We start from the raw sequence: 56,114 nt of genomic DNA, 5'->3' as shown, positions 1-56,114 counted from the left end.
ACGCTGTGGTCGGACATGGCCGCGGCCTACGACGGCTTGCCGGCGGCGACCAGGACACGGATCGACGGGCTCAGGGCCGTCCACGACTTCACCCAGACCTTCGGCAACGCCCTCGGGCCCGAGGAACTGACCCGGCAGCAGGAGAAATATCCCGCCGTCTCGCACCCCGTCGTGCGCACGCATCCGGAGACCGGCCGCCGACTCCTGTACGTCAACCGCATCTTCACCCACCACATCGAGGGTCTGCCGGACGACGAGAGCCGCGAACTGCTGACGTTCCTCTACGACCAGGCCCGGCACCCGGAGTACCAGTGCCGGCTGCGCTGGCGTCCCGGCACGGTCGCGTTCTGGGACAACCGGGCCACACAGCACTACGCGAGCGCGGACTACTACCCGCACAAGCGGATCATGGAACGGGTGACCATCCTCGGCGACCGGCCGTTCTGACCCCGGCCGTTGTGACCCCGGCCGGGCAGCCCCCCGGCGGCGCGATCCCCGGGGGCGGAACCTCCAGGCGTTCGGGCGGCAGCGGCTTCGGCAGGGTCGCGCGTACGCGTTTGCCGCGGTCGCGGCGTCGCCCCGACCCGGGCTCGGGCCGGGGCGACGCCGACGCGCCGAGGTCCCCTGGGCACCGTCCGCGTCACCCTCCGCCGTCGTCGCGTGCGAAGGCGGCGGTCAGCCGGGTCTCCAGCTCGGTGAGCCCGTCGTGGTCGGGCGCCATCGCCGCGTAGCGCCAGCCGACACCGTCGACGGGGCGATCCGTATAGATGATCACGCCTTGGCCGGCCTCCGGCCGAAAGTCCAGGCGCGCGGCGATCAGCCGCTCCACCACCGCGTCGAAGGGGCGCGGCGGATCGGTGCGGATCGTGCCCGTGGACCAGGCGGGCGCGGGATTGCCGGTGAGGCGGGTGACCAGGGTGTGCGGGGTGCTGGTCGCGGTACGCCGGACGTTGCACTCCAGGGCGTGGAGGGTTCCGTCCCGGGCACAGACGGCATCGAGGCTATAGGGGCCGCGGTAGCCCTCGGCCGCCAGATGCCGACCCAGGGCGAGCGTCCACGTGGTCAGCTCGGCGCGGGCGACGTCCGGGACGTCCTGTAGCGGGGAGCGATAGCCGGCGAAGGAGCCGCCGCTCATCCGCATTTCCCCGTCGAAGAGCACCGACACGCCATCCGGTGCGCAGTGCCCCTGTGCGCTGACGGCGCGGTTGTGGTCCACGTACTGTTCGACGACCCAGCGCTCGTCCGCGGCCGGGGGTGTTGCGGCGGAGCGATCGTCGCGGGTGACGAAGCGCAGACCGTGGCCGCCGGCGGAGCGGTCGGGTTTGACGACGACCCGCTTCCACACGGCGAGGAGTTCGTCGGTGGCGCCGGCGAGGTTCGCACCCGTGCACACGACGCCGTCGGGCAGGCGGATACCGAGTCCGGGCGCGACGGCGCGGAAGCCGGATTTGGTGTTCAGGTCCGCCACGGTGCGCACGACTCGGGGCGAGGGGCCGCCTGCCGCATAGGGTTCGATCCCGATGCCGAGGTCGGCGGCGAGGGCAACGGTGGCTTCGTCCAGGGCGGTCGGCAGCAGGCGGGCGTCCGGGGACTCGCGCAGGAGCGCGCGCAGCGGCTCCAGCAGGCCGTGTGCGGCGACGGCCTCCGCCATCGGTACGCGGGGGATGTCCGGCACGGTGACGACGGTGACGCTGTCCTCGGACATCCCCAGTCGCTCGAAGGCGTAGCGGCGGAAGGACTCGGACAGCGGGAGCGGGACGACGAGTACGTCACCGGGTCGGGTGAGCCAGATCGTGCGCGGGGCCTGTTCGGACCACCGGCGCGGGACCGATGCCGCACGCAGGTCGACCGTCAGCGGTGACACGAAGTTGGCGAGGATGACGAGCGCCCGGCTGTCCTCGCGTGAGGCGACCATGGTCCACCGTTTCCTCTCCCGTTCTGCGCATGCCGTGCGGCCTGCGGGGGTGGTCGGTCAGGCCCGGGCCAGGGTGGCGTCGATCCGGCCGAGGAAGTCCTTCAGGTCGTCGGGGGTGCGCGAGGTGATCAGGACCCAGTCGCCGGTGTCGTCCTGCACCACCGGTTCGTCGAGCCAACGGCCGCCGGCGTTGCGGATGTCCGTCTCCAGGGAGGCGTAGGACGTCAGGGTGCGGTCGCGTACGACGTCGGCTTCGACCAATGCCCACGGGCCGTGGCAGATCGCGGCCACGGGCCCTCCCGAGGAGGTGAACGAGCGGACGATGCCGATCGCGGTGTCGTTCAGGCGCAGCGAGTCCGCGTTGAGGGTGCCGCCCGGTACGAGCAGGAGGTCGTAGCGGGCCGGATCGGCCTCGGCGAGGGTGAGGGTGGGTTGGATGTTCTCGCCCGGGTCCTTGTCGCCGACGAGTGTTCGGATCGGATCCGCCGATGCCGCCGCGATGTCCACCTCGGCGCCGCGATCGCGCAAGTGGCGGGCCGGGACGAGCAGTTCGTCCTGCTCCACGCCGTAATTCGTGACGATCGCCAGGATGCGGCGCCCGGTCAGGTCGATGTCGGTCATGGTGACGGGTCCATTCTCGGTGGGTCTTCGTGTGGCGGTCCGGTCGCGACGGTTGTGGTGTCCGGGCGGCCGGGTGCTCGACCGGCTTCGCCGGTATGCGGGGGACCGAGTCGGTTCCGTGCCGGTCGGGCTCGCCGGCCTCTTCGCCCCGCTGCCCTGACGTACTCGCGACAAACCTCGGCGATCACACAGGCCGTGCTCGCCGAGCGCCCGTTCGGGTCGGGACGGCGGGTGGCCGTGCTCAGTCGAGTTCCCGGTGAACCACGCGGATGCTGCCGAGGTCGGGATCCACCGCGTCCGGCACGACCATGCCCGCCCGGACACCGGAGGTGAGGTAGTCGACGACGGGCGCGGTGAGCCGTTCGCCGGGCAGGGCGGCGGGGACGCCCGGCGGGTAGGGCGTCAGCATCTCGGCGCTGATCCGGCCGATCGCCTCGCGGGCAGGCACCTGCTCGGTGCGGGCGAAGAAGGCGTCCCGAGGCAGGAGTACCTGTTCCAGACGCAGTTCGTGTGGATCGGGGATGTGGACCGAGTGCCCTCCGTCGTCGATCGAGTCGGCGTGTGCCGCCAGATCGCGGAGCGCCTCGAGCAGCGTCGAGGTGGTGTGGTCGTCGTCGGCGTAGCTCAGTTGTGCGCTGATCCGGCGATGGTCGGACACGTGCAGATTGATCCGGTGGTGCTCGCGCAGCCAGTCGGCGGCGGCGTAGCCGGTGGGCCCCAGCGCCCGGATGTCGATGATGATCTGGAGCGGGTCGAGGTCGTGGGCGCGTTGTGGGCCCAGGAACTCGGCATGCTCGACGTGCATGCCGTCGATGTCCTCGACACTCGCGCGCACCGAGTGCGCCCGGCGCAGCGCGGCGTCGAGGAGGCGGTGCCCGTCGGCGACCATGTGCGCACGCCAGCCGTCGAGTGCGGCGTAGATCAGCACGTTGGGGCTGGTGGTCCCGAGGAGGTCCGCGCGGGTGCGCAGGACGTCGGGGTCCACCAGGTCCCCCTGGTGGTGGAAGACCGAGCTTTGTTCCAGGCCGCCGCCCATCTTGTGCACGCTGGTCACGCAGACGTCGGCGCCGGCGTCCATCGCCCAGGTGGGCAGGTCGGGGTGGAACGGCAGATGGGCGCCCCACGCCTCGTCGACGATCAGCGGCCGACCCTGCCGGTGGCAGACCTCGGCAATGGCGGCCAGGTCCGCGCAGGTGCCGTACGGGGTCGGGCTCGTCACCAACGCGCCCCGGGCGTCCGGGTGTTCGGCGAAGGCTGCGGCGTACGACCGGGGCTGTGGGGGATGGGCCAGGTGGAGTTCGGGGTCCCAGGTCGGCTCCACCCAGATCGGGCGCACGCCGGAGAGGATGAGTCCGGACACCACGGATTTGTGTGCGTCGCGGGAGATCACCAGCTTCTCGTGCGGCCCGGCGACCGAGAGCATCGCGCTTTTGACCGAGAGCGAACTGCCGCATGTGGAGAAGAAGGTGTGCCGGGCGTGTACGGCCTCGGCCATCAGTTCCTGGGCCCGGGCCAGCACGCCTTCGGAGGACTTCCGGTCGTCCAGTCCGGAGGTGGCGAGGAGGTCGGAGCGAAACACATCCTCCCCCAATATCGCCCTCGTGCGGGCGTCGATGCCCCGGCCCTGCTTGTGGCCCGGTGGGGTGAACGGTGTGTAGGCCCTCTTGTGGTAGGCCGCAAGCGCATCCAGAACGGGTGTCTCCGACTGATCCATGTCCCTCGGCTGCCCACATCCTCGGACCCCGACACCCCGATGGCGCATGCGCGCCTTTCGGGAAATCGTCGGAGGAACGGCGGCCGGGAACCCGGGGCGGCGGCGCGGCGCGGCTCCCATTGCGATCGATCGGTCGGGAACCGGGCCGGGCGAGATGGCCGGCCGGCCCCGACGACTACCGGCGTTTCGGTTTGATCCGGCCGGTACGGGTAGCCGTGACTTTCGCGACCGGTTCGGACCCGCCCGAGTCGACGGCGCCCGTCCGCGAGCAGTGCCACCGGTCCGAGCCCACCCACCGCCCGAGAACCTGGTACACGGAGGAAGCATGGCCAAGCCCGAGCCCGCGAGCCGCAGGACCGACCCGGCGGGCGTGATCCCCGGCCGCCCCGGCACCGAGAAGGTCCCACTCGACGAGCCCACCGAACCGCGCGAGCCGCTCCCCCCGAAGCCGGATCAGAGCGGCCCCGACCCGGTGAGCCCGACCGGTCAGCCCACCGGCACGGACCAGGCCGCCGTGGCGCAGGGCGGTGCGTACCTGACCACCGCCCAGGGCGTGCGACTGCCGGACACCGACCACTCGCTCAAGGCCGGACCGCGTGGACCGGTCCTGCTCCAGGACCACCATCTGCGCGAGAAGATCACCCATTTCGACCACGAGCGCATCCCCGAGCGGGTCGTGCACGCCCGAGGCGCGGCGGCGCACGGCTTCTTCGTCGGCTACGGCACCGCGGGCAGCGTGAGCAAGGCCGCGTTCCTGGCCAAGGACGTCGAGACGCCGGTGTTCGTGCGCTTCTCGACCGTACTGGGCTCACGGGGCTCGGCCGACACGGTGCGGGACACGCGCGGGTTCGCCACCAAGTTCTACACCTCCGAGGGCGTCTTCGACCTGGTCGGCAACAACATTCCGGTGTTCTTCATCCAGGATGCGATCAAGTTCCCGGACATCATCCACGCCGGCAAGCCGCATCCCGATCGGGAGATCCCGCAGGCCCAGAGCGCGCACGACAGCTTCTGGGACTTCGTCTCGCTGCACACCGAGGCCACCCACCACACCATCTGGAACATGTCGGACCGCGCCCTTCCGCGCTCGTTCCGCACGATGGAGGGCTTCGGGGTCCACACCTTCCGGCTCGTGGCCGCCGACGGCGGCACCACGCTGGTGAAGTTCCACTGGAAGCCGAAGGCGGGCGTGCACTCGCTGGTGTGGGAGGAGGCCCAGATCATCAGCGGGATGGATCCCGACTTCCACCGTCGCGACCTCGCCGACGCGATCGAGGCCGGGGCGTTCCCGCAGTGGGAATTGGGCATCCAGACCTTCCCGGACACGGCCGAGCAGACGTTCGAGGGCATCGACCTCCTCGATCCCACCAAGATCGTTCCCGAGGAACTCGCGCCCGTCCAGCCGATCGGCCTGCTCACGCTCAACGCCAACCCGAGCAACTTCTTCGCCGAGACCGAACAGGTCGCCTTCCACCCCGGTCACCTGGTCCCCGGCATCGACATCACCGACGACCCGCTGCTGGCGGGCCGGTTGTTCTCCTACCTCGACACCCAGATCAGCCGGCTCGGCGGCCCCAACTTCGCGCAGATCCCGATCAACCGCCCGCACGCCCCGATCAACGACATGCTCCGGGACGGCCTGCACCAGGACGCCGTGCACCGGGGCGTGGCGCCGTATCGGCCGAACTCGCTCGACGGCGGCTGCCCGTTCACCGCCGGAGCCGACCTCGGCGGCTACGTGGAGGTGCCGGTCCCGCTGCCGCCCGCGGCCAAGGTCCGCGAGGCCCCGGCATCGTTCGCCGACCACACGAGCCAGCCCCGACTGTTCTGGCTCAGCCTGACCCCGGTCGAGCGCGAACACGTGATCGCCGCGTACACGTTCGAACTCGGCAAGTGCCACGAACAGGTGATCAGGGAGCGCAACCTGCGGGTGCTGGCCGACATCGACCCGCTGCTGTGCGCGCGCGTCGCCGAGGGCCTGGGGCTGCCGGCTCCCTCGCCCTCGGGGCCGTTGGCCTCGGTGGAACCGAGCCCGGCGCTGTCCCAGATCGGCGGCACGTGGCCGGTCGCCGGCCGGGTGATCGGCATCGTCGCCGACCCGGCCGCCGACCTGGAGGGCGTGCGTGCGGTGCGGCGGGCGGTGTTCGACGCGGGCATGGTGCCGCTGGTCATCGGCCCCACCGGCGGCACCCTCGGGGCGGACCACGACGCACCCATCCCGGTGCAGCGCAGCTTCGCCACCGCCCGCTCGATCGAGTTCGACGCGATCCTGCTGGCCGGTTCCCCGGCCCCGGGCAAGGACGCGTACGGAGCGCGGGACGCCAAGGCGGGCAACGGCACCCCGCTGTCCGGCACCGACCCGCGGGTCCTGCTCATGCTCGCCGAGGCGTACCGCCACGCCAAGGCCATCGGCGGCTGGGGGGACAGTGAGGAATGCCTGGCGGCAGCCGGCATCCCGACCACTGCCCCGGGAGTGGTCGTCGCCGCGGACGCGTCCGCGGTATTGACCGAGGTCACCGAACTCCTGGGCACCCACCGGGTGTGGGACCGCTTCCCGACGGCGGAGGCGGACACCATCTGATCCGCCGGATCCGACCGCCGCCGCCCCCGAGCCGTGACGCAACGGCTCGGGGGCGGCGGGCCGCGCATCCGCGCGGAATCCGCGGGGGAAGGCGCCTCGGTCCTCGGGTCAGTGGCTCAGGGCCTGTTGGAGCTGCTTCTTGTTCATCGAGGAGCGGCCCTTGATGCCCCGACGCCTGGCGTCCGCGTAGAGCTGGTCGTAGGTGGGACCCTGCGAGCCGCTGTGCGAGCGCTGCCCGCCGCGTCGGCCGGCCGGCTTGTCCTTGATCGAGGTACGGCTCGCCGTCTTGGACTCACCGGATCGGGCGCGCTCCTTGTTCACCGTGCGGGCCGCGATCTCCTCGGCGCGCCGGGTGCTTTCGCCGCGCTTCTTCGCGCTCTCCTTGATGTGCTCGTACTGACGTTCCCGCTTGGGACTGGATCCGCTGGGCATGCCGCTCACCTCGCGTGGGGAAAATCGGACTTCATGCCGCGTACCCGACAGCCGGGAGGACATGCGAGGCCGCACCGGACGGGGCCGGCGTTCCCGGCCGGTCGGCCGCCCGTCGCAGGCGCGACAAATCATCAGGAAAAGGTGCTCGACCATGGCGTGCGGACCGAAGGACGGGGCACAAAATCGGCGGAGGTGAAATCGATGATTCCCCTGCTTCTCGTCCTGCTCCTCGCACTGATCCTTTTCGGTGCCGGGTTCGCGATCAAGGTCCTGTGGTGGGTAGCCATCGCAGTCCTGGTCATCTGGCTCCTCGGCTTCCTCTTCCGTTCGACCGGCACCGGCGGAAGTCGCGGCCGTTGGTACCGCTGGTAGATCCGCGCGGCCTCGCCGCGACCACCGCGTGACCCGCCGGTTGCCGGACCGGCGGGTCACGCGCGTCGGGGACGCCGGGGTCAGTGTCCGCCGCGGCCGGAGAGCAGGTCGCGGGCGCGGTCGACCAGGCCGAGACCCGGGGCCAGGATCCGGTCGGCGGGTGGTGTGTCGGGGGCGGAGGGGTGGGGGCGGGTCGGTGCCGTCTTCTTCGCCGCGCGAACCCGGTCGCCCAACTCGTCCAGCACCTCGTTCGTGCAGGCGGCGGCGAGCAGGGGGAACAGCCGACCCTCCTCGTCGCGGACGTGTTCGCCCACGGCGAGCCGAAGGCGGGCGACCAGGTCGTCGAAACGGCCGTCGTCGGCGGGGCGGCCTTCGAGTTCCTTGAGGAGTTCCTCCACGGCGGCGTGGTCGGCGAGCTCCTTGTCGGCGATCGTGTCCCCGTCCTCGACGTGCTCGCGCACCGCCGGATACAGATGCATCTCCTCCGCGACGGAGTGGCGGACCAGCTCCATGGTCAACTCGTCGGCCACCTCGCGCCGCCGCGAGTCTGCGACCGGCAGGATCTCGATCCGGGCGAACAGCGCATCGACCTCGCGATGGTCGACGGTGAGTTCCTCGATGACGTTCCCGCCGTGGCCCATGGAAACCTGCCTCTTCTCGGTGCGGCGAGCACCTGAGGCCCGCGCCGTCCACCTCAGCTACCCGGCGAATCGGTGCGCACACATGACCCGTTGGCGCGCAGCGGCGGCGGGAGGCGGCAGGACGGTGGACGTCGTGGCGCTCCTTCGCGGGCGCGCGGTCGGTGCGTGCTCGTCGTGTGGCCGTTCCACTGGCAGAACAGGACGGTGGCGTCGTCGTCGAGTCGGCCCCGGTGGTAGGCGAGAACGGTGTGGACCAACCGGCGCAGGGTCTCGGCGACGGGTAGGCCGTCGGCGTGATGGCGGATGACGAAGTCGGTGAATCGCTCGATGCCGAAGCGCTCCCCGTTGCCGTCGCGGGCTTCGGTGATGCCGTCGGTGTGGAGCAGGAGCCGATCGCCGGGTTGGAGGTGTTCGTGGCACAGGGTGATCGGCAGGCCGAGGCGGGCGCCCATGGGCCCGGCGGGCGGACAGTGGGCGGTACCGGCCCAGCGCTCGTCGCGGATGATCACGGGCAGGGGGTGCCCGCGGTTGACCCACGTGAGCAGGCCGGTGTCCAGGTCGAGGTCGGCGAGGATTCCGGTGGCGTAGCGGGTGAGGCCGAACCGGTCGACGAGGGCATCCTCCACGGCGCTGCTGATCCGGGTGATGTCCACGCCTCGGCGGCGTTGGCTGCGGCAGGTGGCCAGGGCGAGATCGGCGGTCAGCCCGGAGGAGGTGTCGTGGCCCATGGCGTCGAAGATCGCCAGGTGGGCGATGCCGCCGGAGACGGAGTAGTCGAAGGCGTCGCCGGCGACCTCGTAGGCCGGTTCCATGGCGGCCCCGATGACGACCCGGTCGTTGGCGAAGGCGCGCGGCGGCATCAGGGTCCACTGCATCTCCGCTGCCGCGCTCATCGGCCGGGTACGGGTCAGGCGCGCGTACGAGTCGCTGTTGCCACGCTTGGAGATCAGGAGCAGTCCCGCCATCGACGCGAGAGACCGTGCCACGGCCCGGACGGTGTCGGTGTCGCTGTCGGAGCCGACGGGTGCTTCGGCGGCCAGGCACAACACGCCGAGGCGTTCGGTGCCGTCCAGGACGGGGACCCAACCGTGCCGGCCGTCCCCGGCGAACAGGTGCCGTTCGATTTGGTACGCGCGGCCCGCGAGCGTGGTGTCGATGCCCAATTCCCGGCCGCCGGCGCCGGCGTCGGGCCCGCGACCGGTCACCTCGCGCAGCACCTCCTCCTGTAGGTCGGCCACGAACAGTGCGGCGTGCCCGAGGCCGGCCCGGAACGCGGCGGCGTCCAGCAGGCGGGGCAGGTCCTCGAAGGTCGCGCGACGGCCGGCCTCCAGGAGGTCGGTCAACGCGCCGGCGAGATCGGTGCGTGGTGGTGTCATCGCGCGAGAACCCCGCAGAGGGAAGGAGGAGACTCGCGTCGATCCGCCGGCCCACGAACTTCGAAGGATCGTGCGCTCCGCAGGAGGGCCACGAGAGGCCCAGGGCTGTCGCTCCCAGCCTACGCGCGCGGCCCCGCCACCGGGGCCGCGCCGTGGTGGGTCAGGGGCGCAGCAGGACCTTGACGGTGCCGTCCTGCTTCTTCTGGAACCGTTCGTACGCCTGCGGCGCCTCGGTGAGCGGGACGCGGTGGGTGGCGAAATCCTCGGTGCCCAGCGGGTCGTCGTCCTCCAGCAGCGGCAGGATGTCGTTCACCCACCGGTGCACGTTCGCCTGACCCATGCGCAGTTGGATCTGCTTGTCGAACATGGTCAACAGCGGGAGCGGGTCGGCCATCCCGCCGTAGACGCCGGAGAGCGAGACGGTGCCGCCGCGGCGGACCAGGTCGATCGCGGTGTACAGGGCGCTGAGCCGGTCCACGCCCGCCTTGCGCATCATCTTCTCGGCGACCACGTCGGGCAGCATGCCGGCGATCTGCTGGGCGAGCCTGCCCACCGGCGCGCCGTGCGCCTCCATGCCGACCGCGTCGATCACCGCGTCCGGCCCGCGACCGTCGGTGAGCGCCCGGATCGTGTCGGCGATGTCGTGATGGGCGGTGAGGTCGAACACCTCGACGCCGCGCTGCTGCGCCCGGGCCAGCCGTTCGGGCACCAGGTCGACGCCGAACACGCGGGCGGCGCCCCGATGCAGCGCGATGCGACACGCCATGTCGCCGATGGGACCCAGCCCGAGCACGGCGAGGGTGCCGCCGGGCGGGACGGCGGCGTACTCGACCGCCTGCCATGCGGTCGGCAGCACGTCCGAGAGGTAGACGTACCGATCGTCGGGCGGGCCTTCGGGGACCTTGATCGGGAGTTCGTTGCCGAACGGCACCCGCAGGTATTCGGCCTGCCCGCCCGGGACCTGCCCGTAGAGCCTGGTGTAGCCGAACAGCGCGCCGCCCATGCCCTGTTCGCGCACCCGCGAGGTCTCGCACTGCGAATGCAGTCCCTGCGTGCAGGTGTGGCACACCCCGCACGAGACGTTGAACGGGATCACCACCCGGTCGCCGGGTCGCACGTGGGTGACCTCGGCGCCGACCTCCTCGACGATGCCCATCGGCTCGTGGCCCAGGATGTCGCCCTCGCTCAGGAACGGGCCGAGGATTTCGTACAGGTGCAGATCCGAGCCGCAGATCCCGGAGGAGGTGACCTTGATGATCACATCGTCCGGATCCTTGAGTGTCGGGTCGGGGACCGTGTCCACGCGGACGTCGCGTTTGCCGTGCCAGGTGAGTGCCTTCATCGCGATCATCTCCGGAGTCGAGTACTCGATGGGCCGGCGGCCTCGGGGGACCCGCCGAGTCGCGGGGACCACGACCGCCGGCCGGGCGGGGACATCCCGTACCGAATCGCCTGACCGGTCGACGCCCGATCAAACACGGGGCGCCGGCCGTTCGGGACCCCCGGTTGCGCACGCGCGCCGAATCCGACGTGATCCGGGGCGCGCGGTCGGTGGAGCGGAGCCCGGATGCCTGCGCAACCGTCGTTTCGTGCGGGCGCGGGTGCGAGCGCGGCCGGGTCGAGTGCCTGCGCCCGACCGGGGGCGTCGGTGCGGGACCGGCACGGACGCCAAGAACGCGTCCCGGCGGTGACAGCGGCTATCCGGCGCCCGGCAGGCGGACCTGGAGTTCTCCGCCGAGGACCCGGGTCTCGAAGGCGGGTTGCGGGGCGGTCGCCGGGCCGTGCACGACCTCGCCGTCGGTGAGCGAGAACACGCTGCCGTGCCAGGGGCAGGTCACACAGCCGTCGGCGACTTCGCCCTGGGACAGCGGACCGGCCAGGTGCGAGCAGCGGTCGGCGAGCACGTACGCCTGCGAACCGTCTCGGACGACCAACAGCGCGGTCTCGCCGAGGAGGCGCCGGGCGGGCTTTCCGTCCGGAAGGGCGGACAGCAGGCCGACGGAATGCCAGCGGGAGCCGTCGCCGACCACGTGCGGCACGTGTTCGGCGTGATTGACGCCGGTCGCCTGGCGGTAGGCGAGGTGCCCGCCGAGCAGGCCGCCCGTGCCGGCCGCGGCCAGTCCGGCCAGGGCCAGCATCCGGCCGCGCAGTGGTCGGTTGCCGAGCCGGGCCAGCAGCGAGGCCGAGTACAGGCCCACCGCCACCGTGTTGCACGCGGCGTGCACGAGGCCCACCCGCTGCTGCTGCTCGTGCGTCTCGGCCCAGTCCACCAGCCCCGCGGCCACGGCGGGTGCCGCGGCGCCGATGCCCACCGCGATCAACACCGTGGACGCGGGCCCGGTCCGCGGCACGAGGTCGAGCATCGAGGCGGAGAGCCAGGTGCCGATGGGCACCTGCACCAGCATCGGGTGCACCGCGTGCCCCAGCGGCACGCCGTGCAATGCGTCCCGGACCGGGCCCTGCGGCAGCCGGCCCACCAGTGTGCGTAGCCACGCCGCGGGACGGTCCAGGCCCTGGGCCTGCTCCAGGCGGCTTACCGTAGTCGTGATCCTCATGGGAACCCGCTTCCCGAGAACCGCGCCGACATGCCGGCCGGCTCGGAGTCCGCCGCACTCGACCACCCTCGTCCACCGAGGTCGCCAGGCATCGCCGCGCCGAGTCGGGGTAGCGGTGCCGACATGACTGCTCTGGCACAGCTTGCCTCGGCCTCCCCCAAAACCGTCACCACAGGGGCGATCCTCGCTGCCCTGTTGATCGCCGTCCTGCTCATCATTCCGGTGGTCAGCGGGGTGCGGCGCAGGCGTCGCCCGCCGCCGGCCCCGCCGCGGGACCTGCCCGCCGGCTCGACCCCGGACCCGGGGAGCGAGCGCCGGGAGTCCGCGGAGATGCCCCGAGACGGGCACCGGCGCGGACCGCACGACCTGCCCGGATTCGGCAACCTCGGTTCCCGACCGGCGGAGCCCGGCGCGCGTGAGCACGACAGGGACGCCTGACACGACAGGGACGCCCGAGTCGCGCGTCCGGGTCCCGTCCCCACCCGTGGGGGCGGGACCCGGTTGCATGTGTGCGATCGGGGTCGGCTCCCATCCGGGCACCGCCTCGGGTGGGAGCCGACCCGCGCGCACGGCGACGACATCGGCGCCCGTACGCACGGCGACGAGGTCAGCGTCGGTCGGGATCGGATTCGACATAGGCGCGCAGATGGTCCAGCGCCCGCTCCAGCACGTCCCCGACGGCCAGGCGAGCAGCCGGGTCGGCGGTGAGCGCGTCCACCGGCAGCGCCTCCCGGCCGTGCGAGCCGCCGAAGTCGCCGGGGTCGTGGGTCTGGGCGAGCTCGGTGTCCAGATCCGGCGGTTCCTCCGCGTCCCTGACGGTCGCGGTGACGATGCTGTCGACCTCGCCGGGCCCGCCCGAAACCACGACGGTGCCCCGATAGGGCGAGTCGCGTACGGCCCAGCCGATCCGGGTCGCCGGGCCGTCGCGATCGAGTACGAGCGCGGCCCGCACGGCGGTCGCGCCCTCTCCGACGGTGACCTCCCAGGACCCCTCGGCCACCGCGCCGACCTCGGTCACCGGTGGGAAGTAGCGCAGCAGTCGCAGCGGGTCGACGAGCGTGAGATAGACCCGGTCGGCGGGCGCGGCGATGTGTACGGAACGTGTGTGAACAACCATGGCCTACTGCTGTCCCCTCGCCTGCAACCCATGCGCGACCGCAGCGCGCGGCGTCCGGGTCCTGTCCGGTCGGATCCGATGCCCCATCGGGATCCGACTCGGGATCCACCGGCCGGGGCCGGGCGACACGGCGCGCACATGCTCCTGCGTCGCGCGCGTATATCCGGGCCCGCGTCGGGTAGCCGAGTCGCGTGTGGCCCGTCGGCCACACCCGGGCCGAAAACGCGGCGAGCGCGATGTCGAGCGAATCGAGCCCCGAACACGCCGCCGGCGTGCACCGGAGAGGACAGGCCATGTCGGAGAAGGTTGCGGATCACGTTCTCGCCAGGCTGCGCGAGTGGGGCGTCGAGCACGTCTTCGCCTATCCGGGAGACGGCATCAACGGGCTGCTGGCCGCGTGGGGGCGTGCGGACGACCGGCCACGGTTCATCCAGGCGCGCCACGAGGAGATGGCGGCGTTCGAGGCGGTCGGCTACGCCAAGTTCTCCGGGCGCGTGGGTGTGTGTGCGGCCACCTCCGGTCCGGGTGCGATCCATCTGCTCAACGGGCTCTACGACGCCAAGCTCGACCACGTCCCGGTCGTCGCCATCGTGGGGCAGACCGCGCGCAGCGCGATGGGCGGCTCGTACCAGCAGGAGGTGGATCTGGCGAGCCTGTTCAAGGACGTCGCATCCGAGTACTGCGAGACGGTCAACGTCCCCGAGCAACTGCCCAACGTGCTGGATCGGGCGATTCGGATCGCCTACGCGCGACACACGGTGACCGCCGTGATCATCCCGGCCGACGTGCAGGAACTCGATTACACCGCGCCCGGGCACGCCTTCAAGATGGTGCCGTCCAGCCTGGCCCTGTCCCGCTCGGCCCCCGTCCCCTCGGACGAGGACCTGCGGCGTACCGCCGATCTGCTGAACGCGGGCGAGAAGGTCGCGATCCTGGTCGGCCAGGGTGCGCGCGGCGCCCGAGCGGAGGTGGCGGAACTCGCCGACCTGCTCGGCGCGGGGGTCGCCAAGGCACTGCTGGGCAAGGACGTGCTCTCCGACGAACTGCCCTACGTCACCGGTTCGATCGGCCTGCTGGGCACCCGGCCGTCCTATGAGTTGATGACCGGCTGCGACACGCTCGTGTCGATCGGATCCAACTTCCCCTATTCGCAGTTCCTCCCGGAGTACGGGCAGGCGCGCGGCGTGCAGATCGACATCGACCCCTCGATGATCGGTCTGCGCTACCCCTACGAGATCAATCTGGTCGGCGACGCGCACGAGACCCTCGTGCGGCTGCTGCCGCTGGTGCGGCGCAAGAAGCACGGCAAGTGGCGCAGGGGCATCGAGGCCGGCGTGGCCCGCTGGTGGGAGGTCATGCAGCGGCGCGCGGCCGTGGACGCCGACCCGATCAATCCCGAATACGTCGTGCACGCGCTCGACGCGCTGCTCCCGGGCGACGCCATCCTGTCCGCCGACTCCGGCTCGGCCGCCAACTGGTACGCCCGCCATCTGCGGATGCGCGGCGACATGCGCGGCTCGCTGTCGGGCACGCTGGCCACGATGGGCCCCGGGGTGCCGTACGCGATCGGTGCCAAGTTCGCCCACCCGGACCGGCCCGCGATCGCCATCGTCGGGGACGGCGCGATGCAGATGAACGGTATGGCCGAGCTGATCACCGCCGCCAAGTACCGCCGCGAATGGAGCGATCCGCGGCTGGTCGTGGCGGTGCTGAACAACGGCGACCTGAACCAGGTCACCTGGGAGATGCGGGCCATGGAGGGCGCGCCGCAGTTCGAGGCATCGCAGGACCTGCCCGACGTGCGCTACGCCGACTTCGCCCGTTCCCTCGGCCTGGGCGGGGTGCGCGTGGACAAGCCCGCCGACGTGGAACCGGCGTGGCGTCAGGCGCTGGCGGCCGATCGACCGTTCGTGATCGACTTCCGTACCGATCCCGCGGTGCCGCCGATCCCGCCGCACGCCACCCTGGAACAGATCGAGGCGGCCGCGTCGGCGATCGTGCACGGCGACAGCGACCGGGGCGGCATGATCCGGCAGGGCCTCAAGGCCAAGATCCAGGAGATGTTGCCCGGCGGTCGCGACCGCGAGGACCGCCCCGGGGCCCGCGAGGGACAGTGAGCACGATGTCGGCAGCGCTGCGCCCCTCTGCCCCGTCGCACCACCCTGCGTCGGGAGGACGAGGCACGACCCGCGCATCCACACCCGGCCACGACCGGGCCCGATACGGCTGCACATCGCCCTACTTCGCCGCGATGACCGCAGCCGGCGCCCTCCACCGCCTCCGAGCCGACGCCACCCGCTGCGATCGGTGAAGCACATGCACGTCGACCCCGAGTTCGCGAAGACTCCGCAGTTCCCGCCGCAGAGCCTGCGCGACTACGCGCTGGTGGCCGACGGCGAACGCGGCGCCCTGATCGGCCCGCGCGGCGACATCGTGTGGATGTGCGCCCCGCACTGGGAGTCCGACGCCGTCCTCGGCGCCCTGATCGGCGGCGCCGGCGTCTACGCGGTCACCCCGGTTGGGGCCCTTCGTGTGGGGCGGACACCACGAGGACGCAAGCCTGATCTGGCGCAGTCGCTGGATCACCCGGAACGGCATCGTCGAGTGCCACGAGGCCCTGGCCTTTCCCGGCGACACGCACCGTGCCGTGTTGCTGCGCCGCATCGTCGCCGTGGACGCGCCGGCCCTGCTGCGCGTGGTGTTCGCGCCCGCCACGGGCTTCGCCGACCGGGTCGCCCGCACCCTCGCCCGGGACGCGGACGGGCGGTGGGCCGGACGCGTGGGAGAGCTGGAGGTGCGCTGGTCGGGGGCGCCGTCGGCCCGCCCGGACGGGACGGGTCACCTGGTCGCGCAGGTTCGCCTGGCCGCAGGAGAGCACCGCGACCTGGTGTTGGAGATCGGCGACCGCACCCTGCCCGCTCCGGTGGATCCCGACCGGGCCTGGGAGCGGACCCGCCGGGCCTGGGCCGAGGCGGTGCCCCGCCTGGACGCCACCCTCGCACCCCGCGACGCCCGACACGCTCATGCGGTGCTGCGCGGGCTGACCGCCTCGACCGGCGGCATGGTCGCCGCCGCCACCACGAGCCTGCCCGAACGCGCCGAACAGGGCCGCAACTACGACTACCGGTACGTATGGATCCGGGACCAGTGCTACGGCGGCCGGGCGGTGGCCGCGGCGGGCGCATACCCCCTGCTCGACGACGCGGTGCGCTTCGTCGCCGGGCGCCTGCACGAGCATGGGCCGCACCTGCAGCCCGCGTACACGGCCGCGGGCGGGCCGATCCCGGACCGGCGATCCGTGGACCTCCCCGGCTACCCCGGCGGATTCGACCTGGTCGGCAACCGGGTCAACCGGCAGTTCCAACTCGACGTGTTCGGCGAGGCGTTGCTGCTGTTCGCCGAGGCCGCCGGGCACGACCGCCTCGACCCGGACGCCCGGGCGGCCGCCCGGATCGCGGCCGAGGCGATCGCCCGGCGCCGCTTCGAACCCGACGCCGGCATCTGGGAGCTGGAGCCGCGCGCGTGGACGCACAGTCGGCTGATCTGCGCGGCGGGGCTGAGGGCGATCGCCGAACACCTTCCGGACGCACCCACCTGGCGAGCCTTGGCCGAGGCGATCGTGGAGCACACGAGCGCACACAACCTGCATCCCGACGGGCGCTGGAAACGCTCCCCGAACGACGGGGCATGCGACGCCGCCCTGCTGTTCCCGTCGCTGCGCGGCGCGCTCGCGGGCGACGACCCGCGCACGGTGGCCACGCTGAACGCCTATCTGGCCGAACTGACCGAGGACCACTACGCGTACCGCTTCCGGCACGACGCGCGCCCGCTCGCGGAGGCCGAAGGCGCCTTCCTGCTCTGCGGGTTCGTGGTGGCGCTCGCCGAGCACCAGCAGGGGCACGAGGTCAGGGCGCATCGCTGGTTCGAACGCAACCGGGCCTCCTGCGGGCCGTCCGGCCTGTTCGCCGAGGAGTACGACATCACCCAGCGGCAACTGCGCGGCAACCTGCCGCAGGCGTTCGTGCACGCGCTGCTGCTGGAATCCGCCGCCCGCCTGAGCCGGCCATGGCCTTCGGAAGGGAATCGATCATGACCCGCATCGTCGTCGTCAGCGGAGCGAGCGCGGGCATCGGACGCGCCGCGGCGCGCCGGTTCGCCGCCCGCGGAGACAGCGTGGCCCTGCTCGCCCGGGGTCGGGCCGGCCTGCACGCCGCCGCCCGCGAGGTGGAGGCCGCGGGCGGCCAAGCCCTCGTGCTGCCCACCGACATGGCCGACCACACGCAGGTGGAGACCGCCGCGGATCGCATCGAGGACGTCCTGGGCCCGATCGACGTGTGGGTCAACGCCGCCTTCGCCTCGATCTTCGCCCCCTTCGCCGAGATCACCGCCGACGAGTACGAACGGGCCACCGCGGTCACCTACCTCGGATTCGTCAACGGCACTCGCGCGGCGCTGTCGCGCATGCGCCCCCGCGACGCCGGGACCATCGTCCAGGTCGGCTCGGCGCTGGGGGAGCGGCCCATCCCGCTGCAATCGGCCTACTGCGGCGCCAAACACGCCGTCAACGGCTTCACCGGTTCGGTGCGCACCGAACTCCTGCACGAGAAGAGCAACGTACGCATCACGCTCGTGCAGATGCCCGCGGTCAACACCCCCCAGTTCACCTGGGTGCGGTCCCGCCTGCCCCGCAAGCCACAACCGGTCCCGCCGATCTACCAACCCGAAATCCCGGCCCGGGCGATCGTGTTCGCCGCGGACCACCCCGGCCGCAAGGAATTCTGGGTCGGCGCCTCCACGGCCGCCACCATCCTCGCCAACCGCCTGGCCCCCGCGTTGCTCGACCGCTACCTGGCCCGCACCGGCTACGCGTCCCAGCAGACGTCGCACCCCGCCGAGCCCGACCACGCCGGCAACCTCTACCTGCCCCTGGACGACGACGGCAGCCCCGGCAACCACGACCGCGGCGCACACGGCGACTTCGACGAGCAGGCGCACGGCAGGGCCCCGCAACCATGGCTCTCCCGGCACCGCCGCCCGCTGACCGCCGCGGCGGCACTGTTGGCCACCGCCGGCGTGGCCGGATCCCGCCGAGCGGGCGGAGCCTCCCGCCTTCTCGGCCGCCGGCCCGCAGCAGAGGGACCGGTGTGATTGCCACGCGGCTGCGGGGGCATCGGTGTCGGCAGTGCTCTCGGCTGCGAACGTGCCCGGAGCCCGCCCGGAGCGGTTGCCGCAGGAGAAGGGACACGCCGTGACCGACACCACGCAGGCCGGTCTGCAAGGACGCATTCGCTCGCGTACGAAGGCGGACGTGCGCGGCCGGGTCGCACTCGTCACCGGCGGCTCGCGCGGTCTGGGCCTGCTGATCGCGCGCGAGTTGGCCCGGTTGGGGGCGCGGGTGACGATCTGCGCCCGGGACGAGGAGGAACTGACCCGGGCCGCGGCGCTCATCCGCCGCGACACCGGGCGCCCGGTGTCCTGGGAGCAGTGCGATCTGAGCGATGGTCGGGCCATCGACGAGATGGTCGCGGAGGTGACGAAGCGACACGGGCCCGTGGAGATCCTCGTCAACAATGCCGGGATCATCACGGTGGGCCCGGTCGAATCGCTGGACATCGACGCGTTCCGCCGGGCGATCGAAGTCATGTTCATGGGTGCGGTGCGACTGACCCTCGCGGTGGTGCCGGGCATGCGCGAGCGCGGCGAGGGCAGGGTGATCAACGTGACCTCGATCGGCGGCCGGATCGCGGCACCGCACCTGCTGCCCTACGACTGCGCGAAGTTCGCCGCGACGGGATTCTCCGAGGGCCTGCGAGCCGAACTCGCCGGTTCGGGCGTGAGCGTGACCACGGCGGTCCCCGGCCTCATGCGCACCGGCTCCCACCGGGCCGCCCGTTTCACGGGACGACGTTCGCGCGAATACGCCTGGTTCGCCGCCGCCGCGTCGCTGCCCCTGATCTCGATGGACGCCGAGCGAGCGGCTCGGCTGATCGTGCGCGCCGGGATCCGACGCAAGCCCGAACTCGTGCTGACGGCGGTGGCCAAGGCGGCCGTCCGCGCCCACGGACTGGCCCCGGCCACCACGACCCGTGCGCTGTCCCTCGCCGCCCGGATGTTGCCCTCGGCCGGTTCCTCGGCGAAATCCGGGGAGACCTCGGGTGCGAGCGAGCACGCGAAGGGCACCCGCTGGACCGACCGCGTCGCGACACTGGGCGAACACGCGGCCCGCCGCTGGAACGAACCCGGAACTTCCTGAACGGCCTCCGGTTCATCCGCGCTCGGTGCTTGCGGTCCTGGTCACTCGTGTGCGCACAGGCAGGTCTTGTGGTCGGTGTTGGACACGACCACGCATGTATGTCCCAGGGCGGTGTTCTCGTCCCGAACGAACAGGGTGATCTCCTCGCCCACGTTCAGGTTCAGGTCGCGGGGGACCACCGCGTTCCAGGTGTGCGGAAACGCGTCGCCGTCCACCGGCCAGTCGTGGACGTCCACGGTCACCTCGACCTCGTCGCGATCGGGCATGACCACGATCGCCCTTGCGCCCAAGATGTCCATGGTTCCAGTGTGTGCCGGGCACATTCCGGCGGCGAACGGAGCGGTCCGTCCCGGGCCGGAGGCCCCCGGCGCGGCCGATCCGCGGTGCCCGGGCAGGTGCCGGGCGGGCCGTCGGAGACACGGTTGTCCCGGCCGGGAATGTCGGACCGGCGCCGCCCGTTGTGATGAAACGTCGGTGAGGGTGTGCCCCCGGGCCCAACCATTGCCTCCGTGGAATACCGCTCGGCTGGAGCCACGGTGTGCCTTCCGCCGTGAGGCGGCCACCCTCGCCGGCCTTCGACGGCGCCGTCCCGGCCGGGGTGGCGCCGTCCCCGCTACGCGTCGGCGATCTCGTCGGGTCGCGAGGGGCTGGTGAACGGCACGTACCGCAGGTCGACGACCTGATACAGGGCGTTACCGGTATCGGCGAATTCGCAGACCGCCAGGACGACGTGGTGCCCGGGCAGTCGCGGGGGCAGGGTGATCTCGTGCAGTTCCTGGAGCCCCGCCCGGCGGCATGCGGTCGCTGTGCCGCGGGTGACGAGTGTCGCGAAGGGGGTGGCCTCGAACTGGGCTCGGCTCAGGGCCTGCGCGGGATCCCAGTGCGTACAGGTGATGAAGTAGTTGAATCTGCGCACCGGGTACGGCGCGTCGAGTTCCCAGACGAACGGGATCGTCTGGTTCGCGTTCACCTCGGTGGCGCAGCGATCGTCGTGGATCTTGTCGAGCAGACGTGCCTGCGGTGAGCCGCAACTCGCGATGGCGCCGTCCTCGGGGGGCAGGTTGTTCGGTGCGTCCCCGCGGAAGGGGGCGCTGTCGGTGTGTGGGTCGTCGCGGCCCGCGGCTTCGAGGGGGAAGTGTTTGCCGGCGACGAGAGAACGGGCCTCCGCCGGCAGCAGGTGTATCGCGGCGCGCGAGGGCGGTGAGACCACTGCTCCCCGGGGGTGTGTCGAGTCGTGATGGGTATCCATCCTTCCCTCCCCGTCTCATCCCGGAACGGGCCTGTCGAGTGCCGGCCGTGGGAGAGCCTCGCCCATCGACCCGTCGCCAAACCCATGTTCCGCGGGCAGCCTCCCGGAAGTGGGAAAAGCCGCTCCGTCGACCGGCGTTCGGCGCGGCGGCACGGTCGGACGCACGGTTCGGGCCCCGCCGTCGCCGAGGCGCATCCGCACGGGTGTCGCGGTCGGGGCGCGGGGTGGCGCGACGGCGGACGCGCGGCCGACAGCGGCGGACGAGGCGTGGACGGCGGCGCGGCCGGGTCAGCGCAGCCCGTACAGCTCCAGGGTCTGGTCGAGGGCGCGTTTGATCTCGGGGATCGTCAGTCCGCGGTCGGTGCGCAGGTGGTGCAGCATGCTCGGGGCGAGAGGGGACAGGACGAAGTCCGCGACGGTCGCGGCGTCGGCGTCCGGCCGCAGTTGGGCGATCAGCGTCGCCGTATGGATCCGCAGCGCGCGGTAGGGCGGGCTGACGTAACGCGCACACGGATCGGCGACCTCGGCGGCGAGCAGCATGGCGTGCTGTTCGGCGACCCGGTCGAGGAGTGCGTGCAGGAACGCGCGCAGGCGGTCGGCGGCGGGCGCGCCCGGGCCCAGCGGAGGCGGGCCGGCGAGAAAGGCCGCCTGGAAGGTCTGTTCGCGTTCGTCCAGCAGTGCGAACAACAGGCTCGCGACGTCGCCGAACCGGCGATAGACCGTGCCGACGCCGATGCCGGTGGCATGCGCGACCGCGTTCATGGTGAGCGCCTCGGGGCCCTGCTCGGCGACGATCCTGCCCGCGGCATCGAGGATCCGGCGACGGTTGCGGGCCGCGTCGGCCCGCTCCGGCGGGCGGTCTTCGGCCATCGGCAGATCGATGCGGGGCGCGGGGCTCATGATCGCAGCCTAGCGGATAGTCATCCGCTTCCTGCTTGCCAAACGGATTGCTATCCGCTTGACTCTCCGGCGAAGCGGATAGCAATCCGTTCAGTCGCTGCCGGAGGTTCCGTCATGACCCCCAAGATCGCCGTCGTCTACTACTCGTCCACGGGCAACGTGCATCAACTCGCCCGCGCGGTCGCGGAAGGCGCCGAGAAGACCGGGGCCGAGGTGCGCCTGCGCCGGGTGTCCGAGTCGGCGCCCGACGAGGTCGTCGACTCCGTACCGGCATGGCGTGCGCACCTCGACGCCACCCGGGACACGGCGGTCGCGACGCTGGACGACCTGGTGTGGGCCGACGCCTACGCGTTCGGCTCGCCGACCCGGTTCGGCAACATCTCGTCGCAGCTCAAGCAGTTCATCGACACCACCAGCGGGCTGTGGCAGCAGGGCGTGTTCGTCGACAAGCCGGCGACCGGTTTCGTCAGCGCCGCGAATCTGCACGGCGGCAACGAGTCGACCCTGTTGGCGCTGTACAACACGCTGCACCACTGGGGTTCGCTGATCGTCTCGCCGGGCTACACCGACCCCGTCGTGTACGGCGCCAACGGGAACCCGTACGGCACCGCGCACGCGTCCGGCACCGGTGAGCCCGGTGACAACATCCTCGAGGCCGCCCGGTATCAGGGCGCGCGGCTGGCGACCGTGACCCGCAGGCTCCTGGCCGGCCGGGCGGCGTAGCCGGCGGGACGGGCGCTCACCGGCGCGTGCGTGGTCGCGCGCCGGGGTTGTGGGCGACCACGTGACGCTGCGCGTCCTCGCCGGGTGGGGCGCTCGTACCGCGCCGAATTATCGGCGGTTCGCCGCGCATGTCCGCGGCGGACGCGGACAGTCTTGGTGCAGACGCCCGGGGTGGGCGGCCGGTGAGGAGCGTGGGTGATGGGGACGAACGGAGTCGGGTCGGATCGTTGCGCGGCGCGAGAGGCCGAGGAATCGGCGGGCGGTGAGGCGATGGCCCGGGCACTGGTGTGGCTGTCGGACGCGTATCGCAACGCCGGACCCGCCGACGGCGGTCAACGGGTGAGGACGGACGGGATGTCCCCTCACGAGAACGGGCGCGGTGCTTCGCGTCGGTGACGATCGCGGACCGGCGGGAACGGCAGGACGTCCCGTGCCTCCTGCCCTCCCGCCGTCCGCGCGGCGGCTCGCCCGTTCCCGCCGACCGGTCACCGAGCGTCGAGTGCCAAGGTCGTGCTTCCCGTCGATGACGGCACAGCGATGGCGCCGCCCGAGGGCGGCGCCATCGGTGACGCTTGGTTGCGGGTGTGTTATGCGCTGAGACGCTTCGCCAACAGCGCCTTGGCCTGCTCGGCGCCCTTGCGGCTCTCGCCCTGCGCGCGGCGGAAGAAGTCCGCGAGTTCCGCATCGCCCTCGCGCTCGGCATCCTCGATGTAGGTCTCCAGCCGCAGCGCGTTGCTCAGGCAGGCCTCGGTGAACCACAAGATGTTGTAGTCCTTGTCCTTGGTGCCGGTGACCCGACCTGTCTCCTGCGTGGACATGACACCTCCTGGGATTCGATTTCCGTCGATCCCGCTACCCGGGTTCCCCGACACCAATCACCGATTTTCCCAAAAAGGCAGCTTTTCTCCCGCGACGCCGGCGCACGGTTTCGACTCTCTCGATCACCGCGGAACCGGTCCGATGGCGCGGAGACGCATCCTCCGCTCGGGACGCGACGCAGTTTGTGACGGGCTCCTTCGGGTAGCCGTGGCCGACATGGCGCAGGAGGAAAAACGGCATGTGAGGCGCAAGGATCGGATCGCCGAGCCGTGGGGGACACGCACACCGTACGGGCCCGGGCAGGCGTGGCCGGTCCGGGTGGACACCCACCTGGCGCAGGGTGTCACTCCCGGCGACGTGGACCGTTGGGTGCCGACCGCATCGATTTTGCACTCCAACGGTGACGCGATGGACATCGCGGTCAAGGACGGCCGCATGGTGGGGGTGCGCGGGCGGGCCGGCGACCGGGTCAACCACGGACGACTGGGGCCCAAGGACCTGTTCGGCTGGCAGGCCAACGGCTCGGCCGACCGACTGACCCGTCCGCTGGTCCGCGAGGGCGGCCGGTTGGTGGAGACCGACTGGGACACCGCGATGGATCGGATCGTCCGGCGAACCCGCGAGCTTCTGGACGAACAGGGTCCCAGCGCACTGGGTTTCCACACCACCGGTCAGCTCTTCGCCGAGGAGTACTACACGCTGAGCGTGATCGCCCACGGCGGCCTGGGGACCAATCACCTGGACGGAAACACCCGGCTGTGCACCGCCACGGCCGCCGCCGCGCTCAAGGAGTCCTTCGGCTGCGACGGCCAGCCCGGCTCCTACACCGACATCGACCATGCCGACGCGATCGCCCTGTTCGGCCACAACATGGCGGAAACCCAGTCCGTGCTGTGGATGCGCGTGCTGGATCGCCTGGCGGGCTCCAACCCGCCCGCGCTGGTGTGCGTCGATCCTCGCCCCACTCCGGTGGCACGTGCCGCCCGCGTGCACCTGGCCCCGCGGCCGGGTACGAACGTCGCGCTGATGAACGCGCTTCTGCACGAGATCATCGCGAACGACTGGATCGACCGGGACTATCTCGACGCCCATGTGGTCGGCTTCGACGAACTCGAAAAGCGGGTCGCCGACTATCCTCCCGAACTCGTGGCCCGCATCTGCGACGTCCCCGCCGAACGCATCCGCGCCGCCGCACGCATCCTGGGCACGGCCGAGCGCCTGCTCTCCACCGTGCTCCAGGGCTTCTATCAGTCCCATCAGGCTACGGCGGCGGCCGTCCAGGTCAACAATCTGCATCTGCTCAGGGGCATGCTCGGCAAACCCGGGTGCGGTGTGCTCCAGATGAACGGCCAACCCACCGCGCAGAACACGCGTGAATGCGGCGCCGACGGCGATCTGCCCGGCTTTCGCAACTGGGCCAACGACACGCATGTGGCCGACCTCGCCCGTCTGTGGAACGTGGCGCCGGAGCAGATTCCGCACTACGCGCCGCCCACCCACCTGATGCAGATGCTGCGCTATGTCGAGGAAGGCTCGATCCGGCTGCTGTGGGTCTCCGGCACGAATCCGGCCGTGTCCCTGCCCGAACTCGCGCGCGTGCGCTCGGTGTTGTCCCAGCAACGGTTGTTCCTGGTGGTACAGGACCTCTTCCTCACCGAAACCGGCGAACTCGCCGACGTCGTGTTGCCGGCCGCCGGGTGGGGCGAGAAGACCGGTACGTTCACCAACGCCGACCGCACCGTCCACCTCTCCGAGAAGGCCGTCGATCCGCCCGGGCAGGCCCGCTCCGACCTCGACATCTTCCTCGAATACGCCCGCCGCCTGGAGCTGACCGACAAGGACGGGCAACCCCTGATCACCTGGCACGACCCCGAGTCGGCGTTCCGCGCCTGGCAGGAGTGCAGCCGAGGCCGCCCGTGCGACTACACGGCCCTCAGCTACGCCAAGCTCAGGGAGCGCGGCGGCATCCAGTGGCCGTGCGGTGCGGACGCCCCAGAGGGGACCGAACGTCTGTACACAGACGGCCGCTTCTGGAGCGATCCGGACTACTGCGAAAGTTACGGACGCGACCTGATCACCGGAGCGCCCGTGGAGCCGGTCGAGTACCGGGCGATGAATCCGTCCGGGAAAGCGGTGATCAAGGCGGCGGAATACCTGCCGGCGCACGAGCAACCCGACGACGAGCATCCCTACGCGCTGATCACCGGCCGCACCCTCTACCACTTCCACACCCGCACCAAGACGGCTCGCGCACCACAGCTCCAGTCGGCGGCGCCGGAGGTATGGGTGGAACTCTCGGTCGACGACGCGGCGGCCGCGGAGATCCACGAGGGCGATCTCGTCGAGATCCGCACCCCGCGTGGCAGCGTCCGGGCCGCCGCCCGGATCACCGAGATCCGCGACGGCGTACTGTTCGTTCCTTTCCACTACGGCTACTGGGACACCGAAACCGGCTCCGAACCGGGCTTCGACGGCGGTCGCGCGGCCAACGAACTGACCCTCACCGACTGGGACCCCGCCTCCAAACAGCCGATCTTCAAAACCGCCGCCGCCGCACTGCGCCGGATCGGCCCCGGCGCCGGGCCCGCCCCCGCGCCCACCGTCGGCGCCGGCGCCCCGGCCGGGCCGGGCGTCGACGGCACCCGCGGTGGAACCGAGGCCGAAGCCGACGAGCAGTTCGGGGCGGCGCTCGAAGGGAACGAAGGGAAGCCGACATGAAGATCGCCCTCGCCCTCCAGGAACTGCACCATGACGAACTGGACCTGGCCCGCGAACTGCTGCGGGTGGCGGACCGCCACCGAGTGGACCACGAGATCCACCATCTCGGCGGCGACCTGGCCCGGTGGTCCCAACGCCACGCCCGGGACATCGCGGATCTCGGCAAGCGTTTCGACCTGCACCTCGACCCCGAGCCGACCGAGGAGACGGGCGTCGCCCAGCGCCTGCGGGAGAAGGCGGGCGAGCTGATCGGCCGCCGCCCCGAGACGAGTCTGCTGATGCTGCGCGACCTGCGCGAGATCTATGTCAAGGCCTCCGGGGTCTCCGTCGACTGGGTGATGATCGGGCAGGCCGCCCAGGGGCTCAAGGACGCCGAACTGTTGGCCCTCACCCAACGCTGCCACCCCGACACGTTGCGGCAGGTTCGCTGGGCCAACGCGAAACTCAAGGAATCGTGTACACAGGTCCTGATCACCTGACCCGCTGGTTCGACGCCTTCCAGTGGTGCGTTGTCGGCGGTGCCGCCTGCCGCGTTGTCGCCCTCCCGCAGGCTCGCGACGCGCGGCACCTCGCGCTCCCGGGCACGGGACTCCGCCCCCGAGGCGGCTCCGGGCCCGCGGTCCGGCACCGGGCGGTCGGTCGCGGGAGACGGCGAATCGGCGTTCGGGTGGTTCTTCGCCGTCCCGGCGAAAGGCGGATGCTCGCGAGGACCGTGGGTATGGGCGATCGTGCTCGCCCGGATCGGGAGCGACCGGTCCGATCCGGGATTCCTCATCGAAGTGAATCGGATGCACATCATGGACACTCACGAGAACGACAACGCTCCGGTGAACGAGGACCTCGTCGAACGCGTCTCGGGCGTGGGCGGGACACCGCCGGGAATGAATGCGACCGACGTGCAGACGCGGAGCGAATTGGCCCGATACCTGGGCCGTGACGTCTACCCCGCCGACCGCGAGGCGCTCCTGACACGGTTGCGCGAGGAGGCCGCCCCCGACCGCCTGGTGAACCTCGTCGACGAGTTGCCGGCCGACGGCTTCGACTACGAGAACGTGCAACAGCTGGCCAGGGCCCTCGGGCTGGGTACCGAGGATCATCGCACCTGAACGGAATCTGCGGCCGGGAGCCGTCCGCCGCACTCCGGCAACGGACCGGGTGGTCGGGCCTGATGGGCTCGCGCCACGCCGAACACAAGGACGCACCGACGACGCGCGCGACCGCTCGTTGAACGCGCGTCGTCGGTGCGCTTATCTCGCGGACGGCGGTATGCGTCGTCCGGGGGTGGGTGGCCTGTCAACGCCGTTCGGCTCACCCACAAGATCACCTCTACCGCAGTGTCCGGACCGCTCAAACCAACGTTCGAACCGATTGCTCCGAGAACGCGTTCGAAGCCGAGGGGCGTTCGCGCCGGGCGATCAGGGGCGGCGCCACGAGTCGTCGGTCAGGTGCGAACCCGCCTGGGGGCCCATGCCGAGCATGCCGCCGTCCACGCTCCAACTGGCGCCGGTGACATAGGCCGCCTCCGGACTCGCCAGGAAGGCGACCACGGCGGCGACTTCACGGGCATCCCCCGGTCGACCGAGCGGGATGCCCGGACGGCGTTCGGTTCGCGGGTTCACATCCGTTTGACCGGTCATGGGCGTCGCGATCTCCCCGGGGGCCACGGCGTTGACGGTGACGCCGTGCTCGGCCAGTTCGAGCGCCATGGTCTTGGTGAGCAGGCCCAGGCCACCCTTGGCGGCGCAATACGGGGCGCTGCCGACCCGAGGCTGGTGTTCGTGCACGCTGGTGATGTTGATGATCCGGCCACCGCCGCCCTGTGTGATCATCCGCCGTGCGGCATGCTGACCGCATACGAACGGGGCCACCAGGTCGACGTCGAGGACTTCGCGCAGCCGGTCGATGTCGATGTCGAGGAACGGCGTCGAGGTGCCGATACCGGCGTTGTTGACCAGGACGTCCACTCGGCCGAGTTCGTCGGCGAGTCGGTCGATGACGGCGCCGACCTGGGGGAGCCGGGTGAGTTCGAGCGCGGAACCGGCGCAGCGCCGGCCAAGGGCGCGGACCTCGTCCGCGGTGCGTTCACCTTCGGCCTTGTCGTGGTGCCAGGTGACGCCGATGTCGAATCCCGCCCGGGCCAGGGCGACGGCGGTGGCCCGTCCGATGCCCGACTCCGAACCGGTCACGATCGCGACGCGGGGACGCTCGGCTCCGCCGGCCGGGTGGCCTGCGCCGATCGTCTCGGCACTGCCGAGGACCTGGGCGTTTCGGATGTTCTCCACGTTCTCGCTGTTCATGCCGCTCCCTTCGTGCCCCTCGTGCCCCTCGTGCCCCTCACGAGCCGATCCCGACGGCACGGGCGCCGCCCGGCCGGATCGGGGTCGGCGAGTCGTACTACCCGTCCGCGCACGACGAACCGCTGCCCGGTTTCGTCCCACGGACACATTGCGCGCGGGATCGATCGCGGACGCGGGGCCCCGGGGATGGGCCTGACGAGGTGGGTGGGCGCCATCCTGATGCTCCGCCGCCCGCCGAGGATCCGGACCTTGGAACTGCTCACCCACGCGTCGCAGGACCTCGACGTGAAGCTCCAGGGGATCGCCGCCCACGTGGTCGCCACCGGCAGGAACCCGGCCGAGCGGCGCCCCGTGATCTCGATCGACAGGGCCCGGTATGACCGCCACGCGGGGCCGCGCAGGCCGCGGTGCCGGTCGGCCGGGCGGCGACCCGGCAGGTTCACGGGCACTGCCGGATCCGGGGGCCACGCCGCCCGGCTTGCGCTCGGCCCCGATCCGGTGCGTCTCGCGTCAGCCGGCGGCCATGGCCCGTTCGGCTCGACTCGGATCGGCGGCGGGCAGCAGCCCCGCGGTTTCCGCGATGCGTTCGGTGTGGGCGTCCGACGCCCGATAGCGCACCCGCAGGTGCAGGAGTTCCGCACCGCGCCGCACGGCCGCCAGAAGCCATGGCCCGGTTTCATCGGTGAACGTGGTGTCCCGCAGGTCCAGCACCACTTCGGCACAGTCCGGACCGAGCGGGATGTTGAGGATTCGCATCAGAGAGTCCAGGGCGGCGGACGCGTTTCGACGGTCCACCTGCGCCGGCAGGCCGACCTCGAGCCGATCGGCACTGTGATGGATGGTGAGCCCCATGAACTGTTCCTGACGTCGAGCCATTGCTTTCGTTGCCGATTCGGCCGGTTCGAGCCTGCGTCTCCTGCGGCGCGGGCCTCACGTTGCGACAACCGCAGGGTGTTACCCGGAAACACGACCGGCATGCGCGATCGGGCCCGACGCCCGTCGGCGCCTCGGTGCCATCGCGGGCGACGGTGTGCGGTACGGCTCCGCTCGGTCCTTCGGTGTGTGGTTCAGCGGTGGTCGGCGGTGGCGTGGGTGCATTCCCCGAGACCGGGTCGTCGGGCGTTCTCGAGCGTGTCGATGTCGCGCGGGCGGCAGTTGCTCCTCACCGCCGATCACGAGGAAGCGGGCGAATCCGCCGACCTGTCGGTACGCGGTGCGGCGTACCACCGCGCCGCAGGCCAGGAAGCCGAGCACCGCCGGCCCGGGGGTGCCGGGACGAAGTCCCCGCGGGCCGGCGGCCATCAGGTCGGTGACCGGATCGGCTTCCTCGCCGGGGCCGACCAGGATGGTCGCGGCCACCACCGCGGAGCGCGGGTGGGCGTCCAGCACGCCGGCGGCCTGCGTCGGCGCGCCCGGCGCCCACCAGGAGTCGTCGTCGCTGAAGGCGACGTAGGGAGTGTCGGCGGCGTCCACGCCAAGATGCGAGGGCGGGGTGTCCGTGAAGGCATCGTTTGTCCGTGATGTGTGCGGGTAGAGCGGGTGCCGTCCCAGTGCCGCATGTTCGGAGGAGCAGCATGTCGACCGAAAGCGATCGATCCGCGTCCGTGCCGAGCGTCGATGCGCCGCGTGCGGGTCGCTTCCGGCGCGTGGTGGTCACCGGCGGGGCCGGGTTCCTGGGGTCCCACCTGTGTGAACGGTTGTTGGCGGAGGGAGCCGAGGTGATCTGTCTGGACAACTTCCTCACCGGAACACCCGCCAACGTCGCCCACCTGTTGCCCGCTCCGGAGTTCCGGTTGACCCGCTGCGACGTGACGGAGTTCGTGCACGTGCCGGGCGACGTGGATCTGGTCCTGCACTTCGCCTCGCCCGCGTCGCCGTTGGACTACCTGGAGTTCCCCATTCACACGCTGAAGGTGGGCAGTCTGGGCACGCTGCACGCGCTGGGGTTGGCGGCGGAGAAGAACGCCCGGTTCGTGCTGGCCTCCACGTCCGAGGTCTACGGCGACCCGTTGGTGCATCCGCAGCCGGAGGAGTACTGGGGCAACGTCAACCCGATCGGCCCCCGTGGCGTGTACGACGAGGCCAAACGCTTCTCGGAGGCGCTGGTGATGGCCTACCGCAACTCGCGGGGGCTGGATGCCGCCATCGTGCGGATCTTCAACACCTACGGGCCTCGCATGCGTCCTCGCGACGGGCGGGCGATTCCCGCGTTCACGTGTGCCGCGCTGCGCGGGGAGCCGTTGCTCGTGCACGGGGACGGGTCGCAGACCCGGTCGATCACCCATGTGGAGGACACGGTGGCGGGGATCCTGGCGCTCGCCGCCTCTTCGCATGCGGGCCCGGTCAACATCGGCAACCCGAACGAGATGAGCGTGTTGGAACTGGCGCGTCGGATCCTGGAACTGACCGGTTCGCGGTCGAGCATCGAGTTCGTCGAGCGCCCGGTGGACGACCCCACCACCCGGCGGCCGGACATCACCCGGGCGCGCACGTTGCTGGGTTGGGAACCCCGAGTGGACTGGCGCCGGGGACTGCGCGAAACCATCGATTGGTTCGCCGCGCAACCCGAGATCCACCGGGCCGCCTGACGCCGTCCCCCGAACGGCCTCGTTTCCGCCCTCGGCGCCCCGGGTTCCCGCTCAGCGGTAAGACTCGTTCTTTATCACACTCGAAACGGCATTTGTCCGTATATAACCCTTAGGCGTTTAAGGGTCCTCGGATCGGCAAGCGGCTCTTGGTCACACTCTCGGAGATTCGGGCGAGCAGGCAGCGCCCACTTTGCCCGGAGCGGAGGACCCATGCGCATCCTCGGTCTCAACGCCCTGTTTCACGACCCCGCCGCGGCCCTGGTGGTCGACGGTCGCGTGGTCGCCGCCGCCGAGGAGGAACGCTTCTCGCGACGCAAGCACGGCAAGCGCCCGGTGCCCTTCTCCGCCTGGGAACTGCCGGAACTCGCGGCAAAGTGGTGCCTTGATCGGGCGGGACTGCGGCCCGACCAACTCGACGCCGTCACCTACTCCTTCGACCCACAGCTGGCCCGCCCGCACGACACGCTGGGCCTGGACGACCCATGGGATCCGCTGCGGCAGACCTACGCCCGCGAAGCACCGCACTTCGCCGCCGAGGCACTCCCCGGTCTGGATCCCGGCGTCTTTCGCTTCGTGCCCCACCACATCGCGCACGCGGCCTCCGCGGCGCTGGCCGCACCCGCGCCCTATCGCGACGCCAGCGTGCTCGTCGTCGACGGGCGCGGCGAGGCCACCAGCCACCTGTCCGCACGCTACCGCGACGGCCGGCCCGAGGTGCTGGCCCGCACCGGCCTGCCGCACTCGCTGGGCCTGTTCTACGAGGACGTCACCGCGCACCTGGGCTTCCTGCGCTCGTGCGACGAGTTCAAGGTGATGGCCCTGGCCTCCTACGGCAAGCCCCGATTCCTCGACGAACTGCGCAAGGCAGTGCACTCCACCGGCGACGGCTCCTTCCGCACCGAGCCGGTGGACCTGGCCGGCCTGGCCAAGGCCCGCCGACCGGACGAGGACTGGAGCACCGACCACGCCGACCTGGCCGCGTCCGTGCAGGCCGTCACCGAGGAGGTGCTGCTCGACCTGGTGCGCTGGCTGCACGCCCGCACCGGCGACCGACATCTGTCGATGGCCGGTGGCGTGGCCCTCAACTGCGTGGCCAACTCGCGCATCGCCGCCCAGGGTCCCTTCGAACACATCTGGGTGCAACCGGCCGCCGGCGACGCCGGCACCGCGCTGGGCGGGGCCCTGCACGTGGCCGAGACCAGGGGCGAGCGCACGTCGCCGATGCCCGGCGCGGACCTGGGGCGCTCCTGGGAGGACGACGAACTGGAAGCCTGGTTGCGCCGGGCCCGGGTGCCCTACGCCCGCCCGGCGGACCTGGCCGAGGTGGTCGCCCGCGCCCTCGCGGCCGACGACGTGGTGGCCTGGTTCCAGGGCCGCAGCGAATTCGGCCCCCGCGCCCTGGGCCACCGCAGCCTGCTCGCCCACCCCGGACGCGCCGCCAACCTCGAACGCCTCAACGACGTCAAGGGCCGCGAACAGTTCCGTCCGGTGGCCCCGATGGTGCTCGCCGACCGTGCCGCCGAACTCTTCGACGGGCCGCTGCCCAGCCGGTACATGCTCTTCACGCACGACGTGGCACCGCACTGGCGCGAGCGCATCCCCGCCGTCGTGCACGTCGACGGCACCGCGCGCATCCAGACCGTCGACTACGCCGACCATCCCCTGCTGGCCCGGATGCTCACCGTCTTCGAACAGCTCACCGGCCTGCCTGTGGTGGTCAACACCAGCTTGAACACCGCGGGCCGGCCGATGGTCGACGACCCGCGCGACGCACTGGAGTGCTTCGGCTCCGCGCCGGTGGACCTGCTGGCCCTGGGCCCATTCGTGGTACGCCGCCCGGCGATGGGCGACGGGGCGGGGGTGCTGTGAACAACGCCGATGTTCCGACCGCCGACACCCCCGGCTACGCCGTCGTGGTGCCCACCGTGGGGCGCCCCCAGTTGAACCGCTGCCTGGCCGCGCTGGCCGCCGCCTCCGGACCGCTCCCGGCCGCCGTGCTGATCGTGGACGACCGACCCGAGACGCCCGAGCCCCTGCCGCTCACCGTGCCCGCCGAACTCGCCGATCTGACCCGAGTGCTCGGCACCGGGGGCGGGGGACCGGCCGGCGCCCGCAACACCGGCTGGCGGGCCGCACCGAGCGACGTCGAATGGATCGCCTTCCTCGACGACGACGTCGAGGTGACCGCGACCTGGCGCGCCGACCTGAGCAGCGACCTGAGCGGGGCCGCGCCCGAGGTGGGCGCCAGCCAGGGGCGCCTGGATGTACCGCTGCCCACCGACCGGCTGCCCACCGACTGGGAACGCGGCACCCGCGGCCTCGCCGACGCGGCCTGGGCCACCGCCGACATGGCCTACCGGCGCGCCGCGCTGGTGGAGACCGGCGGATTCGACTCCCGGTTCCGCCGGGCCTTCCGCGAGGACGCCGACCTGGCGCTGCGCACCCGGGAAGCCGGATGGGTGCTCACCCGGGGCAGACGGGTGACCCGGCACCCGGTCCGCCCCGCCGACCGCTGGGTGAGCCTGCGCGTCCAGGCCGGCAACGCCGACGACGTGCTGATGACCCGCCTGCACGGCCGCGACTGGTACCGACGAGCCGCCGCACCGCGCGGACGCCGCCCGGCCCACCTGGCGCTGACCGCGCTGGCCGCCACCGGCGTGGCCGCCGCCACCCTCGGCCGGCGCCGCACGGCCCGCGCGGCCCTCGCCGGGTGGCTCCTGGGAACGGCCGAATTCGCTGCCACCCGCATCCTGCCCGGCCCGCGCGATCGACGCGAGATCACCACCATGCTCGCCACCAGCGCGCTGATCCCGCCGCTGGCCGGCGCCCACTGGTTGCGCGGCCAGTGGCGACACCGCGCGGTGACCCGCACCGGCACCCGCCCGCGCGCGGTGCTCTTCGACCGGGACGGCACCCTGGTGCACGACGTGCCATACAACGACCATCCCGACAAGGTCGAGCCCATGCCGGACGCCGTGCGCGCCGTGCGCCTCCTGCGCGAGGCCGGCATCCGCACCGCAGTGGTCAGCAACCAATCCGGCGTCGCCCGCGGCCTGATCACCCCCGAGGCGCTGAGCCGGGTCAACGCCCGCGTCGACGAGCTCTTCGGGCCCTTCGAGACCTGGGCGATCTGCGTCCACGGTCCCGACGACGGCTGTGCCTGCCGCAAACCCCGGCCCGGCCTGATCCACGAGGCCGCCCGACGACTGGGCCTGCGCCCCGAGGAATGTGTGGTCGTCGGTGACATCGGCGCCGACGTCGCCGCCGCCCGCGCGGCCGGTGCGCGCAGCATCCTGGTGCCCACCGACCTCACCCGGCCCGCCGAACTGGCCGGCGCCCGAACCGCCCCGGACCTTTTCCACGCGGCCCGCCTGGTCCTGCGGGGGCTGCGATGAGCACCCACGTGCTGGCCGTGCGCTCGGACGCGTTGGGCGACGTCCTGGTCTGCGGACCGGCCATTCGCGCACTGGCCGCGGGGGCGAGCCGGGTCACCATGCTGGTGAGTTCGGCCGGAGCCGCCGCGGCCCGGTTGCTGCCCGGCGTCGACGACGTGGTCGTATGGGACGCACCCTGGGTCGGCTTCACCCCGCCTCCCGCCTCCCGCGAGGCCACCGACCGACTGATCGACGCTCTGGCCCGACGTGCGGTGGACGAGGCGGTCGTCTTCACCTCCTTCCACCAGTCCCCTCTGCCGACGGCCCTGCTGCTGCGCCTGGCCGGCGTGTCCCGGATCAGCGCGATCAGCGCCGATTACCCCGGCTCGCTGCTGGACGTGCGGCACGTGGTGGACGAAGACCTGGACCGCCCCGAGCCCGAACGCGCCCTGGAACTGGCCCGCGCCGCCGGATACCCACTGCCCGCCGCCGACGACGGCCTGCTCGCCGTACGCCGACCACTGCCCGACGTCGGCGACCTGACCGGCGAGGGACCCTACGTCGTGCTGCACCCGACCGCCTCGGTGCCGGCGCGCTCGTGGTCGCCGCAGCGCTGCGGCGAGGCGGCCCGAGCACTCGGCGCGGCCGGACACCGCGTCCTGGTCACCGGCACCCGCGCCGACGCGCGCACCACCGCGCACGTGGCCGGCCGAGGCGGGGCCGTCGACCTGGGGGGCCGTACCGACCTGGCCCAACTGGCCGCGATCCTGGCCGGCGCCCGGGTGGCCGTCGTGCCCAACACCGGCCCCGCGCACCTGGCGGCGGCCGTCGGCACCCCCGTCGTCAGCCTGTTCGCCCCCGTGGTGCCGGCCACGCGCTGGGCCCCGTACGGCGTGCCGACCATCCTGCTCGGCGACCAGCACGCGGCCTGCGCAGGCAGCCGAGCCCGCCGCTGTCCGGTTCCCGGACACCCGTGCCTGGAATCGGTGACCGCCGAGGACGTGGTGGTCGCCGTGGACGAACTCACGGTGAAGGGATCCTCGCGATGAACATCCTCATGTGGCATGTCCACGGCTCGTGGGCGACCACGTTCGTGCACGGGGACCACCACTACATCCTGCCCGTCCTGCCCGATCGCGGACCGGACGGTGTGGGCCGCGCGCGCACGTGGGACTGGCCGCAGAGCGTGGTCGAAGTGCCCCCCGGACGTTTGCGCGAACAGCGTGTGGACGTGGTGCTGTTGCAACGCCCGCACGAATACGACCTGGTCCGCCGATGGCTCGGACGTACCCCCGGCGTGGACGTGCCCGCCGTCTACCTCGAACACAACGCGCCGGACGGCGACGTGCCACTGACGCCGCACCCGATGGCCGGCCGTCCGAATCTGCCGATCGTGCACGTCACCCACTTCAACGCGCTGATGTGGGACTGCGGCGACAATCCCACCTCGGTCGTCGAGCACGGCATCCTCGACCCGGGTGCGCGCTGGACGGGTGAGATCCGTGCCTGCGCGGTCGTGGTCAACGAGCCCATCCGCCGAGGTCGCCACACCGGCACCGATCTGCTGCCCGGGGTGGCCGACGCCGCACCGCTGGACGTGTTCGGCATGCGGGTCGAGGGCCTGGCCGGGCATCTGGGCCTGCCCGCGGACCGGTGCCGCGTCCACGAAGACCTGCCCCAGGAGCGGATGCACGCCGAACTGGCCCGTCGAGCCGTCTACTTCCACCCGATGCGCTGGACCTCGCTGGGTCTGTCGCTCCTGGAGGCCATGCACCTGGCGATGCCGGTGGTCGTGGTCGCCGCCACCGAGGCCGCGCGCGCGGTGCCTCCCGAGGCGGGCGTGGTGTCCGCGTCGCCGACCGAACTGCGCGAGGCGGTACGCCGCTATGCGCACGACCACCAGGCCGCCCGCGAGGCCGGCGAGGCCGCGCGCGAAGCCGCCCTGGCCCGTTACGGGTCGAGACGTTTTCTCCAGGACTGGGATGTCGTACTGAAGGAGGTCGTGTCGTGAGGATCGCCATGGTGTCCGAGCACGCCAACCCGATGGCCGCACTGGGAGGCGCCGACGCCGGCGGCCAGAACGTGCACGTCGCCGCGCTCTCCGCGGCGCTGGCCCGACTGGGCCACCGGGTGACGGTGTACACGCGCCGGGACTCCCCGGACGCACCGACCACGGCGCGGCTGTGCAAGGGCGTGAGCGTGTCGCTCGTGGACGCGGGCCCGGCTCACCCCGTTCCCAAGGACGAACTACTGCCCTTCATGGAGGAGTTCGGCAATCAACTCGCCGACCGGTTCATGCTGCGTCGCCCCGGTGTGGTGCACGCGCACTTTTGGATGTCGGGCGTCGCGGCCCTGCGCGGCGCCGAGCCCGCCGGGATTCCGGTGGTCCAGACGTATCACGCGCTGGGCTCGGTCAAGCGGCGTCACCTGGGTGCCGCCGACTCCAGCCCGGCCGGCCGGATCGCCACCGAGGCCATGGTGGGACGCGGCGCGGCGAACATCATCGCCACGTGCAGCGACGAGGTGTTCGAACTCGTGCGCATGGGGTTGGACCGCGATCGGATCAGCGTGGTCCCCTGCGGAGTGGACACCACCCACTTCGTCGCCGAGGGTCCCACCGCACCACGATCCGCACGAAGCCGACTGCTCGTGGTGGGTCGCCTCGTCGAGCGCAAGGGCATCGACCTGGTCGTTCGAGCGCTCGCCGACCTTCCGGACACCGAACTGCTGATCGCGGGCGGGCCGGCCGAAGGTCCGGTGACCGCCGATCCGGAGGCCCGCCGGTTGATGGCGATCGCGGACGAGGTCGATGTGCGCGACCGGGTCGAGTTCCTTGGCAGTGTGGGCCGGCAGGCGCTGCCCGCGCTGATGCGCAGCGCCGACGCGGTCGTGTGCACGCCCTGGTACGAGCCGTTCGGCATCGTGCCCCTGGAGGCGATGGCGTGTGGGACGCCGGTGGTGGCCAGCGCGGTCGGCGGACTGCGGGACACCGTGGTGGACGGCGTCAACGGTCTCCTGGTACCGCCTCGCGACGTCGAAACGCTGACCGGGACACTGCGGGCGCTGTTGGAACGACCCGAATGGGCACGGCAGATGGGCCGGGCGGGGGTGGCTCGTGCGCGGGCCCGCTACGCCTGGTCGCGGGTCGCCCGCGAGACCGCGGACGTCTACCGGAACGTGGTCGCCCGGGAAGCGCGAGCCAGGAACAAGGCGGTGACGGGATGAGCGCGCTCGAGTGGCGCCGCGTGGTGCCCACCGGCGGCACCGGTCGACACCGGCTCACCGGCCGCGGCAGATCCGGCACGGCGGCGAACGAGACCCGGACGGCCGAGACGCCAGCCGATGGCGCGTCGGCACCTCGATGCCCGGTCGAGGCCCGAGGCAGAGCCGCCGGCCGTGCCGACGCGCTGACGTATCGACACGTGGACGCCCTGGTCGCGGCCCTGTGCGATCCCGCCGGCGACCCGGCCCGCGCGGCCCGCTGGGGCACCGTGCTGGCTCCCGAACTCGTCGGCGGTGCCCGGCTGCTGGTTGCGGGCAACGGCGGCAGCGCGGCCGAGGCGCAACACCTGACGGCCGAGTTGGTGGGACGCTACCGCCGCGACCGCCCGCCGATGTCCGCGCTGGCCCTGCACGCCGAGACGTCCAGCGTCACCGCGATCGTCAACGACTACGGGGCGGACGAGGTGTTCGCCCGCCAGGTGCAGGCGCACGGCCGCCCCGGTGACACCCTGCTGCTCCTGTCCACCAGCGGAACCAGCCCCAACGTCGTGCGCGCGGCGCGCCGGGCCCGTGGCATGGGGTTGAGGGTGCTGGCGTTGACCGGACCGGCGCCCAACGAACTGGCCTCCCTCTGCGACGACGCGTTGTGCGTGGACGCGGACAACACGGCGACCGTCCAGGAGGTGCACCTGCTGGCCGCGCACCTGCTGTGCGAGGCGATCGACGCCACGCTGGAGGCCGAACAGCGGCCCGGCGACCTGATCCGACTGGAAAGCGCACGGGAGGCATCGGCGTGAAGGACGCGAAGACCCGATCCGCGCCGCTGGTGATCGTGGGCGACACGCTGTTGGACCGCGACCTCGTCGGCGTCGCGACGCGCCTGTGCCCGGATGCCCCGGCACCGGTACTGGAACAGGTGACCGACCATGCCCGCCCCGGCGGCGCCGGGCTGGCCGCACTGCTCGCCGGCCGCGGGGGACGGCGGGTGGTGCTGATCACCGCGCTGGGAGCGGGGGCCGGAGCCGAGCGGGTGCGAGCCCTGCTGCGACCGCACGTCGAGGTGCTGGAACTGCCCTACGACGGCACGGTCACCGAGAAGACCCGGATCCTGGCGGGGGAACGCTCCCTGGTGCGCCTGGATCGGGGCGGCCATGGTGAACTCGGCGTGCCGGGCCCCGACATCGCGCAGGCGCTCGCGGCGGCGGGCGCGATCCTGGTCTCGGACTACGGCCACGGCGTCGCCGGCCATCGGGCACTGCGCGACCTGGTGGGCGCCCGGGTGGGGCACGTACCGGTGGTGTGGGACCCGCACCCCAGAGGTGGCCCTCCGGTGCCCGGCGCGACCCTGGTCACCCCCAACCGCGCGGAAGCGGCCCTGGCGGCGGGCGTCTGCCACCCGGCTCGGGACGGCGACCCCGTGCGCTCGGTCGCCGAGACGGCCGCGTCGTTGTGCCGGTTGTGGTCGGCACGGGCGGTGTGCGTGACCCTCGGGGCCGGTGGCGCGCTGCTGTCCCGGGGAGCCGAGCCGTTCGTGGTGCCCGCCCCGCCGACCCGGGTGAACGACCCGTGCGGAGCGGGGGATCGGTTCGCCACGTCGGTGACCGCGTTGCTGGCCGACGGGGTCGCGGTCCCCGAGGCGGTCGAGGGCGCGGTGCGCGCGGCGGCGGATTTCCTGGCGGACGGGGGAGCGGGCCGGGTCGCGCGCGAGGCGGTCGAGGATGTGCCCGAGCCGGTCGATCCCGGCCCTCGCGGACCGGACGGTGCCGCCTGGGCGCACGTCGAGCGCACGCGCGCGGCCGGCGGAACGGTGGTGGCCACCGGCGGCTGCTTCGACCTGCTGCACGCCGGTCACATTCGGACCCTGCGCGCGGCCCGGGCACTGGGCGACTGCCTGGTGGTCTGCCTGAACTCGGACGCTTCCGTCCGAGCCCTCAAGGGACCCTCCAGGCCGTTCCATTCGGCCGCCGACCGCGCCGAGGTGCTCGCGGCGCTGGACTGTGTGGACGGCGTCGTCGTCTTCGAGGAGCGCACCCCCGAGGCGATCATCGGCCGGTTGCGCCCGGACGTGTGGGTCAAGGGCGGCGACTATGCCGCGGAGACCTTGCCCGAGGCGGCGTTGGTGGCCTCCTACGGCGGTCAGGCGGTGACGGTGCCCTACCTGGCGGGCCGGTCCACCACCCGGGTCGCCCGGGCGGCGGCGGAAGCGCCACGATGACCGGGCACCGCGACTGCGCGTCGGGTGCGTCCGGCGGCGCGGTCCTGATGCTGCGGGCGCTGGGACTGGGTGACTTCCTCACCGGAATCCCGGCGTATCGGGCGCTGCGGCGCGCCTTCCCCGACCACGAGACGATCCTGGCCGCCCCCGAAGTCCTGGCGCCGCTGGTCCGGCTGACGGGCGCGATCGACACGCTGTTGCCGGTCGGTGAACTCGAGACGCTGCCCTGGCACGGCGCGCCACCGGAGGTGGCCGTGGACCTGCACGGGCGCGGGCCGGCCAGCCACGACCTGGTGGCGGCATTGGCGCCGCGCCGGCTGGTGGTGTTCGGCGGGGACACCGGCGGCGGTTACGCCGGGCCCGCGTGGCGACCCGACGAACACGAGCGCTCGCGCTGGTGCCGCCTGCTCACCGAGTCGGGCATCCCGGCCGATCCCGACGACTACGCGCCGGCCAGGCCCGCAGGCCCGATACCGAGAGCCTTCGTCGGCGCCACCGTGGTGCACCCGGGGGCCGCGTCGAAGGCCCGCCGCTGGCCCGCCGAGCGCTTCGCCGAGGTGGTGCGCGTGCTCGCTCGTCGCGGACACCGCGTCGTGGTCACCCGCGGACCGGGCGACGACACCCTGGCGGCCCGAGTGGCCGGCACGGCGGGCACGGTGGCCGGTCGCACCGACCTGGCGGAGTTGGCCGCGCTGGTCGCCGCGGCGCGGCTGGTGATCAGCGGGGACACGGGCGTGGCGCATCTGGCGATCGCGTTCGCCCGCCCCTCCGTCACCCTGTTCGGGCCCACACCGCCCGCGGAGTGGGGGCCGCCGCCGATCGAGCGGCATCGGGTCCTGTGGCCGGCGCCCCCCGGCTATCGCGGGGACCCGCACGCGGATGCGGTCGATCCGGTCCTGGCGACGATCGAGCCGGCGGAGGTGCTGGAAGCCGCCGAGACGGCGCTCGGCAGGCGGGCCGGGCACGCTCCGGCCGAGCAGGTATCGCGACCACACGCACCGCTCGTCGGGACGCCGCCCGATCGCGTTCGGCCGAGACGGCCGCGGTGAGGCGACGGCCGGGGCGGATCGCTCGACAACCGGGCCGGCCCGTCGCCCCCGCAGGAAACGGTGCTCGTGGTCGACTGGTTCAGCCCCCTGCACGGCGAGGCGACGGCGGACGATCGGTTGGCGGCGCGCCCCGTCACCGGCTTCCCGGCCCGGCCCGAGGTCCCGTTCGACATCGCCCGGGGCGGGCGCGGATTGACTGGCCCGAGTGGCGACCGTCCTCGCGTTGTCGCCGACGGGGACGGCGACCCCGACGGGGCTGCGATCGCGGCCCCGGGTGGAAGCGCTCGTGGGGCCGTGGTGGTTCAGGCCGGCTCGGGCATCAGCCGGGGGCCGGGTTCGGGCGTGTGGGAGACGCGGCGCTCACGACCGGGGCCGGCGACCAGGATCAGGCCGGCGATCAGCACGCCGCCCAGGATCAGCGCCCCACGCGCTCCGGCGCACTGGAGGAGCAGGCCCAGGATCGGCGGGCCCAGCAGTCGCCAGCCGGTGCTGATGGTGCTCCAGACACCGAGCACGCGACCGCGCATGCGCTCCGGGGGATCGGTCTGGAGGATGGCGGTGGTCGCGGTGTCCGAGATCGACTCCACCAGCGCCATCGGCACCACGAGCAGCATCAGGACGAACAACGTCGGGGTGAGGCCGGCCGCGATCTGCAGTGCGCCACCGACCGCCGCGGTGACCGCAACCGTCCGCACGGACGGTTGGCGCAGGCGTCCCGCAAGCACCGCCCCGAGGATGCCGCCGACGGCCAACATCGTGGAGACCATGCCGAAAGCACCGGTCCCGCCCGCGAGTGGACCGGTGACCAGGACCGCCAGCGTCAGGCTGTAATTGCGGCCGAAGGTCGAGCTGAGCGCGGCGATCGCGGCCAGCGCCACCAGGCGTGGGCGGCGGGCGAAGAAGGCGAGTCCCTCGCGGGCCGAGCCGGCGGCCGGCCCCTTCGCGGGAGTGCGTCTCGACCGTCGGGTGGACCGGCCGGCGGCCTTGGCGGCGGGTTCGGTCCCGGGACCCGAGGCGGATGGTCGAACGTGTTCCGCACGGCGGCGTCCGGAAGCCTTCGGCGACGGGCCGTGGACCGGCTTGAGAAACGGCACGATGGCGGCCACGAACAGGAACGACACACCGTTCGCGGCGTAGGCGGCACCGATCCCGAAGAAGGCGACGGTGATGCCCGCGAGCGCGGTGCCGGCGAGGCGACCCACGCTGTGGACGACGGCGCCGAGGGCGATCGCGGACGGGACGTCCTCGCGAGGCACCAGGTCGTTGCCGAGGAGGGCGCAGGCGGGCCCGTCCACGGTCGCGATCAGACCGGTGAGCGCCGCGAGGACCAGCAGGGCCGGCACGCTCAGCAGATCGAAAGCGACCAGGAGCGCGGTGGCGAAGGCGACCAGGGCCAGGGCCGCCTGGCTGACGCCGGCGGTGAGTTTGCGGGACCATGCGTCGACGGCCCGGCCGCCGAGGACGCCGAACAGCAGTCCGGGGGCGGCCTGGACCGAGAGCGACAGGCCGGTGGCGGCGGCGGAGCCGGTGAGATTCAGCACGAGCAGGTTCTGCACGGTCAGTTGCATCCAGGTCCCGAGGTTGGAGACCAGGTTTCCCAGGGACCACCAGCGCATGCTCGGGTGACGCAGGCAGCGCCACGGGGAGCGGTCCCCGCGGTCGCGGCGCGGCCTTCCGGTGGGCGTGGCACGGACGCGGCGGGTGAGGTGTGCGTCGAGGTCGACCGGGGGCTCGACGGTGTCGGTGACCACGGTCACGGACGAAGCGGGCGGGCTGAGGTCGGCGTCGCGGACGAGCAAAGAAGGAACCTTGATCGATCGTGCGAGGGACCCGGCACCGCAGGGCGGCTTCCGATCCGGCCGGAGTCGTGGCCGGGGGCTGCACGGCGCGTCCGGGCGAGGCTCGACCCCGACCGGGTGGACCGCGTCGGTCGGGGATCCTCGGTTCTTGACGGCGGCAGCGCCGCCCGGGCGGTGAACGCCGGGCCACTCCGCCGAGGTGCTCGGCAAGTCTGACAAACGAGGGTGGAGGACTTGCGGACGCAAATCCCCACTTCGAACACGGAGAGCAAGAACTGTCCGATTTGGGTGGATATTATGAAGATGAGTGTGACCACCGTCACAGATTGGGATGGGGTGGAGTGGGAAAGCTTCTTCGTTATGCCGCGGGTCGGTCGAGGGAGTTCGGGTGTCCCTGGCGTCCAGTGGCGAACCGGAGACCCCGTCCCCGCCGTCCGGCGGAAGTCCCGTTACGCCGGCGGCCGGCTCCGAACAGCCGACCCCCGGGCGACACGGTATGGCCGAGCCGGCCCTCGGGACCGTTGAGCGACACGGATCACGACCGCCGTCCGCTCGAGGGAACGGGTTCGTCGACGAAGAATCCGCCCGCCGGAGCCGGGCGAACCACGCCACGTCGATCGATCGAGGAAGCGGACATGCAGGGCGAAGACGCGAGGTTGTTGCACACGTGTATCGAGGGGCGGTTCGTGGACCTGCCCGGAACACTCGACGGGATCCGGGACGCGCTGCCCGAGGAGCGGCGCGAGGAGTTCGATCGCGCGGTGGGATCCATCCCGCTCGCGCACATTCCGCTGGTGGCGGCGCGCTGGGGCCTGCCGGCGGAGGCCGTCCGGGAGGACGAGGCGTTGGTCGCACGACTCGAAGCCGGCGACGGCACGGGCTTCGTGGGTCTTCACGAACCGGGTAGGGACGTTCGGGGATGAGCTTTCGGATGTGGTTCGCGCAGGACGCCCAGGCCGGCCTGCATGCTCTGCCGTCCGAGACGCGCAGGCGCTTCGACGCGGAACTGGGCCGGCTTGCCGAGGATCCGTACCACCCGGATTCGCTCGCGATCACCGGACGCGACTTTCGGCACGTGCTTCTTGCCGGGTGCGTCGCCGCGTACCACGTCGACGAGGACGCCCGGCTCGTCTCGGTGATCCGCATCCAGGGGCCGGCGCCGGTTTGAGCGCACCCGCGGCCTTCGGCGGGAGGGGGATCTCGCCACCGTCACGGGAGGCCCATCGGCGCGCGGGCCGGGCCGAGCCGGGCGGGGGGCCCGGCTCGGCCGTGTCGCGGGTGCGTGCGCACGTCGCCCGAGGCCGGCCGAAGAGTCGGCGAGCGTCGTCGTGGTGCGGTTCAGGGGCGCGGGGTGGGCTTTTCGTGGCCGGGTCGTACGCACTCGATGAGGTAGTCGCCGGTGTCCGGGTCGATGGTGACGCCGTGCGTTTCGCTGCGGAAGCCGGGGAAGTGGCGGTCGAAGGTCTCCAGTGCGGTGAGGTAGCGCAGCAGGGGACCGTCGGTGCCGCCGAGGCACTCGCCGGGCATCACGACGGGGATGCCCGGAGGGGTGACGGTGACCATGGCGGCGGCGACGCGCCCGGACGCTTCGGCCAGGCGTACGCGTTCGGTGCCGCTGCGGATCAGCTGTCGGTAGCAGTGTTGGGGCGGGGCGACCGGCTCGGGGAGTTCGCGGAAGGCGGTGTCGAGGAGTTCGACCAGATCGGCGGCGCACAGTCGGTCGTGCATCCGTCGGCACAGGTCCTTGAGGGTGTCGTCGGCGTAGTGGCCGGGGTGGTGGGCGACGACGTCGGGCAGGACCCGGTCCAGCGGCGCGTCCTGGTCGTAGAGGGACTTGAAATCCATCAGGGCGTCCAGCAGGGTGCCCCACTTGCCCTTGGTGATGCCCATCGAGAACAGGACCAGGGTGGTGTAGCTGTCCGTCTTCTCCACCACGATGTCGCGGGCGGCGAGGTAGGAGGTCAGGATCCGGGCAGGAATGCCGAGTTCGCCCGTGCGCCCGGTGGCGTCGATGCCGGGGCAGGTGAGGGTGACCTTGATCGGGTCGAGCATGCAGTGGCCCCGGTCGAGGCCGGTGAAACCGTGCCAGTCGGCGTCGGGCTCCAGTTGCCAGCAGGATGCCTCGGTGCGCAGCAGGTCGAGCGAGGCGTCGGCGAAGTCGAGGGCACGGCCGGTGGCCGGATCGGTGACGGTGGGGGGCTGCCAGACACCGAAGAACCAGTCGGGGCGATCGCCGGCGTCGGTGATGCGGCGCGCGATGCGGACCATGGCCTGGCGGAAGCGGATCGCTTCGGTGACGGCCTCCTCGACCAGCCAGTGGCCCTGGGCGCCGTCCATCATCCCGGCGGCCACGTCCAGCGAGGCGATGGCGGGATACAGCGGCGAGGTGGTGCCGTGCATCATGAACGCCTCGTTGAACCGCTCGTGTTCGACCGGCGCGCGCGGCGACGCCTTGACGTGGACCATCGCCCCCTGGGAGAGGGCGGCCAGGAGCTTGTGGGTGGACTGGGTGGCGAAGACGGTGGGCCGATCCGGCCCGGGGAAGGTGGTGGCGTCCACCGCCATGCCGTATCGCCGGGCGTACAGGGGGTGGAAGCGGGCGTACGCGAACCATGCCTCGTCGAAGTGCACCCGGGGAGAGCTGGGGCCGAGCGCGTGCGCGACCCCGACCGCGTCGTAGCACAGTCCGTCGTAGGTGGAATTGGTGACGACCGCGTACTGCGCCCGGTCGCAGACCGCGCCGGGGGTCAGCGGGTTGGCCCGGATGCGGGCGGCGACCGCGTCGGCGGCGAGTTCGGCCGGGGGGAGCGGGCCGGCGAGGCCGTAGCCGTTGCGGGTGGGGACGAGGTAGACGGGCCGGGCTCCGGACAGGACCAGGCCGTGCAGGACGGACTTGTGGCAGTTGCGGTCCACCAGCGCGATCTCGTTGTGGGTGACGCAGAAGTGCCCGACCATGCGGTCCGCGGTGGAGTTCCCGTTCAATACGAAGTAGGTGCGGTCGGCGGCGAAGATCCGGGCGGCGTTACGCTCCGCGTCGCCGATCGGTCCGGTGTGCTGGAACAGCGAACCGAGTTCCTCCACCGAGATCGACAGGTCGTTGCGGAACAACTGCTCGCCGAAGTGGTCGAAGAAGGCCCGTCCGACCGGGGACTTCAGGAACGCCACGCCGCCGGCGTGCGCGGGAGTGTGCCACGAATAGCCGTGCGCGTCGCCGAATCGGCGCAGTGCGCGGAAGAACGGCGGCAACACGGCTTCGAGGTAGGAGCGCGCCGCGTGTACCAGGCGTCCGGCGATGAAGGCCGGGGTGTCCTCCAACGGCCAGACGTAGCCCACCACCGACTCCGCTGCCCACAGCGGCAGTTGTTCCAGGTCTTCGTCGGCCATCACGAGCAGGACCGGCAGGTTCTCGAAGCGCCGGCCGATCTGGCGCAGCACCGCCGCGCCTCCCGACTCCGACTCCGGTGTCGCGGCGGGGGACAGTTCCCACTCCAACACCGCGGCGGCCAGACCCGCTTCGGTCCGCAGGACCGCCCGCGCGTCCCGGGCCGTGCGCACCCAGCGCACTTCGAATCCCTGCGCCTGGACCTGCGCCCGGATGCGCCGCAACTGCTCGGCTCCCGAGCCGTTGCCTTCCGGATCGTCGGACAAGGCGAACAGGACCGTGCCGGTGGTCATGGCGACTCCTCACGTTCGGCAGCCCATGCGGGAGTCACCGTAGGCGGGAATCAGGCTGCAAATAAGGTGATTGGCGGATAAACCATCCTATTGAGTGCTCATGGGCCCGGACGCTGCGGTGCCGCCGCCGACACACTCGCGGTCGGCGCCGACGGCGTCACGCCTCCTGGGACAGCCGCCGCGCCATGGGGGTCAGTGCCAGGTTGAGCGCGGTTGCGACGGTGGTTGCGCTCAGGGCGATCGTCCAGCCGACCGGGCCGAGCGGCGTGCAGCCGAAGAAGCCGCTGAGCCCCGGGGTTTGGATCACGGCCGCGAGGACGAGCGCCGAACCCAGCCCGGCGATCAGGACGTTGCGGTCCGGGGGCCCGGTGGTCAGGGTCTGGCCGAGTTGGGTGCCCACCAGGGCGGCCAGAGCGATCGTGCCGCTGCGGCGGCGGCGCCCGGTGACGCGCGCGGCACTCGCGCCGGTACACGACTTTTGTTCATGCACTCCGTTGACCGTGGCGGCGATCGCGTCGGCCGTCGCCGGGTGATCCCCGGTGAGCATCACGATCCGCACCCCCGCCTCGCGCAGCCGTGCCGCGGCCGGAGCAGCGCCGGTGCGCATCGGATCCGCCAGCCCGACGAACCCCAGGAACGTCAACTCCGCGACCATGTCGTCGGTCAACTCACGCTCGGCTGAACCCTGTTCGGCCGACCCGCTCTTCGTCGACCCACCCTTCCTCGACCCGCTCCGGGTCGATGTGCCGCCGGATTGCACGCGTTCGGCGACCACCAACACCCGGCGCCCGGCCGCGGCGAGCTCTTCGGCCGCAGCGGCCAACCGCTTGCGGTCCGCCCCGGTCAGCGCCCGCTCGCCGGCGCCGGTGCGCCTGCGCGTACACCGGTCCAGCACGAGTTCCGGCGCCCCCTTGACGCTCAGGAGTCGGCCGTCACAGGTGCGGCCCGTGGTCGCGTGATAGGCACGGAGGGTTCGAACGGCAACGCCGACCCACGCCGCCAACCCCCCGCGCCGGTACGCGCCTTCACCCGGGCCCGCCGCGCCCCCTCCACCGGGCGACGCGGTCCCCGCGCGGTCCGTCGACGCCGCGTACCTCGATGTGACAACGCCCGGGACACGACCAGACCCGGCGCCGGGGCCGACCCGCGGCCGCGTACGCCCGGTCCGCCGCCTCGCGCAGCCCGCTCGTGACGCCGCCGATCAATCGTTGCGCCCGGGGCACTCGCAATTCCACACTCGGCATGGCGACCTCCTCACGGCTGTCAACCTCGGTGTGCCCTCGCGCGTGCGCACTACACGGGACCCGCTCGAACTGCGCTACGGTCGCGCCGATGGCTGGGCGGCGTCGAGCACGAACGGTCCCGTCCCGGGAGGCCGGCGCCCTCGTATGCACCCGGCCCGGCCGCCGCACCCACCGCGCGTCGGTGTGCCTCGGCGTCGCTAACGGCGGCTTTCCGGGGCCGCGGTCGTTTCGGCGGCGATCAGGCCCAGGAGTGCCTCGGGGCCGCCGCGGCGCATGGCCGCGCGTTGTCGTGCGGCGCCGCTGCCCTCGGCGAGCAATCTGTCCACCAGGGCGGTTACGCGCGGTTCGTCGCCGGCGTCCTGGAGAGCCGGCCGAATGTGCTCCATCAACCGGCCGACCAGATCCGCGGCCGGCACCCGCCGGGGGATCCGCGGATCGATGAGCGAATCGCCCAGGCCATAGCGCGCCGCGTGCCATTGGGCCGAGGCCAGCAGTTCGGGAGCCGGGGTGGAAAGGGCGGCGCCCGCCTCCTCCTCGGCGACGGCCGTGGTGATCAAGGCGCGTACGATCCCCGCCAGCAGCACCGCGTCGTCCACGCGCAGTTGCACGTCCATGGCGCGGACCTCGACGGTGGGAAACCGCTCGGAGAGGCGGGCCTGCCAGTAGATTCCGGCGCGATCGCGCAGTGCTCCGACGTCCAGGAGGTCGTCCACGCGGCGGTCGTAGTCGGTGGCGTCGGCGAACAGCGGTGGGATGCCGCTGACGGCCCAGCGGCCGAAGACGACCGTGCGCCAACTGGCGAAGCCGGTGTCGTCGCCGTGCCACAGGGGCGAGTTCGCCGACATCGCGACCAGGAGCGGCAACCACGGTCGCAGCCGATTGATCGCGGCGACGCCCGCACCGCGGCCGGGTATGCGGACGTGCACGTGCATACCGTTGATCAACTGCTCGTCGACCAGTTGTGGGGCGTCGGCCTGCAGGGACCGGTAGCGCGGCCGGGCCGTGACCGAGGCGTGCCCGTCGGAGGCGAACGGCGCCGCGCCGCAGGCCGCGAGCAGGCATCCGTTCTGCTCCGCGGCGGTGGACACCGCCCGGCGCATCCGCAGCAGGTGATCGCCGACCTCGTCGAGGCTCTCGCACACCGGCGTCGCGACCTCCACCTGGACCTGGAGCAGCTCCGGCTGTACCTCGCCGTCGTGTAGCGCGGCCTGTAGGTCGGCCGCCGCACGCACCGACTCGGCCCGCGCGACCGGTTCCCCGTCGGCGCGGTTCAGCAGCAGATATTCCTCTTCGACCCCGAGGGTGACCACGGGCGGCCGCTGCGCATCCGACGACGGAGCCGGTCCGGGCGCGGAAAGCGGCGGGCGGGCCACGGCCCGGCCGCGCGGGGAGGCGGAATCGGGCATCGTGAACTCCTTCGCAACGGGTCGCCCGCCGCCTACCCCGTGGGCATGCACCCATGCGGGGAGCGGGCTCGGACGTTGGGTCGTCGGCCCCCCATCCGATGCGCCGCGACCGGTTCGTCCGAGGGTCGTTCCGCCGGTGTGGGTCGAGTAGGGCCCCGGGCGCGCCGCGCCGGTGCACGGCGCTGGACGCCGCGGAGCCCGGCGGGGGAGGGAAGACGCGCCTTCAGCGGGGGGTGTCGCCGTAGGACCGGAGGAGCGTGGTCAAGGTCGCGGTGAAGTGTTCGAGGTCGGCGGGGTCGAGGGCTTCGAGGAGGCGGGCCTCGTTGGCGATGTGTTCGGGGAGCACGCGGTCGATGACCTCCAGGCCGCGGGGGGTGAGGCGGATCCGGACCGAGCGGCGGTCGACGGTGTCCCGTACGCGGGTGACCAGGCCCTTGGTCTCCATACGGTCGACGCGCAAGGTGATCGCGCCGGTGGTGACGAGCGAGGACTTGAGGAACGCGCCGGCGGTCAGTTCGTACGGTTCGCCCGAGCGCCGCAGGGTGGACAGTACGTCGAACTCGCCGGGCTCCAGGTCGTGGTGGGCCAGGAAGTCCTTGATCTCCTTGTCCCACATCCGGGAGATCCGCATGAGGCGGCCGACCACGCCGATCGGCCAGAAGTCGATGTCGGGGCGTTCGCGCCGCCATTGCGCGAGCAGTTCGGCCACGGCGTCGGGCATGTGCCCTCCTCGAAATATCTGAGCGCTCATCTAGTTGACGCTCACTTAAGTGCTGATTATCTTAGTGCTCATCTTATCGGCTCTGGCTTATCGAGTGGGTGCTCATCATGCCTTTCACCTCCCTCCGTGACACCGAGGTGCACTACGAGGTCGACGGCCGCGGTCCGGGCCTGGTGCTCGTCCACGGCACCGGCGGCGACGCCGAGAAGGTCTTCGGGAACGTCGTCGGGCACTTCAGCGACGCCCGCACCGTCGTCCGCCCCAACTTCGGCGGCAGTGGCGCCACCACCGACGACGGCGGCGAGCTGACCGTCGACCTGATCGCCGACCAGGTGGCCGCGGCCACCCGTGCCGCCGTCGAGGGGCCGGTCGACATGCTCGGCTTCTCCCTCGGAGCGGTCGCCGCCGCCGCGGTCGCGGCCACCCACCCGGGGCTGGTCCGCAGGCTCGTTCTGGTCGGCGGGTGGGCGCACTCGACCGGCCCGCGCGACCGGTTCTACTTCGAGACCTGGCGCACGTTGCTGGACACCGACCGCGAGTTGTTCAAGCGGTTCTCCGCGCTGACCGGTTTCAGTGCGGGCGCGCTGGACGGGTTCGGCCACGACGGTCTCGCGCAGTCCCTGGCCGACGAGTGGCCTCCGCCCGGGATCGGGCGCCAGATCGACCTCGGCGCGCGCGTCGACATCCGCGCACTGCTGCCTCGGATCACCGCCCCCACCCTGGTGGTCGGGCTCGGCGGCGACGCCATGATCCCGATGGCGGGATCCCGGCAACTGCACGAGGCGATCCCCGGCAGTCGGCTGGTGGAGGTCGCCGGCGAAGGGCACATGGACTGGTTCGCCGATCCCGGCCGGCTCGTCCGGATCACTCGGGAGTTCCTCGACGCCGCCCCCGCCGCTGCGGCTTGACCGCCGGCCGCGGAGTCGTGGATGGCCGAAGCGTCCTGATCCGTGGATCTTCAGGTGCGACAAAATGCGGAAATGGGGTAAACGGGATCCGTGCGATCGGCCGGGCATGTCGATCGCACCGGGGATGCACCGGGACATGCGTCGTGACGCGGGCGGCCCGCAGGCGGGTGGCCGTAGGCAGGCCGGCCCGTAGGCAGGCGGACAGGCCGGCCGGGGCGACGTCCGGTGCTCCCGCCGTTTCGGCCCGGTCGGCGCTGCCCGACCCGATCGTCGACAGGAGGAGCGGGTATGGCGCGCGCGATCTGGAGTGGGGTGATCAACTTCGGGTTGGTCACCGTGCCGGTCGGCCTGTTCTCCGCGATCGAGGACCACACGATCCACTTCCACCAACTCCAACGCGGCACCGCCGACCGGGTCCGCAACCAGCGGGTGAACGAGCGCACCGGCAAGGAGGTGGACTACGCCGACATCGTCAAGGGCTACGACACCGGCGACGGCCACTACATCACCGTGGAGCCCGACGAACTCGCCGACATCGCCCCGGGACGCTCGCGCAGCATCGATGTCAGCGCCTTCGTCGACCTGACCGACATCGACCCCATCCATTTCGACAAGACCTACTACCTCGCTCCCGCCAAACCCGAGTACGAACGCGTCTACGCCCTGCTCCTGCAAACGTTGGAACGTACGAACCGCGCGGGCATCGCCCTGTTCGTGATGCGCGGCCGCCAGTACCTGACCGCCCTGCGCGCCCAGGGTCGGGTGCTGACCCTGGAGACCCTCCACTTCTTCGACGAGATCCGCGACCCCGCCTCCGAACTCGACCACCTGCCGAAGAAGACCTCGTTCAAGGACCGCGAACTCGCGATGGCCGAACAACTCGTCGAGGCGATGGCCGCCCCCTGGCGTCCCGACGAGTACCACGACACCTACCGCGAACGGGTCGAGGAACTCCTGGAGAGCAAACGCCAGGGCCGCGAGATGGTCGCCGCCGACGAGGCCCCCGAACCGACCAACGTGGTCGACCTGATGGAGGCGCTGCGCCGCAGCGTCGACAGCGCCGCCGCACGCGCCGGCCGCTCCGGAACGGGGAAGCGCAAGGGCCAGGCCGCGGGCACTGCCAAGGGTCGTGCGGGAACGACCCGGCCTCGGGGGAAGAAGGAGACCGCCGCCGGCGCGAAGTCCCGGCCCGGCACGGGCGACAAGGGCCGGAAGGGCGGCTCGGCGGCGAGGAAGGCCGAGGACCTGTCCGCGCTCACCAAGGCCGAACTGGCCCGCAGGGCGGCCGATCTCGACGTCCCCGGCCGATCCAGGATGACCCGCGACCAACTCGAGGACGCCGTCCGGGAGGCCGGCGGCGCCGCACGCCCGCGCGGCGGCCGGAAGGCGTCCTGAAGCGTTCGATGCCGGGGATGGACCCACCCTCGATCCGGGCGGACGCTCGGCCGCCACCCGTCACTCGATGGCCGCCACCGTCAGCCGTACACGCGGTGCCGGCGCGGTGGCCCGCCCTGGATCGCTACCACGGGACGGTCTCGCCGTGCAGGTCCAGGAACTGGAGTCCGGGGGCGCCGGCCTGGGCTTCGAGGACGTCGACGACGGCCGGGATGCTCTCCTGGGGGGCCAACGGCGCGTCGAATCCGCCGAGCCGGGTCCGGTTGTGGCCGGGGTCGATGAGCAGCTTGGTGTGTCCGTCGTCGGCATGGCGGGTGGTGTAGCTGCGCATCAGCTGGTTGAGCGCGGCCTTGCCGGCCTTGTACAGCTCGTAGCCGTCCTCGGTGTTGCGCGAGATGCTGCCCTGGTCGGAGGACATGACCGCGACGGTTCCGCCGGGCACGACGAGTCCGCGCAGGGCCTCCAGGGCGCGCAGCGGGCTCAACGCGTTGGTGATCATCACCTCGGTGAACATGTCGGTCGGGACCTGGTCGATGGACAGGTTGCCCCGGTCGATCGCGGCGTTGACGAAGAGCAGATCGAGACGGACGCCCTCCAGGCGCTCGCGCAGCGCGGACAGGTCCGCGGGGCTGGTCATCTCCAAGGACTCGACTTTCAGCCGGCCGTTCGAGGCGTCGGCGTTCGCTTGCAGCTCGCCACCGCTTCGGCGGGTCGTGGCGATGACCTGCCGGCCGCGTCGAACGAGTTCGTTCGCGAGGACGAGCCCCAACCCTTGGGAGGCTCCGATGACGAGGGCTTGACGGTTGGACATGGCGGACACGCGCACTCCTTCGCGGTGGGGCGACTCTGTCTAGACGAGTCGTTGCGTCTAGACAGTAAACCACGAGGTCGCCGGCGGATATGGTGTTTCGCATGTCCGTCACGAGTTCCCAGCCCCGCAGACCGCGCTCCGGCAACCGGCGTGACGAGGCCGCACGTCTGGCCGTGCTGCACGCCGCGGACGATCTGCTCGTCGAGCACGGCTTCGGTGCCCTCACCGTCGAGGCGATCGCGCGCCGTGCCGGCGTCGCCAAGCAGACGATCTACCGCTGGTGGCCCTCCAAGGTGGAGATCCTCCTCGACACCCTCATCGAGGACAGCGACAAACGCCTGCCCTTCCCGACGGAGGAGCCCACGGCCGAGAGCATCCGCGGCTACCTGCGCCGCTTCGCGCGCTTCCTCACCCGTGACCCCGCCGGCAAGGTCCTGCTCGCGCTCGTCGCGCAGGCGCAGCACGATCCCGACACGGCCAGGAGCCTGCACGAGCGCTACCTCGGTCCGCGCCGCGCCCAGGAACGCGACATGCTCGCGCGCGCCGTCGACGCCGGTGAGATTTCGCCCCGGCTGGGACCCGACATCGCGATCGACGCCCTCGTCGGCCCGATCGTCTATCGGGCCCTGACCGGGTCGAGCATCCCCCGCGATCTGGTGGACACCCTCGTCGAGGACCTGCTCAGGCCCCGCTCGGCGTGAGTGTCCGCCCGGGCGCCCGCGGGACCGGTCGGCCGGGTGCCCTGTTCCCGGCCTCGATCCTGCCCGCCCGGACCGCAGGCGGCGAAGGCTCTAGGGTTGTGCCGTGTTCGATTCGCCCGACTTCGATCTGACACCGTACGCAGACTCCGACGTGGCCGCCGTGCGGCGCACCTATTGCAGTTGGGGTGAGGCGGGCTGGCGTTCGTTGCTCGTGCAGTGCTTCGACCACGCACCCGAGGTCGAACACTTCGGGCTTCCCGGGGTCGGCGACCTGCATCTGGTGCTCTGCGTGGCCGGGGACGTGGTCATGCGGACACGGTCCGACGGGCGGGCGATCCGCCGCCGCTGGCTTCCCGGCAATCTGGAACTCGTCGTCCCCGGCCGGTCGAGCGTACGCAGCTACCGGACGACGTCCGCGCTGCGCACCATCCAGGTGCACATCCCGTCGGCGACCGTCGGTCGAGCCGCCGCTCACCTGGGCGGTTCGGAGCCGGACTACGAAGCGCTGTCGGCCGCGGCGGACGCGGGCGATCCGGTTGTCGAACACCTCGTGCGCGCACTGCCCGCCGCCGGCGCGAACGACCTGTACGCGGAATCGGCCGCCGCGTTCCTCGCCGCGCACCTGCTGAACCGGGGCCGGCAGGAAAGCCTGCCGGGTCCCGAACACGCGGCGGTCCGGGTGGGCGTCGCGGTCATGCGCGACCGGCTGGCCGAGCCGCTCACGCTGGCCGACATCGCCGCGGAAGCACACCTGAGCGTCTACCACTTCATCCGCGTCTTCCGGGCGGCGACCGGGGAGACGCCGCATCGGTTCCTCACCCGACTGCGGATCGAGCGGGCGCAGCAGTTGTTGGCCGACGGCACCCTCACCATCGGACAGATCGCCGACCGTTGCGGTTTCGCGAGTCCCGGAGCGCTGTCCACGGCCTTCCTGAGTCGGGTCGGCGTCCGACCCTCGGTGTACCGCAAGATCTGATCGGTGATCGGCAATCCGGCGCATGTCCACGGGGCCGGCCGCGTCGCTAGGTTCGGACGGAGTCATACAGCCACGTCGTCGCCGCATGTTCGCCGACGGACCCGGACATGTCGGGTGTTCGTTCGGGGAGCCGCTTCGGGCCACCGCGACCCGGCGGTCGCGCTGCCCCCGGATGGCCCGTTCGCAAGGGTGTGCGGCAGCGAAGGAAAGGATTCGGATCTTGCGCAGCTACGACGCGACCGCGACCACGACGGCACCTTTGGCCGTCGTCTGGCGTCTGCTCGTCGACGCCCGTACCTGGCCCGTCTGGTCGACCGTCGACAGCCTGGACACCGAACGCTCCAGCGGGCTCGATCCGGACGGACGGGATCCGGTCGGGGCGGTCCGCGCGTTCCGTACCGGGCGGACGGTGACCGGAGAGCGGCTGACCGGGCTCGACGAGGAGAGGCAATTGACCTACGAGGACGCCTTCAACCCGGCCATCCGTGACTATCGGGCGGTCGTCGACCTGACACCCGCGGCCGACGGGGGCACGGTCATCCACTGGCACGGCACCTATTCCGCCCGTTGGGGAACGGGTTGGCTGATGCAGCGTGTCATGCGGGGCGTCATGCAGCGCATGGCCGACGGCCTCGCCGCACACGCGGCGGCCCAGTCATCCGATGCCGAAGCCCCGTGATCGGGCGTTGCCGCGGGGCGTTCGGCGTGGTCGACGATCGTGCGCGCAGGGCGCCGCCGGGCCGGGGCCGGGGTGGTGGGCGCCCGGGCCCTCCCGTCCTGGTGCGGGTGCGGGTGCGGGTGCGGGTCAAGCCTTGCCGGGTGGTTCGGTGGTCTCGCGTCGGCCGCCCAGTGGGATCACCAGCGGGACGCCCGAGACCGGGCACGGGATGACCGATGTGCGCAAGTCGAAGACCTCGTGGACCAGCTCGGGGGTGACGACGTCGGCGGGAGGTCCTGCGGCGACGACTCGGCCGGCGCGCATCGCGACGAGATGGTCGGCGTAGCGGCACGCGTGGTTGAGTTCGTGCAGGACCATCACGACGGTGCGTCCGTCGGTGCGGTTGAGGTCGGCGACGAGTTCGAGGACGTCGACCTGGTAGGCGAGGTCGAGATAGGTCGTGGGCTCGTCGAGCAGGAGCACGTTCGTGTCCTGGGCGAGCGCCATCGCGATCCATACCCGTTGCCGCTGGCCACCGGAGAGTTCGTCGATGGAGCGGTCGCCGAGGGCGGTGGTGCCGGTGACCGCCAGGGCACGATCGACCACGGCGTCGTCGGCCGAGGACCATTGCCGCCACCAGCGCTGGTGCGGGGTGCGGCCGCGGGCGACCAGATCGCGCACGCCGATGCCGTCGGGAGCGGTCGGCGTCTGGGGCAACAGGGCCAGGCGCAGGGCGAGTTCGCGTCCGGGCAGGTCGGCGATGTCGCTGCCGTCCAGGTGTACGACGCCGGCTGCCGGCTTGAGCAGGCGGGCCAGCGCGCGCAGCGCGGTGGACTTGCCGCACGCGTTGGGGCCGACGAGCGCGGTGACCTTGCCCGCGGGGATGTGCAGGTCGAGGTCTTCGGCCACGACGCGGTCGCCGTAGCCCAGCCGAAGACCGTGGCCGGACAATCCGGCCGGGTCCGGTGCGGTGGTGGTCACGTCAACCCTTTCCGGCCCGGTTGGTCCGGGCGAGCAGCCACATCAGGTATGGGGCGCCGACCGCGCCGGTGACGATGCCCACCGGCAGTTCGGTCGGCGAGAAGGCGA

At 72.0% G+C, this 56,114-nt stretch carries 52 protein-coding genes and 1 pseudogene (2 of these 53 cut by a window edge); 29 read left to right on the top strand and 24 right to left on the bottom strand.

Annotation, left to right across the window (positions count from 1 at the left end):
• On the top strand, positions 1-447 hold the end of the coding sequence (locus ACZOOI_RS32775; RefSeq protein WP_465283186.1) for a TauD/TfdA dioxygenase family protein. 477 nt of this gene lie to the left of the window's left edge; only the last 447 of its 924 coding nucleotides appear in the window; its start codon lies off the left edge, out of view; the stop codon is at positions 445-447.
• Between the two features lie 193 nt (positions 448-640).
• Here ACZOOI_RS32775 and ACZOOI_RS32770 read toward each other — a convergent pair whose 3' ends face one another.
• From ACZOOI_RS32770 to ACZOOI_RS32760, 3 genes are all read right to left on the bottom strand, one after another.
• Positions 641-1,915 (bottom strand): preATP grasp domain-containing protein, encoded by a 1,275-nt coding sequence (locus tag ACZOOI_RS32770; protein WP_465283185.1) that lies wholly within the window; start codon positions 1,913-1,915, stop codon positions 641-643.
• A gap of 57 nt (positions 1,916-1,972) precedes the next feature.
• Positions 1,973-2,536: a DJ-1/PfpI/YhbO family deglycase/protease gene (locus ACZOOI_RS32765; protein WP_465283184.1), complete on the bottom strand. Its 564-nt coding sequence runs from the start codon at positions 2,534-2,536 to the stop codon at positions 1,973-1,975.
• Between the two features lie 241 nt (positions 2,537-2,777).
• On the bottom strand, positions 2,778-4,250 hold the full coding sequence (locus ACZOOI_RS32760; protein WP_465283183.1) for an aminotransferase class I/II-fold pyridoxal phosphate-dependent enzyme: 1,473 nt from the start codon (positions 4,248-4,250) through the stop codon (positions 2,778-2,780).
• Between the two features lie 325 nt (positions 4,251-4,575).
• On the opposite strand from ACZOOI_RS32760, the gene ACZOOI_RS32755 reads away from it, so the two are divergent.
• A complete protein-coding gene (locus tag ACZOOI_RS32755; RefSeq protein WP_465283182.1) occupies positions 4,576-6,831 on the top strand; it encodes a catalase in 2,256 nt (751 codons plus the stop codon).
• A gap of 108 nt (positions 6,832-6,939) precedes the next feature.
• On the opposite strand, the gene ACZOOI_RS32750 is transcribed toward ACZOOI_RS32755, so the two are convergent.
• Positions 6,940-7,263, bottom strand: a complete 324-nt coding sequence (locus ACZOOI_RS32750) for a plasmid stabilization protein (protein WP_465283181.1) — start codon at positions 7,261-7,263, stop codon at positions 6,940-6,942.
• Between the two features lie 201 nt (positions 7,264-7,464).
• On the opposite strand from ACZOOI_RS32750, the gene ACZOOI_RS32745 reads away from it, so the two are divergent.
• Entirely contained in the window at positions 7,465-7,635 is a 171-nt protein-coding gene (locus ACZOOI_RS32745; protein WP_465283180.1) for a hydrophobic protein, read from the top strand.
• 80 nt (positions 7,636-7,715) lie between these two features.
• On the opposite strand, the gene ACZOOI_RS32740 is transcribed toward ACZOOI_RS32745, so the two are convergent.
• From ACZOOI_RS32740 to ACZOOI_RS32725, 4 genes are all read right to left on the bottom strand, one after another.
• Positions 7,716-8,276 carry a hemerythrin domain-containing protein gene (locus ACZOOI_RS32740; protein ID WP_465283179.1) on the bottom strand — a complete coding sequence of 187 codons (561 nt, stop codon included), beginning with the start codon at positions 8,274-8,276 and terminating at the stop codon, positions 7,716-7,718.
• Positions 8,277-8,329: 53 nt separating this feature from the next.
• On the bottom strand, positions 8,330-9,652 hold the full coding sequence (locus tag ACZOOI_RS32735; protein ID WP_465283178.1) for a PP2C family protein-serine/threonine phosphatase: 1,323 nt from the start codon (positions 9,650-9,652) through the stop codon (positions 8,330-8,332).
• A 160-nt stretch (positions 9,653-9,812) separates the two neighbouring features.
• Positions 9,813-10,994 carry a zinc-dependent alcohol dehydrogenase gene (locus ACZOOI_RS32730; RefSeq protein ID WP_465284200.1) on the bottom strand — a complete coding sequence of 394 codons (1,182 nt, stop codon included), beginning with the start codon at positions 10,992-10,994 and terminating at the stop codon, positions 9,813-9,815.
• 355 nt (positions 10,995-11,349) lie between these two features.
• On the bottom strand, positions 11,350-12,207 hold the full coding sequence (locus ACZOOI_RS32725) for a Rieske (2Fe-2S) protein (RefSeq protein WP_465283177.1): 858 nt from the start codon (positions 12,205-12,207) through the stop codon (positions 11,350-11,352).
• Between the two features lie 123 nt (positions 12,208-12,330).
• Here ACZOOI_RS32725 and ACZOOI_RS32720 point away from each other — a divergent pair, with 123 nt between their 5' ends.
• Positions 12,331-12,645 carry a DUF6479 family protein gene (locus ACZOOI_RS32720; protein ID WP_465283176.1) on the top strand — a complete coding sequence of 105 codons (315 nt, stop codon included), beginning with the start codon at positions 12,331-12,333 and terminating at the stop codon, positions 12,643-12,645.
• A 169-nt stretch (positions 12,646-12,814) separates the two neighbouring features.
• Here ACZOOI_RS32720 and ACZOOI_RS32715 read toward each other — a convergent pair whose 3' ends face one another.
• Complete coding sequence (locus ACZOOI_RS32715; protein ID WP_465283175.1) at positions 12,815-13,324, bottom strand: SRPBCC family protein; 510 nt, start codon at positions 13,322-13,324, stop codon at positions 12,815-12,817.
• A 293-nt stretch (positions 13,325-13,617) separates the two neighbouring features.
• Here ACZOOI_RS32715 and ACZOOI_RS32710 point away from each other — a divergent pair, with 293 nt between their 5' ends.
• The 5 genes and pseudogenes from ACZOOI_RS32710 to ACZOOI_RS32690 all read left to right on the top strand — a co-directional run bounded on the left by ACZOOI_RS32710 (position 13,618) and on the right by ACZOOI_RS32690 (position 19,577).
• Complete coding sequence (locus tag ACZOOI_RS32710; RefSeq protein ID WP_465283174.1) at positions 13,618-15,441, top strand: thiamine pyrophosphate-requiring protein; 1,824 nt, start codon at positions 13,618-13,620, stop codon at positions 15,439-15,441.
• A 199-nt stretch (positions 15,442-15,640) separates the two neighbouring features.
• Positions 15,641-15,784: pseudogene (locus ACZOOI_RS32705) on the top strand (hypothetical protein); the annotation flags it as partial.
• A gap of 70 nt (positions 15,785-15,854) precedes the next feature.
• Positions 15,855-17,417, top strand: coding sequence for a glycoside hydrolase family 15 protein (locus ACZOOI_RS32700; protein WP_465283173.1), 1,563 nt, complete (start codon positions 15,855-15,857; stop codon positions 17,415-17,417).
• Complete coding sequence (locus tag ACZOOI_RS32695; protein WP_465284199.1) at positions 17,414-18,472, top strand: SDR family oxidoreductase; 1,059 nt, start codon at positions 17,414-17,416, stop codon at positions 18,470-18,472. Before ACZOOI_RS32700 ends, ACZOOI_RS32695 begins: the two co-directional genes overlap by 4 nt.
• 100 nt (positions 18,473-18,572) lie before the next feature.
• Positions 18,573-19,577: an SDR family NAD(P)-dependent oxidoreductase gene (locus ACZOOI_RS32690; RefSeq protein ID WP_465283172.1), complete on the top strand. Its 1,005-nt coding sequence runs from the start codon at positions 18,573-18,575 to the stop codon at positions 19,575-19,577.
• Between the two features lie 41 nt (positions 19,578-19,618).
• Here the strand turns inward: ACZOOI_RS32690 and ACZOOI_RS32685 are convergent, their stop codons facing one another.
• From ACZOOI_RS32685 to ACZOOI_RS32675, 3 genes are all read right to left on the bottom strand, one after another.
• A complete protein-coding gene (locus tag ACZOOI_RS32685) occupies positions 19,619-19,876 on the bottom strand; it encodes a hypothetical protein (RefSeq protein WP_465283171.1) in 258 nt (85 codons plus the stop codon).
• Positions 19,877-20,190: 314 nt separating this feature from the next.
• Entirely contained in the window at positions 20,191-20,826 is a 636-nt protein-coding gene (locus ACZOOI_RS32680; RefSeq protein WP_465283170.1) for a lytic polysaccharide monooxygenase auxiliary activity family 9 protein, read from the bottom strand.
• Between the two features lie 288 nt (positions 20,827-21,114).
• Entirely contained in the window at positions 21,115-21,726 is a 612-nt protein-coding gene (locus tag ACZOOI_RS32675; RefSeq protein ID WP_465283169.1) for a TetR/AcrR family transcriptional regulator, read from the bottom strand.
• 114 nt (positions 21,727-21,840) lie between these two features.
• Here ACZOOI_RS32675 and wrbA point away from each other — a divergent pair, with 114 nt between their 5' ends.
• On the top strand, positions 21,841-22,449 hold the full coding sequence (wrbA, locus tag ACZOOI_RS32670; protein ID WP_391583332.1) for an NAD(P)H:quinone oxidoreductase: 609 nt from the start codon (positions 21,841-21,843) through the stop codon (positions 22,447-22,449).
• 587 nt (positions 22,450-23,036) lie between these two features.
• Here the strand turns inward: wrbA and ACZOOI_RS32665 are convergent.
• Positions 23,037-23,267, bottom strand: a complete 231-nt coding sequence (locus ACZOOI_RS32665; RefSeq protein WP_465283168.1) for a hypothetical protein — start codon at positions 23,265-23,267, stop codon at positions 23,037-23,039.
• Positions 23,268-23,508: 241 nt separating this feature from the next.
• Between ACZOOI_RS32665 and ACZOOI_RS32660 the strand changes: the two genes are divergently transcribed.
• The 3 genes from ACZOOI_RS32660 (at position 23,509) to ACZOOI_RS32650 (ending at position 27,092) form a co-directional block, all read left to right on the top strand.
• The gene (locus ACZOOI_RS32660; RefSeq protein ID WP_465283167.1) at positions 23,509-25,986 is read left to right on the top strand and encodes a molybdopterin oxidoreductase family protein; all 2,478 of its coding nucleotides are present in this window, start codon (positions 23,509-23,511) and stop codon (positions 25,984-25,986) included.
• A complete protein-coding gene (locus ACZOOI_RS32655) occupies positions 25,983-26,465 on the top strand; it encodes a hypothetical protein (protein ID WP_465283166.1) in 483 nt (160 codons plus the stop codon). Before ACZOOI_RS32660 ends, ACZOOI_RS32655 begins: the two co-directional genes overlap by 4 nt.
• 318 nt (positions 26,466-26,783) lie before the next feature.
• Complete coding sequence (locus ACZOOI_RS32650; protein WP_465283165.1) at positions 26,784-27,092, top strand: DUF2795 domain-containing protein; 309 nt, start codon at positions 26,784-26,786, stop codon at positions 27,090-27,092.
• A 309-nt stretch (positions 27,093-27,401) separates the two neighbouring features.
• Here ACZOOI_RS32650 and ACZOOI_RS32645 read toward each other — a convergent pair whose 3' ends face one another.
• From ACZOOI_RS32645 to ACZOOI_RS32635, 3 genes are all read right to left on the bottom strand, one after another.
• Positions 27,402-28,283 carry an SDR family oxidoreductase gene (locus ACZOOI_RS32645; RefSeq protein WP_465283164.1) on the bottom strand — a complete coding sequence of 294 codons (882 nt, stop codon included), beginning with the start codon at positions 28,281-28,283 and terminating at the stop codon, positions 27,402-27,404.
• Between the two features lie 510 nt (positions 28,284-28,793).
• On the bottom strand, positions 28,794-29,135 hold the full coding sequence (locus ACZOOI_RS32640) for a hypothetical protein (RefSeq protein ID WP_465283163.1): 342 nt from the start codon (positions 29,133-29,135) through the stop codon (positions 28,794-28,796).
• A gap of 102 nt (positions 29,136-29,237) precedes the next feature.
• A complete protein-coding gene (locus ACZOOI_RS32635) occupies positions 29,238-29,756 on the bottom strand; it encodes a glycosyltransferase (RefSeq protein WP_465283162.1) in 519 nt (172 codons plus the stop codon).
• Between the two features lie 101 nt (positions 29,757-29,857).
• Between ACZOOI_RS32635 and ACZOOI_RS32630 the strand changes: the two genes are divergently transcribed.
• The 9 genes from ACZOOI_RS32630 to ACZOOI_RS32590 all read left to right on the top strand — a co-directional run bounded on the left by ACZOOI_RS32630 (position 29,858) and on the right by ACZOOI_RS32590 (position 40,731).
• Positions 29,858-30,871: a UDP-glucuronic acid decarboxylase family protein gene (locus ACZOOI_RS32630; protein ID WP_465283161.1), complete on the top strand. Its 1,014-nt coding sequence runs from the start codon at positions 29,858-29,860 to the stop codon at positions 30,869-30,871.
• 210 nt (positions 30,872-31,081) lie between these two features.
• The gene (locus ACZOOI_RS32625) at positions 31,082-32,740 is read left to right on the top strand and encodes a carbamoyltransferase family protein (protein ID WP_465283160.1); all 1,659 of its coding nucleotides are present in this window, start codon (positions 31,082-31,084) and stop codon (positions 32,738-32,740) included.
• Entirely contained in the window at positions 32,737-34,266 is a 1,530-nt protein-coding gene (locus ACZOOI_RS32620; RefSeq protein ID WP_465283159.1) for an HAD-IIIA family hydrolase, read from the top strand. Before ACZOOI_RS32625 ends, ACZOOI_RS32620 begins: the two co-directional genes overlap by 4 nt.
• Positions 34,263-35,294, top strand: coding sequence for a glycosyltransferase family 9 protein (locus tag ACZOOI_RS32615; RefSeq protein WP_465283158.1), 1,032 nt, complete (start codon positions 34,263-34,265; stop codon positions 35,292-35,294). Before ACZOOI_RS32620 ends, ACZOOI_RS32615 begins: the two co-directional genes overlap by 4 nt.
• A complete protein-coding gene (locus tag ACZOOI_RS32610) occupies positions 35,291-36,256 on the top strand; it encodes a glycosyltransferase (protein WP_465283157.1) in 966 nt (321 codons plus the stop codon). Before ACZOOI_RS32615 ends, ACZOOI_RS32610 begins: the two co-directional genes overlap by 4 nt.
• Positions 36,253-37,470, top strand: coding sequence for a glycosyltransferase (locus ACZOOI_RS32605; protein WP_465283156.1), 1,218 nt, complete (start codon positions 36,253-36,255; stop codon positions 37,468-37,470). The genes ACZOOI_RS32610 and ACZOOI_RS32605 overlap by 4 nt, the downstream gene beginning before the upstream one ends.
• The gene (locus ACZOOI_RS32600; protein WP_465283155.1) at positions 37,467-38,264 is read left to right on the top strand and encodes a D-sedoheptulose-7-phosphate isomerase; all 798 of its coding nucleotides are present in this window, start codon (positions 37,467-37,469) and stop codon (positions 38,262-38,264) included. The genes ACZOOI_RS32605 and ACZOOI_RS32600 overlap by 4 nt, the downstream gene beginning before the upstream one ends.
• The gene (rfaE2, locus tag ACZOOI_RS32595; protein WP_465283154.1) at positions 38,261-39,682 is read left to right on the top strand and encodes a D-glycero-beta-D-manno-heptose 1-phosphate adenylyltransferase; all 1,422 of its coding nucleotides are present in this window, start codon (positions 38,261-38,263) and stop codon (positions 39,680-39,682) included. Before ACZOOI_RS32600 ends, rfaE2 begins: the two co-directional genes overlap by 4 nt.
• Positions 39,679-40,731 carry a glycosyltransferase family 9 protein gene (locus ACZOOI_RS32590; RefSeq protein ID WP_465283153.1) on the top strand — a complete coding sequence of 351 codons (1,053 nt, stop codon included), beginning with the start codon at positions 39,679-39,681 and terminating at the stop codon, positions 40,729-40,731. The genes rfaE2 and ACZOOI_RS32590 overlap by 4 nt, the downstream gene beginning before the upstream one ends.
• A 302-nt stretch (positions 40,732-41,033) precedes the next feature.
• Here ACZOOI_RS32590 and ACZOOI_RS32585 read toward each other — a convergent pair whose 3' ends face one another.
• A complete protein-coding gene (locus ACZOOI_RS32585) occupies positions 41,034-42,347 on the bottom strand; it encodes an MFS transporter (protein WP_465284198.1) in 1,314 nt (437 codons plus the stop codon).
• An 818-nt stretch (positions 42,348-43,165) separates the two neighbouring features.
• Here ACZOOI_RS32585 and ACZOOI_RS32580 point away from each other — a divergent pair.
• Both ACZOOI_RS32580 and ACZOOI_RS32575 read left to right on the top strand, forming a co-directional pair.
• Positions 43,166-43,453, top strand: a complete 288-nt coding sequence (locus ACZOOI_RS32580; RefSeq protein WP_465283152.1) for a hypothetical protein — start codon at positions 43,166-43,168, stop codon at positions 43,451-43,453.
• Complete coding sequence (locus ACZOOI_RS32575; RefSeq protein WP_465283151.1) at positions 43,450-43,698, top strand: type II toxin-antitoxin system RelE family toxin; 249 nt, start codon at positions 43,450-43,452, stop codon at positions 43,696-43,698. The genes ACZOOI_RS32580 and ACZOOI_RS32575 overlap by 4 nt, the downstream gene beginning before the upstream one ends.
• A 170-nt stretch (positions 43,699-43,868) precedes the next feature.
• On the opposite strand, the gene ACZOOI_RS32570 is transcribed toward ACZOOI_RS32575, so the two are convergent.
• The 4 genes from ACZOOI_RS32570 to ACZOOI_RS32555 form a co-directional block, all read right to left on the bottom strand.
• Positions 43,869-46,205, bottom strand: a complete 2,337-nt coding sequence (locus ACZOOI_RS32570; RefSeq protein ID WP_465283150.1) for an Orn/Lys/Arg family decarboxylase — start codon at positions 46,203-46,205, stop codon at positions 43,869-43,871.
• Positions 46,206-46,362: 157 nt separating this feature from the next.
• Positions 46,363-47,100 (bottom strand): HAD family hydrolase, encoded by a 738-nt coding sequence (locus ACZOOI_RS32565; protein ID WP_465283149.1) that lies wholly within the window; start codon positions 47,098-47,100, stop codon positions 46,363-46,365.
• A 546-nt stretch (positions 47,101-47,646) separates the two neighbouring features.
• Positions 47,647-48,759 carry a carboxylate-amine ligase gene (locus ACZOOI_RS32560; protein WP_465284197.1) on the bottom strand — a complete coding sequence of 371 codons (1,113 nt, stop codon included), beginning with the start codon at positions 48,757-48,759 and terminating at the stop codon, positions 47,647-47,649.
• Between the two features lie 319 nt (positions 48,760-49,078).
• A complete protein-coding gene (locus tag ACZOOI_RS32555) occupies positions 49,079-49,576 on the bottom strand; it encodes a MarR family winged helix-turn-helix transcriptional regulator (protein WP_465283148.1) in 498 nt (165 codons plus the stop codon).
• A gap of 107 nt (positions 49,577-49,683) precedes the next feature.
• On the opposite strand from ACZOOI_RS32555, the gene ACZOOI_RS32550 reads away from it, so the two are divergent.
• Both ACZOOI_RS32550 and ku read left to right on the top strand, forming a co-directional pair.
• The gene (locus ACZOOI_RS32550; protein WP_465283147.1) at positions 49,684-50,484 is read left to right on the top strand and encodes an alpha/beta fold hydrolase; all 801 of its coding nucleotides are present in this window, start codon (positions 49,684-49,686) and stop codon (positions 50,482-50,484) included.
• A gap of 288 nt (positions 50,485-50,772) precedes the next feature.
• Entirely contained in the window at positions 50,773-51,879 is a 1,107-nt protein-coding gene (gene ku / locus ACZOOI_RS32545) for a non-homologous end joining protein Ku (RefSeq protein ID WP_465283146.1), read from the top strand.
• A 124-nt stretch (positions 51,880-52,003) separates the two neighbouring features.
• Here the strand turns inward: ku and ACZOOI_RS32540 are convergent, their stop codons facing one another.
• On the bottom strand, positions 52,004-52,690 hold the full coding sequence (locus ACZOOI_RS32540) for an SDR family NAD(P)-dependent oxidoreductase (RefSeq protein ID WP_465283145.1): 687 nt from the start codon (positions 52,688-52,690) through the stop codon (positions 52,004-52,006).
• Positions 52,691-52,791: 101 nt separating this feature from the next.
• Here ACZOOI_RS32540 and ACZOOI_RS32535 point away from each other — a divergent pair, with 101 nt between their 5' ends.
• From ACZOOI_RS32535 to ACZOOI_RS32525, 3 genes are all read left to right on the top strand, one after another.
• Entirely contained in the window at positions 52,792-53,391 is a 600-nt protein-coding gene (locus ACZOOI_RS32535; protein WP_465283144.1) for a TetR/AcrR family transcriptional regulator, read from the top strand.
• Between the two features lie 103 nt (positions 53,392-53,494).
• Entirely contained in the window at positions 53,495-54,367 is an 873-nt protein-coding gene (locus ACZOOI_RS32530; RefSeq protein ID WP_465283143.1) for a helix-turn-helix domain-containing protein, read from the top strand.
• A 220-nt stretch (positions 54,368-54,587) separates the two neighbouring features.
• Complete coding sequence (locus ACZOOI_RS32525) at positions 54,588-55,046, top strand: SRPBCC family protein (protein ID WP_465283142.1); 459 nt, start codon at positions 54,588-54,590, stop codon at positions 55,044-55,046.
• Positions 55,047-55,172: 126 nt separating this feature from the next.
• Here ACZOOI_RS32525 and ACZOOI_RS32520 read toward each other — a convergent pair whose 3' ends face one another.
• Positions 55,173-56,006, bottom strand: a complete 834-nt coding sequence (locus ACZOOI_RS32520; protein ID WP_465283141.1) for an ABC transporter ATP-binding protein — start codon at positions 56,004-56,006, stop codon at positions 55,173-55,175.
• 1 nt (position 56,007) lies between these two features.
• Positions 56,008-56,114 carry the 3' portion of a FecCD family ABC transporter permease gene (locus tag ACZOOI_RS32515; RefSeq protein ID WP_465283140.1) on the bottom strand. The gene runs 937 nt beyond the window's last position, so only the last 107 of its 1,044 coding nucleotides appear in the window; the start codon falls outside the window, past its right edge; it ends in the stop codon at positions 56,008-56,010.

Source organism: Embleya sp. L77 (genome assembly GCF_055557415.1).
The sequence above is the reverse complement of the archived record's forward strand: the minus strand, read 5'-3'. Positions and strand labels throughout refer to the sequence as shown.

Bases quoted from the DNA above. Each gene is read 5' to 3' on its own strand.
- ACZOOI_RS32770 (WP_465283185.1), bottom strand. From the start codon at position 1,915: ATGGTCGCCTCACGCGAGGACAGCCGGGCGCTCGTCATCCTCGCCAAC.
- ACZOOI_RS32765 (WP_465283184.1), bottom strand. From the start codon at position 2,536: ATGACCGACATCGACCTGACCGGGCGCCGCATCCTGGCGATCGTCACG.
- ACZOOI_RS32760 (WP_465283183.1), bottom strand. From the start codon at position 4,250: ATGGATCAGTCGGAGACACCCGTTCTGGATGCGCTTGCGGCCTACCAC.
- ACZOOI_RS32755 (WP_465283182.1), top strand. From the start codon at position 4,576: ATGGCCAAGCCCGAGCCCGCGAGCCGCAGGACCGACCCGGCGGGCGTG.
- ACZOOI_RS32750 (WP_465283181.1), bottom strand. From the start codon at position 7,263: ATGCCCAGCGGATCCAGTCCCAAGCGGGAACGTCAGTACGAGCACATC.
- ACZOOI_RS32745 (WP_465283180.1), top strand. From the start codon at position 7,465: ATGATTCCCCTGCTTCTCGTCCTGCTCCTCGCACTGATCCTTTTCGGT.
- ACZOOI_RS32740 (WP_465283179.1), bottom strand. From the start codon at position 8,276: ATGGGCCACGGCGGGAACGTCATCGAGGAACTCACCGTCGACCATCGC.
- ACZOOI_RS32735 (WP_465283178.1), bottom strand. From the start codon at position 9,652: ATGACACCACCACGCACCGATCTCGCCGGCGCGTTGACCGACCTCCTG.
- ACZOOI_RS32730 (WP_465284200.1), bottom strand. From the start codon at position 10,994: ATGAAGGCACTCACCTGGCACGGCAAACGCGACGTCCGCGTGGACACG.
- ACZOOI_RS32725 (WP_465283177.1), bottom strand. From the start codon at position 12,207: ATGAGGATCACGACTACGGTAAGCCGCCTGGAGCAGGCCCAGGGCCTG.
- ACZOOI_RS32720 (WP_465283176.1), top strand. From the start codon at position 12,331: ATGACTGCTCTGGCACAGCTTGCCTCGGCCTCCCCCAAAACCGTCACC.
- ACZOOI_RS32715 (WP_465283175.1), bottom strand. From the start codon at position 13,324: ATGGTTGTTCACACACGTTCCGTACACATCGCCGCGCCCGCCGACCGG.
- ACZOOI_RS32710 (WP_465283174.1), top strand. From the start codon at position 13,618: ATGTCGGAGAAGGTTGCGGATCACGTTCTCGCCAGGCTGCGCGAGTGG.
- ACZOOI_RS32695 (WP_465284199.1), top strand. From the start codon at position 17,414: ATGACCCGCATCGTCGTCGTCAGCGGAGCGAGCGCGGGCATCGGACGC.
- ACZOOI_RS32685 (WP_465283171.1), bottom strand. From the start codon at position 19,876: ATGGACATCTTGGGCGCAAGGGCGATCGTGGTCATGCCCGATCGCGAC.
- ACZOOI_RS32680 (WP_465283170.1), bottom strand. From the start codon at position 20,826: ATGGATACCCATCACGACTCGACACACCCCCGGGGAGCAGTGGTCTCA.
- ACZOOI_RS32675 (WP_465283169.1), bottom strand. From the start codon at position 21,726: ATGAGCCCCGCGCCCCGCATCGATCTGCCGATGGCCGAAGACCGCCCG.
- wrbA (WP_391583332.1), top strand. From the start codon at position 21,841: ATGACCCCCAAGATCGCCGTCGTCTACTACTCGTCCACGGGCAACGTG.
- ACZOOI_RS32665 (WP_465283168.1), bottom strand. From the start codon at position 23,267: ATGTCCACGCAGGAGACAGGTCGGGTCACCGGCACCAAGGACAAGGAC.
- ACZOOI_RS32655 (WP_465283166.1), top strand. From the start codon at position 25,983: ATGAAGATCGCCCTCGCCCTCCAGGAACTGCACCATGACGAACTGGAC.
- ACZOOI_RS32650 (WP_465283165.1), top strand. From the start codon at position 26,784: ATGGACACTCACGAGAACGACAACGCTCCGGTGAACGAGGACCTCGTC.
- ACZOOI_RS32645 (WP_465283164.1), bottom strand. From the start codon at position 28,283: ATGAACAGCGAGAACGTGGAGAACATCCGAAACGCCCAGGTCCTCGGC.
- ACZOOI_RS32640 (WP_465283163.1), bottom strand. From the start codon at position 29,135: ATGGGGCTCACCATCCATCACAGTGCCGATCGGCTCGAGGTCGGCCTG.
- ACZOOI_RS32630 (WP_465283161.1), top strand. From the start codon at position 29,858: ATGTCGACCGAAAGCGATCGATCCGCGTCCGTGCCGAGCGTCGATGCG.
- ACZOOI_RS32625 (WP_465283160.1), top strand. From the start codon at position 31,082: ATGCGCATCCTCGGTCTCAACGCCCTGTTTCACGACCCCGCCGCGGCC.
- ACZOOI_RS32615 (WP_465283158.1), top strand. From the start codon at position 34,263: ATGAGCACCCACGTGCTGGCCGTGCGCTCGGACGCGTTGGGCGACGTC.
- ACZOOI_RS32610 (WP_465283157.1), top strand. From the start codon at position 35,291: ATGAACATCCTCATGTGGCATGTCCACGGCTCGTGGGCGACCACGTTC.
- ACZOOI_RS32600 (WP_465283155.1), top strand. From the start codon at position 37,467: ATGAGCGCGCTCGAGTGGCGCCGCGTGGTGCCCACCGGCGGCACCGGT.
- ACZOOI_RS32590 (WP_465283153.1), top strand. From the start codon at position 39,679: ATGACCGGGCACCGCGACTGCGCGTCGGGTGCGTCCGGCGGCGCGGTC.
- ACZOOI_RS32585 (WP_465284198.1), bottom strand. From the start codon at position 42,347: ATGCGCTGGTGGTCCCTGGGAAACCTGGTCTCCAACCTCGGGACCTGG.
- ACZOOI_RS32580 (WP_465283152.1), top strand. From the start codon at position 43,166: ATGCAGGGCGAAGACGCGAGGTTGTTGCACACGTGTATCGAGGGGCGG.
- ACZOOI_RS32575 (WP_465283151.1), top strand. From the start codon at position 43,450: ATGAGCTTTCGGATGTGGTTCGCGCAGGACGCCCAGGCCGGCCTGCAT.
- ACZOOI_RS32570 (WP_465283150.1), bottom strand. From the start codon at position 46,205: ATGACCACCGGCACGGTCCTGTTCGCCTTGTCCGACGATCCGGAAGGC.
- ACZOOI_RS32555 (WP_465283148.1), bottom strand. From the start codon at position 49,576: ATGCCCGACGCCGTGGCCGAACTGCTCGCGCAATGGCGGCGCGAACGC.
- ACZOOI_RS32550 (WP_465283147.1), top strand. From the start codon at position 49,684: ATGCCTTTCACCTCCCTCCGTGACACCGAGGTGCACTACGAGGTCGAC.
- ku (WP_465283146.1), top strand. From the start codon at position 50,773: ATGGCGCGCGCGATCTGGAGTGGGGTGATCAACTTCGGGTTGGTCACC.
- ACZOOI_RS32540 (WP_465283145.1), bottom strand. From the start codon at position 52,690: ATGTCCAACCGTCAAGCCCTCGTCATCGGAGCCTCCCAAGGGTTGGGG.
- ACZOOI_RS32535 (WP_465283144.1), top strand. From the start codon at position 52,792: ATGTCCGTCACGAGTTCCCAGCCCCGCAGACCGCGCTCCGGCAACCGG.